The sequence below is a fragment of the Ralstonia sp. UNC404CL21Col genome (assembly GCF_000620465.1).
Lineage (GTDB): Bacteria > Pseudomonadota > Gammaproteobacteria > Burkholderiales > Burkholderiaceae > Ralstonia > Ralstonia flatus.
The window spans coordinates 171405-229075 of the sequence record NZ_JIBE01000003.1 but is presented as its reverse complement, the minus strand read 5'-3'; the positions used below and the strand labels follow the sequence as shown (position 1 = coordinate 229075).

Below are 57671 nucleotides of genomic sequence, written 5' to 3'. Positions count from 1 at the left end.
ACCAGCACGATGCGCATGCCCATGGCGTGCAACAGGGCGACGTCGTTGACCAGCGCGCCCAGCATGCCGGCCTGGACCAGCTCGCCGCCAAAACCGATCACGAACGTCTTGTCGCGGAAAGAATGGATGTACGGCGCCACCTCGCGCAGCCAGTGCACGAACTGCTGCTGTTCGGGCGTGGGTGGAATCGGGGCGACGTCGACGGGGGCGGGCGTGTGCGCCGCCAGCGAAACGCCGGAGGCGGGGGCGGAGGAACGAGCGGTCACGGGCGGAGGAGGAAAAGCGGCACGGGGCGCGGGCCGGCATAGGAAAGATGCGCGGATTATAATCCCGCCCGATGTCAGATTCCCACGCCCAGCCGCCCCGGCCACGCCCGGCGGCGCCCTCCCAGAAATCGCCGAAAGACACGCCGCCGCCCGAGCGCAAGCCCGGCGGCAATGGTCGTCCGCAGCGCCGCCAGAAGCCCACGCCGGAAGAACTCGCCGCGGCGCTGGAGGCGCGCCGCGCACGTGCGAACCGCGTCCCGCCGATTACGTTTCCCGAAGCGCTGCCCGTATCGGCCCGACGCGACGAAATCGCCGAGGCCATCGCCGCCAACCAGGTGGTGATCGTCTCGGGCGAAACCGGCTCGGGCAAGACCACGCAGTTGCCGAAGATCTGCCTGTCGATCGGGCGGGGCATTGGCGCGGGCGGTACCGGGCTGATCGGCCATACGCAGCCGCGCCGGATTGCCGCGACGTCTACCGCCAAGCGCATCGCCCAGGAAATCGGTACGCCGGTGGGCGAGCACGTGGGCTTCCAGGTGCGCTTCAACGACACGCTGTCTGCGGGTGCGTCGGTCAAGCTGATGACCGACGGCATCTTGCTGGCCGAGACGCAGAACGATCCGCTCCTGCGCGCCTACGACACGATCATCATCGACGAGGCGCACGAACGCAGCCTCAACATCGACTTCCTGATCGGCTATCTCAAGCAGCTTCTGCCGCGCCGGCCTGACCTGAAGGTGATCATCACCTCGGCGACCATCGACGCGCAGCGGTTTGCGGAGCACTTTGCGGGCCCCAAGGGGCCGGCGCCCGTCATTGAAGTCAGCGGCCGGTTGTATCCGGTCGAGGTGCGCTACCGCCCGATCCAGCGCGACGAGAAGGACAAGGAGCGCGATCTTTACGAAGCGCTCGTCGATGCGGTGGACGAACTCGCCCGCGAAGGCCCGGGCGACGTGCTCATCTTTCTGCCTGGCGAGCGCGAGATTCGCGAGGCGGCCGAGGCGCTGCGCAAGCACCATCCGGCGCATACCGAGATCCTGCCGCTGTTTGCGCGCTTGTCCGTGCAGGAGCAGGAACGTGTGTTCCGGCCGTCCAACGCGCGGCGCATCGTGCTTGCAACCAACGTGGCCGAGACCTCGCTGACGGTGCCGGGCATTCGCTACGTGGTCGATACGGGGCTGGCGCGCGTGAAGCGTTATTCGTATCGCAACAAGGTCGAGCAACTGCAGATCGAGCCGGTATCGCAGGCTGCGGCCAACCAGCGCGCCGGTCGTTGCGGCCGGGTCGCCGACGGCGTCTGCATTCGCCTGTATGACGAGGCGGATTTCATTGCGCGGCCGCGTTTCACCGATCCGGAGATCCTGCGTTCGTCCCTGGCGGCGGTCATCCTGCGCATGAAGGCGCTGCGGCTGACGGATGTCGAGCAGTTTCCCTTCATCGAGCCGCCGCTGGGCCGTGCCATTGCCGACGGCTATCAGCTTTTGCAGGAACTCGGCGCTGTCGACGATGAAAATGCGTTGACTCCGCTGGGCAAGCAGGTCGCCCGCCTGCCGCTGGACCCGCGCGTGGCGCGGATGATCCTGGCTGGCCGCGACCATCAATGCCTGCGCGAGATGCTGATCATCGCGAGCGCCTTGTCGGTGCAAGACCCGCGCGAACGCCCGCAGGAACTGCAACAGCAAGCCGATCAGGCGCACCGGCAGTTCGCTGACGAAAAATCGGAATTCCTCGGTTGGGTGAAGCTGTGGAAGTGGTTTGAAGAGGCCATCGCGCACAAGAAATCGAACAAACAATTGCAGGACCAGTGCCGCTCGCATTTCCTGTCGCATGTGCGGCTGCGTGAATGGCGCGACGTGCATTCGCAGTTGCACACCACGGTGGCGGAGCAGGGCTGGAAGCTCAACGAATCCGACCCGACGTATGAGCAGTTGCACCTGGCGCTGCTGACGGGCCTGCTCGGCAATATCGGTGTCCGCATCGAGGAGGCCGACGGTAAAGGCCGCGAATACCTCGGCGCGCGCGGCATCAAGTTCTTCCTCTGGCCGGGTTCGGCCATTGCGCGCAAGGCGGGCAAGTGGGTCGTGGCAGGCGAGCTGGTCGATACCAGCCGCCTGTTCGGCCGCACGCTTGCGCGCATCGAGCCGGAATGGGTGGAAAAGGTCGGCGCGCATCTGCTGAAGGTGTCGTGGAGCGATCCGCATTGGGAAAAGAAGGCCGGCCAGGTGATGGCGTTCGAGCGCGGCACGCTGTACGGTCTGCCGATCTACCAGCAGCGCCGCGTGCACTTCGGGCCGATGCAGCCGAAGGAGGCGCGCGAGATGTTCATCCGTCGTGCGCTGGTCGACGGCGAGTTCGAAACGCGCCTGCCGTTCTTCACGCACAACCAGCGCCTGGTGCGCGAGATCGAAAACCTCGAACACAAGTCACGCCGGCAAGACGTGCTGGTGGACGACGAGCTGATCTACGCCTTCTACGACAGCCAGATTCCGGCGGACATCTACAACACCGTGTCGTTCGAGCGCTGGTATGCCGAAGCCGCCAGCGCGGGTGGCAAGAGCGGCCAGAAGCTGCTGTACCTGAATCGTGACGACCTGATGCGACACGAGGCGGCCGGCATCACCACCGACCTGTTCCCGAAGGTGCTGCCGATTGCCGGCATCGACATGGGCCTGACGTATCACTTCGAGCCCGGCAGCCCGCGCGACGGCGTAACGCTCACCGTGCCGCTGTACGCGCTCAACCAGGTGCCCGCGCAGCGCACCGAATGGCTGGTGCCGGGCATGCTCAAGGAGAAGGTGCATCTGTTGCTGAAGAGCCTGCCGCAGAAGCTGCGCCGCCATTGCGTGCCGCTGCCCGACTACGCCGCCGGATTCGTCTCGCGCGTGCGGTTGGGCGATGGCGACCTGCTCGACCGCTTGATCGCAGACGTGCGCGAGCAGACCGGCATCGCGCTCAAGCGCGCCGACTTCAAGCTCGAAACGCTGCCCGCGCATCACTTCATGAATTTCAAGGTGATTGACGAGCACGGTCGCCAGCTCGACATGGGGCGCAATCTTGCCCAGCTGCGGGCGGAACTCGGCGGCCGCGCGCAGCAGACCTTCCAGTCGATCGCCGCGCAGGATGCCGCCGTGGCCGGCGCTCAGAACGACGGCGCCAAGCCCGGCAAAGCAGGCAAGAGCGGCAAGTCGGAAGCGCCGGCCAACGCCGCGCTGTACTCGGGCCTGACGACGTGGAACTTTGGCGAGTTGCCGGAACTGCTGGAAGTCCGCAAGGGCAACCAGACGCTGTTCGGCTATCCGGCGCTCGTCGATGCCGGCGACCACTGCGATGTGGAAGTCTTCGACGATCCGGCGGAAGCTGCGCGCATCCATCGTCTGGGCTTGCGACGGCTGTTTGCGATCCAGCTGCGCGAGCCGTTGAAATACCTGGAAAAGAACATCCCGGGCTTGTCGCAGATGGCGATCCAGTTCATGAACCTCGGTACGCAGGATGAGTTGCGCGACCAGATTCTGGATGCCACGCTGGAGCGCGCCTGCCTGCAAGACCCGCTGCCGACCGATGACGCCAGCTTCGGTGCCCGCAAGGACGAAAGCCGGGCACGCCTGACGTTGCTGGCACAGGAGATTGCGCGGCTGGTCGGTGCCATCCTGGCCGAATACGCGCAACTGCCGCGCAAGTTGCAGATCGCCAAGCCGTTTGCTGCGGCCACCGCCGATATCGACGCACAGCTCAAGACGTTGATGCACAAGCGCTTCATCGAGGCGACGCCGTATGCGCAGTTGACGCACTTCCCGCGTTACCTGAAGGGCATCGCGCTGCGCATCGACAAGCTCAAGGCGGACCCCGCCCGCGACACGCAGCGCATGCAGGAAATGGCGCCGCTCATCCAGCAATACCAACGCGCGGAAAAGGCGCTGCGCGTGCAAGGGCAGGGCGGCAGCGACCCGCGCATGGAGGAATTCCGCTGGATGCTCGAGGAGTTGCGCATCGCCCTGTTTGCACAGGAACTGCGCACGCCGGTGCCGATGTCGGTCAAGCGGCTGCAGAAGGTGTGGGAATCGATGCAGCGATAGCTGCCGATGCGTTGTCGGGCGCGGAGAAAGTTCCCGCTTTCTTTTTTTGATTTGTGTCAGCGATGGCCTAAACGGCAGCGTTAGAATGGCTGGCTAAGTTGCTGAATCTTCTCGTTATGTCTGCCTCGCGCGCCTCGTTTGCCCCCCGTTGGTTCTCCACGCTGGTCCTGTCGGCCGCTGCTCTGATGGCAGCGCATGCGGCGCGTGCCGAAGTCGTCACCGTGCTGAATTCGGGCGACGCAAGCGTCTCTTTGATCGACAAGGACACCCGCAAGGTGCTCGAGACGTTCCCGATCGGCAAGGAGCCGCATCACCTGATCGCCACGCCCGACGAAAAGTCGTTGATCGTCGCGAACGCCGTCGGGAACGATCTGGTGTTCCTCGACCCTGTCACGGGCAAGATTCAGCAGCGCGTGCCGCGTATCGACGATCCTTACCAGATCGGCTTCTCGCCCGACCAGAAGTGGTTTCTGACCACGGGCAACCGGCTCGACCGCATTGACGTTTACCGCTGGGACGGCCACGCCCTGACCATCGCCAAACAGATTCCGGCGGCCAAGACGCCCAGCCACATTGCCTTTACCGCCGACAGCAAGATCGCGTTCGTCACCGTGCAGGATTCCAACGAGGTGATGGCCATCGATCTGCCCACGCAGAACGTGATGTGGCGCATGACGATTGGCTCCGCGCCGGCCGGCGTGTGGGTCACGACTGACCAGAAATACCTGCTGGTCGGCATGACCGGCGCCGATTACGTCGAAGTGATCGACTGGCACACCCGCACCAGCGTCAAACGCATTCCGACCGGCAAGGGCGCGCACAACTTCCGTGCGCTGGGCGACAAGCGCCACCTGTTCCTGTCGAACCGCGTGTCGGGCACCATTAGCATCATCGATCAGCAAACGCTGACCAAGGTGGGCGACATCACGGGCCTGCCGCCCGGCCCCGACGATATGGAATTGACCGCCGATGGCAAGCAACTGTGGGTGACCTGCCGCTGGGCCAAGCGCGTGGCGATTGTCGACGTGGCAAGCCGCAAGGTCGTGGAAGAAATCAAGGTTGGGCGCTCGCCGCATGGCATTTACTTCCGCACACGCGCTCCGCTGATTTGAGCGTCACGAGACGACGATGAAATCCCGCCTGTCGATGTTGCGCGCTGCAGCTGCCACGGCTGCGCTGGCGCTGTGCGCATTGGCCACGGCTACGCCCGGTGGGGTGAATGCCGGTGCGTGCAAGGGCACCGTCTACCTGACATTCGATACAGGCAGCATGAGCCAGGCGCAATTGATTGCCGATACGCTGCGTCGCCATCGCATCCGCGCCACGTTCTTCCTCGCCAACGAAAAGACCATCCACGGCGACAGCACGCTGGATGAAGGCTGGGCACCGTATTGGAAATCGCTCGCCGCCGATGGCCACGCCTTCGGCACACACACCTTCGATCACGTCTACTACAAGGGCGAGGCGGGTGCAGGCAAGGTCCGCTTCCGCCCGCAGTTTGGCGAGCAGGGCGGACGCAATGTCGTGTGGGGCGAGCCTGAATTCTGTGCGGAGCTGAAACGCAGCGCCGAGCGCTTCAAGACCATGACCGGTCAGCCGATGGACCCGCTGTGGCGGGCGCCCGGAGGTCACCTTTCAGCTACGACCGAAGCTTGGGCCAAGCAATGCGGGTTTGCCCACGTGGCCTGGGCGCCCGCCGGTTTCCTGGGCGATGAGTTGCCGTCGGAGCGTTATCCCAACGAAGCGTTGTTGCAGAAGGCGCTGTCCAGCCTGCGCGACGGCGACATCACCATGGCGCATCTGGGCATCTGGTCACGCAAGGATCCGTGGGCGCCAGCCGACCTGGAGCCGTTGATCATCGGTCTGGAGCGCAAGGGTTTCTGCTTCGCCACGCTGCGCGATCATCCGCAGTACCAGGCCTGGTTTGCTGCCCACCCGGCACACACAGCGGCACGCTGACATGTTTGACTGGATCGCCGACACCTTCACGCAAGCGCAGGATGCGCTCTTCCAGCACGTCGTGATGCCGATCACCTATGCCGTCGGCCTGGGTGGTTACGTTGAAGATGCCTACCCAGGCACCGAATGGCTGCTGATGGGGTTGGTGCAGATCGCGGTGTTGCTGCTGATCTTCCGCCCGCTGGAGCGCTGGCGTCCGGTGGAACCGCTCCAAGACCGCAAGGCCGTGCGCGCCGACATCTTCTACACGCTCTTTCATCGCCTGGGTTTCTTCCCGCTGCTGATGTTTTTCACGCTGCAGCCGCTGATCGACGACCTCGACGGCAAGCTGCGTTTCTGGGGCTGGGCGCATCTGAACGTCGAAGACTGGTGGCCCGGCGTCACGTCCGTCGCTGTCGTCAGCTTTCTGATCTACCTGGTGTTGTTCGACCTGCTCGACTACTGGTATCACCGCCTGTCACACAAGTTCCACTGGTGGTGGAACCTGCATTCGCTGCATCACAGTCAGCAACAGATGACGCTGTGGTCCGATGACCGCAACCACATCCTCGACGATGTGCTGCGTGGTGCGGTGTTTGCCATCGCGGCGCTCGTCATCGGGGTTGAGCCTTCGCAGTACGTTCTGTTGGTTGCCATTTCGCAATTGCTGCAGAGCCTTCAGCACGCCAACGTGCGGCTGCATTTCGGCTGGCTCGGCGACCGGCTGCTGATCTCGCCACGCTTCCATCGGCTGCATCACGCAATTGGGCTGGGGCATGAGGTGCCGGGCAAGCCTGGCGTGCTGGGCGGCTGCAACTTTGGCGTGCTGTTCCCGTGGTGGGACATGCTGTTCGGCACCGCCATCTTCTCGACCGAGTACCACGCCACCGGTATCCGCGATCAGCTTCCTGCGCCGCACGGGCGCTCGCGCGACTACGGGCGCGGCGTGCTGCGTCAGCAGTGGCTCGGCGTCAAGCGCTTGTTCGGTCGGGCGTAAAGCCCGGGCGGGGTAGCGCCTGCGTCATGTCCGCACGCTGTGCTAGGCTGTTCGCTCCCTGATTTCCCGATTCCTGCATGAACGACCTGATTCGCTCATTTGGCCGCGCGCTGCTTTCGCAACTGCATCCGCGCATGCTGTTCCTGACCGTCATGCCGTTCGTCGTGGCTGTGGTTGTCTGGGGCGGGGTGCTGTATTTCGGCTGGGATGCCATGAACGGCATGGCCCGCAACGCCGTGGAAGGCTGGGCCTTCATGGGCTGGATCAAGAGCGGCCTCAACGCCATCGGCATGGCCGGGTTGTGGTCGGCCATCGCGCCGCTGCTGGTGATCACCTTGCTCGTGCCGGTGATTGTCGTGTCGATTCTCGTGCTGGTGAGCGTGGCGTCGGTGCCGGTGGTCATGCGTTTTCTTGATCGCAGCTATCCGCAGCTTGAGCGTCGTAAGGGCGGCTCGGTGCTGGGCAGCCTGACGCATGCGCTGCTATGCACGCTGGTGGTTATTCTCGTGGCTATCGTCACGCTGCCGTTGTGGCTGATCCCGCCGTTCTTCGCGCTGATCCCGCCGCTGCTGTGGGGGTGGCTTACATACCGCTTGATGACGTACGACGCCCTCGCTGATCACGCCACCGCAGAAGAGCGCCGCGCGATCATGCAGCGCTATCGGCTGCCGCTCCTCGGCATCGGCGTGGCCGTCGGCATGCTGGGCTCCGCGCCGACGCTGCTGTGGGTCTCGTCGGTGGTGACGATTGTGCTGTTCCCGATCATCGCCATCGCCGTCATCTGGCTGTATGTGCTGATCTTTATTTTCTCGGCGCTGTGGTTCGGCCATTTCTGCTTGCGTGCGCTGACGCGTCTGCGAGCCGAAGCGCCGCCTGCGCGCATGGTCGAGGCCAGCGTCATCGACGTCACGACCATCGAACTGCCTCGCGAATAATCAGAAACCATCGGAACTGACATGGCTTTCGGCATGATCATCATCGGCGACGAGATTCTCTCTGGCCGCCGCGAAGACAAACACCTGCGCAAGCTGATCGAAGTGCTCGGCGAGCGCGGCCTGACGTTGGAGTGGGCGGAGTACGTCGGCGACCAGCCCGCGCGCATCACGAACGTACTCAAGCGGACGTTCGCCAGCGATGACGTGGTGTTCTGCACCGGCGGCATCGGCGCCACGCCCGATGACCACACGCGCCAATGCGCCGCGGCTGCGCTGGGCGTGCCGTTGGCGCTGCATCCGGAGGCGCGCGAGCAGATCACGCTGCGCATCATCGAGTCGGCCAATGGCGACCCGGTCAAGGCGGACGTCTCAACGCCCGAAAACCAGCACCGCTTCAAGATGGGCGAGTTTCCGGAGGGCGCGCGCATCATCCCGAACAGCTATAACCGCATCCCCGGTTTCTCGGTCGCGCATCACCATTTCATGCCGGGTTTCCCGGTGATGGCGTGGCCGATGATGGAGTGGGTGCTCGACACCTATTACGCCGATCAATTCCACCGCGCGCCGCGCGAGGAGCGCTCGTTCCTGGTGTTCGGTCTGCCGGAGTCGCGGCTCACCCCCCTGATGGAGCGCATCGAAGCAGAGTTCGATGGCGTGAAGGTCTTCAGCCTGCCGAGCGTGGGCGACGCGGCGCGCGGGGAGCGCTATGCCCGCTCGCACATCGACCTGGGCGTGAAGGGTTCACCGGAGGCCGTGGCGCGCGCCTATGTGATGCTGCGCGAGGGCGCGTTGGCGCTGGGCGGAGAAATCTTCGAGGCGGGCGCCCCCGCCGATTCCTGAGGCTGTTTTCGTCAGGCGCCGTGCCAGGGCAGACCCCGGAAGCACCAGCCTTCCACGGTCTTGCGATGGCCTTCGGTGTCTTTAGCGCCCTCAAAACCTTCCAGCACATCCATCGCGACCGCGTAGCCGGCCTGCGCGGCTGCAGCCGCAGCGTGCTTGGAGCGCGCCGCGCTGCGGCACAGGAACAGCACGGGAGCATCCTTCGGTACGGCGGCTTCCAGCGCGCTGAGGAAGTTGGCATTGCGCACGCCGCCCGGATACTGATTCCACTCCACATGCACGAACTGGCCCGGCGAAACGTCTGGCGTGCCCACCCAGTCCAGCTCGGCGCGCGTGCGCACATCCACGAGGCGCGCTTGCGGGTCTGCGGCCAACAGGGCGGCGGCTTCTTGTGGCGACAGCGCGCCGAAGTACGGCAGCTGATCAGCCTCGCGGCGAGCGGCGGCGGCTTCCAGCAGGGACTCGCGGGTGAGCGTGGTGGCGGTCATGGCGATTTGGGGAAATGGGAAACAAACATTCTAGCGCCGCCCTCACACGGCACGGGCGAAAATCCCCGGTTTGGTGCGGTTGCACCGCTAACGCACGCATTCGGTGCTCAATGGGTTTTTATGCACTTATTCGGTGCGTTGACTATTCTGCTAGGACAGCTTCAGCCCTTCTCGGGGCTAGGCGTGACGGCGCCAGTCCGGCGGTCTGGGAGGCCTGCGCACCGTGTCAGACATGGGTTGGCGCAGCGCTGCACTGTTTGCGGGAGCGCATGCCCCTTGCCGATCAGGAATTGGCATAGTTTCTGCTAAGATTCCCGCGGTCTTTTTCGGGGGCGTCCGTTTGTGTCGGACGGTCTTGCTGGAAAGAAGATGTTTCGGAGTGAGGGCGGTCGCAGCGATCCGTCACACAACCGGCTCACAATGATTTGCGTTAATGCGCTACCAGGAGAATGGCATGTCCCAAAGCATTGCAGACGTGATGAAGCTCGTGAAGGAAAACGACGTCAAGTTCGTCGATTTCCGCTTCACCGATACCAAGGGTAAGGAGCAACACGTCTCGGTCCCCGTTTCGCACTTCGACGAAGACAAGTTCGAAAGCGGCCACGCATTCGACGGTTCGTCGATCGCCGGCTGGAAAGGCATCGAAGCGTCGGACATGCTGCTGGTGCCGGATGCAAACACCGCACACATCGACCCGTTCTACGAAGAGCCCACCCTGGTGCTGACCTGCGACGTGGTCGAGCCGTCGGACGGCAAGGGCTACGACCGCGATCCGCGCTCGATCGCCAAGCGCGCTGAAGCCTACCTGAAGAGCACCGGCCTGGGCGACACCGCCTACTTCGGTCCGGAACCCGAATTCTTCATCTTCGACGGCGTGACCTGGAACATCGACATGCAGGGCTGCTTCGTGAAGATCCATTCCGAAGAAGCTCCGTGGTCGTCGGGCAAGGACTTCGAACACGGCAACTCGGGCCACCGCCCGGGCAAGAAGGGCGGCTACTTCCCGGTCGCCCCGATCGACACGTTCCAAGACATGCGCTCGGAAATGTGCCTGATCCTGGAATCGCTGGGCATTCCGGTTGAAGTGCATCACCACGAAGTGGCAGGCCAAGGCCAGAACGAAATCGGCACGAAGTTCAGCACCCTGGTGCAACGCGCCGACTGGACGCAACTGCAAAAATACGTGATCCAGAACGTCGCACACACGTACGGCAAGACCGCCACGTTCATGCCGAAGCCGGTCGTGGGCGACAACGGTTCGGGCATGCACGTTCACCAGTCGGTGTGGAAGGACGGCCAGAACCTGTTCGCAGGCAATGGTTACGCTGGTCTGTCGGAATTCGCGCTGTACTACATCGGCGGCATCATCAAGCACGCCCGCGCGCTGAACGCCCTGACCAACCCGGGTACGAACTCGTACAAGCGTCTGGTGCCGGGCTTCGAAGCTCCGGTCAAGCTGGCTTACTCGGCCCGTAACCGTTCGGCTTCGATCCGTATTCCGTACGTTGCGAACCCGAAGGGCCGTCGTATCGAAACCCGCTTCCCGGATCCGCTGATGAACCCGTACCTGGGCTTCTCGGCACTGCTGATGGCCGGTCTGGATGGCGTGCAGAACAAGATCCACCCGGGCGAAGCGGCCGACAAGAACCTGTACGACCTGCCGCCGGAAGAAGACGCAAAGATCCCGACCGTGTGCTCGAGCCTGGATCAGGCCCTCGAGTACCTGGACAAGGACCGCGAATTCCTGACCCGTGGTGGCGTGTTCTCCAACGCCATGCTCGACGCCTACATCGAGCTGAAGATGGAAGAAGTCACGCGCTTCCGCATGACGACGCACCCGCTCGAGTTCGAGATGTACTACTCGCTGTAATCTGCGAGCGCCCCGAGCGATGTGTCGGGGCGAAGAGACGGTTGTGAGAGGAGGGGCGGCGCAGGTCGCCCTTCCTTTTTATGAAGCGGGGTTTTGTGGCTAGAATGATCGTCCGCCGGACTCCGGCGCCCGATCGACGTATCCGCCAGGTTCCATTCATGTTCCGTCCTTCCCCACGCATCGCATCCGGACTGCTTGCCGCCGCTGCGGCGGTGTTTGCCACGCTGTCCGTGCAGGCGCCCGCGTATGCCGATGACGTCTATCTGTGCACCGGCCCGAACGGCGTGCCGGAGTACCGCAACAGCGGCAACGTGAAAGGCTGCAAGAAGCTGACACTGCCCGATGTGGTGACCGTGCCTGGCACGCGCAGCCCGCGCAGCGCTGGAGCGGCACCGGCACCGGCGCAAAACAATGCAGGCGGTGGCTTCCCTCGCGTGGATAACGCCACGCAGAAGGCGCGTGACGGCGAACGCCGCCAGGTGCTGGAGGCCGAGCTGGCAGACGAGGAGCGCAAGCTCCAGGCGTTGAAGACCGAATACAACAACGGTCAGCCCGAGCGCCAGGGCAACGAACGAAACTATCAGAAGTATCTGGACCGCACCGCGCAGTTGAAGGGCGACATCGAACGCAGTCAAGCCAATGTCGATTCCATCCGCCGGGAGCTGGGCAATCTCAAGGAGTAGGTAAACGATGCGTCGACTGATCCGCAAAGCGGCACGCCGCGATGAACAGGAACAGACGACGCCATCTGCGCCGTCAGCCTCCGCCGCTACGCGTGAGGCGTTCGGAAGCGAGCCCATCGACGGGCCGCCGCCCATTCCGTTTTCACATGGTGCACCGCCATCGTTTCCTGGGCTCGATGCGGTGCCCAACCCCATCCTCTTCGTCCGCCACCCGGCGCTGACGATCTTCTACGCCAACCCCGCCGCTGAAGCCGCCCTGGCCGTGTCCCGCCGCCAGCTGGTGGAGATGTCGCTGTTCGAGCTGTTTGCCGATCCGTCCGAACTGGGCGAGATGATCGCCACCGTGGCGGTTCGCCAGTTTGATGCCAAGCGGCGTGATGTCTCGCTCGAACGCGTGGGCCACGAACCGCTGCACGCGCATGCCGTTGTAGGCGCACTCGACTTTGCGCCGGGATCGGTGCTGCTTGAGCTGCTGCCCAACGAGCAGAAGATCCGCAGCGAGCGCGAGGAGCGCTTGCTGGACCTGACCTCCGCCAACAAAGAGCTGATCCGCAATCTGGCGCACGAGATCAAGAACCCGTTGGGCGGCATCCGTGGCGCCGCGCAGTTGCTGGAGTTCGAGCTGCCGGAACGTTCGCTTCGCGAGTACACGCAAGTCATCATCAAGGAATCCGACCGCCTGCAGACGCTGGTTGATCGCCTGCTGGAACCACACCGGCATCCGCATATCGTTGGCGATGTGAACATCCACGAGGTGCTGGAGCGCGTGCGCTCGGTGGTGCTGGCGGAGTTCCCCCAGGGCCTGCATATCGTGCGCGACTACGACGCGAGCCTGCCGGAGTTTCGCGGTGACAAGGAGCAGCTCATCCAGGCGGTGCTCAACATCGTCCACAACGCGGCGCATGCGCTGGGTGCCCGGATTGCGCAGGGCGACGGCGAAATCATTCTGCGCACGCGCGTGGCGCGCAAAGTTACGATTGCAAAACGTCTTTACAAGCTGGCATTGGACTTGCATGTAGTGGACAACGGTCCTGGTATCCCGGACGACATCCGCGAGCGAATCTTCTTCCCGCTGGTGTCAGGAAGGGAGGGGGGAAGTGGGCTGGGCCTGACACTCGCGCAGACGTTCGTGCAGCAGCACGATGGTCTGATCGAATGCGAGAGCAGGCCAGGTCAGACGGATTTCCGCATTCTCGTGCCGCTGCACTGAAGCCTCGCTTCAACGACGCAGCGCGAGAAGGCCCAGGCGAGACGAAGTCAAGCAGACGAACCAACACATGAAGCCAATCTGGATAGTCGACGACGATCAATCCATCCGCTGGGTCCTCGAGAAGGCACTGGCACGTGAGAGCCTGCTTTCGCGCAGCTTTACCAACGTGCGCGACGCGCTCAACGCGCTCGATGAAGAAACACCGCAAGTCCTGATTTCCGACGTCCGCATGCCGGGCGGTTCGGGGCTGGATCTGCTGCAGGCCATCAAGGCCAAGCACCCCGGCCTGCCGGTCATCATCATGACCGCGTATTCGGACCTGGACAGCGCCGTGGCGGCGTTCCAGGGCGGCGCGTTCGAATATCTCGCCAAGCCGTTCGACGTGGATCGTGCGGTTGAACTGATCCGCCGCGCGCTGGAAGAGAGCCTGCGCGAGGAGGAAATCGACGATCGCCTGAGCGATGCGCCCGAGATTCTCGGTCAGGCGCCGGCCATGCAGGACGTGTTCCGCGCGATCGGGCGGCTGTCGCAGTCGAACGTGACCGTGCTGATCACCGGTGAATCCGGCACGGGTAAGGAACTGGTGGCCCGGGCGCTGCATAAGCACAGCCCGCGCGCGAGCGGCCCGTTCATCGCGCTGAACACGGCGGCGATTCCGAAAGACTTGCTCGAATCCGAGCTGTTCGGCCACGAGCGCGGCGCGTTCACGGGCGCGCAGACCATGCGCCGCGGGCGCTTCGAACAAGCCGAGGGCGGCACGCTGTTCCTCGATGAAATCGGCGACATGCCGTTCGATCTGCAGACGCGGTTGCTGCGCGTGCTCTCGGATGGGCATTTCTATCGCGTGGGCGGTCACAACCCGCTCAAGGCCAACGTGCGCGTCATTGCGGCTACGCACCAGAATCTTGAAACCCGGGTCAAGGACGGCCTGTTCCGCGAGGACTTGTTCCACCGCCTGAACGTGATCCGTCTGCGCTTGCCCGCGTTGCGCGAGCGTCCGGAAGACATCACGCTGCTGGCGCGCCATTTCCTGCAGAAGAGCGCCAAGGAGCTGGGCGTGGAGCCCAAGCGCATGTCGGACGATGCGCTTGCACATATCGCCACGCTGCCGTTCCCCGGCAACGTGCGGCAACTCGAAAACCTCTGCAACTGGCTGACCGTGATGGCGCCGGCGCAGACCATCGAAGCCAAGGACTTGCCCGCCGACCTGGTGCGCGGCAATGCGCAGATGCTGCCGACCATGGGCGACACCGCAGCGCGCCCGGCCTTTGTCGGCGAGCCTTCGCTGGGTGGCGAACCTTATGGTGTTGCGCCGTCGGTCGACACGCTGCTCTCCACGACTTCCGTGGGCGCGTCGATTGCGGCCGGCTGGGAGCGGGCGCTTGCCGGCGAGGCCAAGGCTATGCTGGAAGCGGGGCAGCCTGACGTCATGGACGCGCTCACGCGTCGCTTTGAGAAGGCGATCCTCGAGGCTGCGCTTGGTGTCACGCGCGGTCGACGTGTTGAGGCTGCAACGCGGCTGGGCATCGGCCGCAACACCATCACGCGCAAATTGCAGGAACTGGGCTTCGACTGACGCACCGTCAGCAAGGCCAGTCCACCGAATATCGTCGAGCTTGGCGATTGGGATTGGGCGGATTTCCGATACGGGAGTCCGCCCCTTTTTTTGTGCGCCGCGGACGCTTGTCGCGCTTAATGCAGCTTGTGCTTGAGCTGGGACAGCTCTTCGTGGGCGCGCATCACGGCAGATTCCACGGACTGGTCTACCTTGCCGGAGGCGTTCTGGCAGGCCATCTTCGCGCGGTCGGAATACGCCTCGAGCTTGTCGATGGCTTCGACGAAGGTCTGCTGATCTTCAGCGCCTTCGAGGCGCGAGTGGCACCGGCGCGCCTGGTCATCCAACTGCTGGATCGATTGCTTCAGCGAATCGGGCACATCCTTGTGCGGGCGCAGGTCCGGGCCAGTTCCGCGATGGTGCTTTCCGCATGTTCAAAACGCTGGCGCAGTTTCTCTATTTGCATAGAGGGCTCCTGTCGGTTGCGTGAAAAGGCGTTGGCGCCGCATGCACCGTTATGAGGCGGTCACATGGTGCAAGGCGGTGCAACGCCCAATTTCGGCGCAAGCGACGTGCCGCGTGCGGCAAGCGGCGCAGGAGCGGTGGTTCTATCGTGCTCTGAGGCGGCCGTGTCAGCTGCGCGGGGCAGGCAGCGCCAAGGAGCGTGCCTCAAGGATGCGCTCGGCGACTTCGGCAAAGCCGCCGCCGCCTTCGGCCTCGGTGAGGTACGCCGGTGGCATGGGCAGCGTATCGATCACGTCCAGTACATTGGCCACGCCCACCGAAAGTGGGAAGAACTCGAACATTGCCGCATCGTTGGCGGAGTCGCCTACGAACACCCAACGGTCGCGCTCGGCATGCAGGTCCAGGCCGAATGCGCGGCGTGCGAGCGACACGCTGGCGCTCAGCTTGTCGTGCTTGCCGAACCAGCCGTTGACATGGATCGAGCTGACGGTGGCGTGCATCCCGTGCGTACGCATGATGTCGACGATGTGCTGTACGGCGTGCTGCGGCAGCGGCGGGACTTGCTCGGCATGATCGACAGCCAGATCGGCAGCGTGCCACGCCTGGTCCGTCGCCAGGGCTGAGCCCGGCACTGCGCGCCGGATCTCCGCACCCACTTCACGAATGCGCTCCAGATTGCGTGCGCGTGTTTGGGCGTCGTCGACAAAATCGGTCGCCAGATGCCCGCGCGAATCGACGCGCATGGCAAACGCACCGTTTTCGCCGATCACGGCATCGACGGGCCACAGCCGCGCAATGACTTCGCACCAGGCAATCGACCGGCCCGTGACCGGCACGACCTTGATGCCGGCGCGATGCAGGCGCTCCAACGCGGAGTAGGTCTGCGCGGGAAGCTTCCCCCTCGTGGTGAGGGTTCCATCCACGTCGGTGAAGACGCCTGTGATATTGCGCAGTGCATCATCCGGGAGCTGATGCAGGGGCAGCGGAACACGTCGTTCGGCGATGACCGGCGTGGTTTCAGGCGAGTCCGGAGCGGCAGGAGTAGCGGGCGGGGCGAGCATGCTGCGGGTGCAATAGAGAGTGTCTTCAATCCATTCTAACGGCCGTTGCAAGCCAAACCTTGGAGGGATTTCCCGATTTCTTTGTGACAGAAAGCCAAGTAACATCCCGCTGTCATAAAAATGACCGACCGTGCATTTACAGTCGGCGCGCCGTGGGCGGAGCGAGGGAGCCCGCCGGGTCGAAACAAGGAGAAATGATGTCGATCAAGAAGATTGCGGGGGCCGCAGCAGTACTGGCCGCGTGTACGTTTGCGCAGGGCGCGTACGCAGTGACGGAAATCCAGTGGTGGCATTCGATGGAAGGCGCCTTGAACGACAAGGTGAACGAGATCGCCACCAAGTTCAACGCCAGCCAGTCCGACTACAAGATCGTGCCGGTCTACAAGGGCCAGTACGATGAATCGCTGGCTGCGGGCATCGCAGCCTTCCGCGCCGGCAATGCACCGGCCATCCTGCAGGTGTTCGAGGTCGGTACCGCAACGATGATGAACGCCAAGGGCGCCATCGTGCCGGTCGCCAAGATCATGAAGGACGCCGGCGAGAAGTTTGACCCGAAGGCCTACGTGCCGGCCGTGGCGGGTTATTACACGTCGAACAAGGGCGAGATGCTGTCGTTCCCGTTCAACAGCTCGACGACGATCATGTATTACAACAAGGACGCCTTCAAGAAGGCCGGCCTTGACCCGAACAAGCCGCCCGCAACGTGGCAGGAAGTGGCTGTCGACGCGGCCAAGCTGAAGGCGGCGGGCGTGGCCTGCGGCTACACGACCGACTGGCAGTCGTGGGTGCATCTGGAGAGCTTCTCGGCGTGGCACAACGTGTCGTTCGCCACCGAGAACAACGGTTTTGGTGGTGCCAAGGCTCGCCTGAACTTCAACGGTCCGGTGCAGATCAAGCACATCGAGAACCTGCTCGACATGCAGAAGAAGGGCTACTTCACCTACGCCGGCCGCAAGGACGAGCCGAAGGCGAAGTTCATCGCCGGCGAGTGCGCTATGCACACGGGTTCGTCGGCAGCGCTGGCGAACATCCGCAAGAACGCCAAGTTCAACTTCAGCCCCGCGCCGCTGCCGTACGAAGCCGGCGTGGCGGGTGCCCCGCAGAACACGATCATCGGCGGCGCTTCGCTGTGGGTGATGGGTGGTCACAAGGCTGAGGAGTACAAGGGCGTAGCGAAGTTCTTTACGTTCCTGTCGCGTCCGGAAGTGCAGGCCGACTGGCACCAGTCGACGGGTTATCTGCCCGTGACGCTGGAAGCGTATGAGCTGACGAAGAAGTCCGGTTTCTATGAGAAGAACCCGGGCGCCGACGTGGCCGTCAAGCAGATGATCGTCAAGACGACCGACAAGTCGCGCGGCATCCGTCTGGGCAACTTCCCGCAGATTCGCCAGGTGATCGACGAAGAGCTGGAATCCGTCTGGGCCGGCAAGAAGGCGCCGAAGGAAGCGCTGGACACGGCCGTGTCACGCGGCAACGAGCTGCTCGTCCGCTTCGAAAAGACCGTCAAGGAATAAGCGCCGATTCAGCGCTCGTCTAAACCGCCGGCCTCGTGCGCTTGCACCGGCCGGCGGTGCGTTTTTGGAATGTCGCATGGAAAAACGCGTCGTTTTCCGATCGCGCTGGCTGCCGTATGCGCTGGTGGCCCCGCAGATCGTCATCACTCTGGTGTTCTTCTTCTGGCCGGCGGGGCAGGCGCTGTATCAGTCGCTGCTGCGCCAGGATGCTTTCGGCATCAACCTCGAATTTGTGGGGCTGGAGAACTTTCACGACCTCTTTGCCGATCCGACCTATCTCGGCTCGTTCAAGACCACCGCGGTATTTGCCATCGGGGTCGCGCTGGTTGGCCTTGGCACTTCGTTGGCGCTGGCGTACTTTGCCGATCGCGCGCTGCGTGGCGCCACGTTCTACAAGACCCTGCTGATCTGGCCGTACGCGATTGCGCCGGCCGTGGCAGGCGTGCTGTGGAGCTTTCTCTTCAACCCCTCGCTGGGCATCGTCTCGTTCGTGATCCGCAAGTTGGGCGTGGACTGGAACTTCGTGCTCAACGGCGGGCAGGCGCTGACGCTGGTGGTCATCATCGCGGCCTGGAAGCAGATCAGCTACAACTTCCTCTTCTTCCTCGCGGGACTGCAAAGCATTCCAAAGTCGCTGATCGAAGCGGCGGCCATTGACGGGGCCGGGCCGTGGAAGCGCTTCTGGTCGATCGTGTTCCCGCTGCTGTCGCCCACCACGTTTTTCCTGATGGTGGTGAACGTCGTGTACGCGTTCTTCGACACCTTTGCCATCATCGATTCGGTCACGCAGGGCGGGCCGTTCAAAGCGACGGAGACGCTCGTGTTCAAGGTCTACCAAGACGGCGTGCGCGGTCTCGATATCGGTGGATCGGCGGCGCAGTCGGTGATCCTCATGGGCCTGGTGATCGTGCTGACGATCGTCCAGTTCCGCTATGTCGAACGCAAAGTCCAATACTGAAAGGAGGGCACTGCACCATGATTGAACGCCGTCCGTTCCTGGACTTCCTCACCCACGTCGTGCTGATTCTCGGTGTGATCGTCGTAGCGTTTCCGGTGTACGTCGTGTTTGTCGCGTCGTCGTTGACGGCCGAAGACGTGCTGCAGGCGCCCATGACGCTGATCCCCGGTCCGCACCTCATCGAAAACTACCGCACGGTGCTCACGTCGGGCATGGGCAACTCGGCCACGCCGGTCGGCACCATGCTCATGAACAGCCTGATCATGGCGTTGGGCATCTCGCTCGGGAAGATCGCGATCTCCATCATCTCGGCCTTCGCGATCGTCTATTTCAAGTTCCCGCTGCGCAAGACGTTCTTCTGGCTCATCTTCGTCACGCTGATGCTGCCGGTGGAAGTGCGGATCCTGCCCACGTACAAGGTCGTGTCGGATCTTGGCATGCTGAACAGCTACGCGGGCCTGACGATTCCGATCATCGCGTCGGCCACGGCAACGTTCCTGTTCCGGCAGTTCTTCCTGACGATTCCCGATGAACTGGCGGAAGCTGCGCGCATCGATGGCGCGGGCCCGCTCAAGTTCTTCTGGGATGTGGTGCTGCCGCTTTCGCGCACCAGCATCGCGGCACTGTTCGTGATCCAGTTCATCTACGGTTGGAACCAGTATCTCTGGCCGTTGCTGATCACGACGGAAAAGAACATGACCCCCATCGTGCTGGGCGTGACGCAGATGATTTCCCGCTCTGGCGATTCCGCCACCGACTGGAACCTGCTGATGGCCACCGTGATGCTGGCCATGTTGCCGCCCGCGGCAATCGTGATCGGCATGCAGCGGTGGTTCGTGAAGGGCCTCGTCGAAACCGAAAAGTAAAAGAAGCAAGATGGCAAAACTTTCGCTACGCAACGTCCAGAAGCACTACGCCAACCTCCAGGTCGTGCACGGCATCGACATGGAAATCGGCGACGGGGAGTTCATCGTCATCGTCGGCCCGTCGGGCTGCGGCAAGTCCACGCTGCTGCGCATGGTGGCGGGTCTCGAGCCCATCACCGGCGGCGAAGTTTGGATTGGCGACCGCGTCGTCAACGACCTCGAACCGGCCGAGCGCGATATCGCGATGGTGTTCCAGAACTACGCGCTGTATCCGCACATGAGCGTGTTCGACAACATGGCCTACGGCCTGAAGATCCGCGGCTTGCCCAAGAGCGATATTCAAGCCCGTGTGGAGCAGGCCGCGGGCATTCTCGAACTCGGCAAGCTGCTGGATCGCAAGCCGCGCCAGCTGTCGGGCGGTCAACGCCAGCGTGTGGCCATGGGCCGCGCGATCGTGCGTGAGCCGGCCGTGTTCCTGTTCGACGAACCGCTCTCCAACCTTGACGCCAAGCTCCGCGTGCAGATGCGCCTGGAGCTGAAGGATCTGCATCGCCGTTTGCGCACGACCAGCCTGTACGTCACGCACGATCAGGTCGAGGCGATGACGCTGGCCGACCGCATGATGGTGCTCAACGGTGGGCGGGTCGAGCAGATCGGCACACCGCTTGAGGTGTACTCGCGTCCGGCGAGCACGTTCGTGGCTGGTTTCATCGGCTCGCCGCCGATGAACCTCGTGCCCGTGTCGCGCAACGCCGGTGGCGACACGCAGATCCGGGTGGATGGCGCGAAGCAGGGCGATGCAGCAGCCACGCTCGGCCACTTGCCGATGGGCCTTCATCTGCCTGAGCGCGCGCTGATGGGTTTGCGCCCCGAACACATCGAACCATGCTCCGCCGACCAGGCCATCGCCTTGATCGACGTACGCGTGGTCGAAGCGCTCGGCGCGGACGCGTTTGCGTACGGCACGCTGGCCGGTCATCCGATCGTGGTTCGTCTTGAGCCGCACGCCAGCGTCAAGGCTGGGGACAAGCTCCCGATCACCGCCTCGGCCGAGCACCTGCACTGGTTCGATCCGCAAACCACGCGCCGCATCGAGGCCCTGGCATGACGGGCGTGCGCGCCTTGCCGGCCTGGCCGTATCCGCGTGCCATCGCGCATCGTGGCGCGGGCAAGCTGGCGCCAGAGAACACGCTCGCGGCGTTCCGCCATGGTGCGTCGTTCGGCTACCGCATGTTCGAGTTCGACGTGAAGCTGTCCGGTGACGGTGCATCGGTCCTGTTGCACGACGCTACGCTGGATCGCACCACGAACGGCGTCGGCCGCCTCGATGCGCTCGCGCTCGGACAGATCGCGCAGCTCGATGCGGGCAGTTGGCACAGCCCCGCCTACGCCGGCGAGCCCGTGCCCACGCTGGCGGCCATCGCGCGCTACCTGCGCGCCAACGGTTTCTTCGCCAATATCGAGATCAAGCCGGTGCCGGGCGCGGAGTGGCGCACCGGCGCGGCGGTCGCGCTGGACGCCCGCACGCTGTGGGCCGGCGCCGACGTGCCGCCGCTGCTGTCGTCATTTTCCGAAGATGCCCTGGCTGCGGCGCGCGAAGCTGTGCCGGAATTGCCACGCGCGCTGCTGCTCGACAAGTTGTCGGCAGATTGGCTCGATCGCCTGCGCGCATTGGATTGTGTTGCGCTCGACGCCAACCATCGCGAACTGACACCCGAAATCATTGACGAGGCACACGCTGCGGGCTTTCGCGTCTGCTGCTATACCGTCAACGACGTGGATCGCGCGCACCTGCTCTGGAATGGGGGGCTGGACGGCCTGATCACCGATTGGGTGGACCGTATTTCGCCCGCCTGAATGTGATGGAAGCATGGCTTTGACGTGGCATAACAAGGGTCGTTTGTCACGTCAAAGAATCGGAATATTGCTTATAAACATGCTATGCTTCCCCTCCGTGAAGACTTAGGTCCTTCCCGCACAACTTGTCTGTAAAAGCTGTCTCGGTACCTCCTTTCTGCCATGCGCGATCCGGTCCGACCAGGTGATTTCAGGCGATTTAGTTTGCGATCCGCTAACCGGTCAAGCCGTGTCGCGGAAGGTTGATGAACCCGCTGAACTCCGGCAGACCCGGAGAAAAGTGAGCGCCCCATGACAGAGCTGTATAAGCAGTACCTGGACACTTCGTACCTGTCCGGCGGTAACGCCGCCTACGTTGAAGATCAGTACGAAGCGTATCTTCAAGATCCCACGTCCGTTAGCGAGGCACTGCGCGCGTACTTCGATGCGCTGCAGAACGTCCCCGCCGTCGACGGTTCCAACGCCCGGGATATCCCCCACGCCCCCATCGTCACCTCGTTCGCCGAGCGCGCCAAGCATGGCCCGATCCGCACGATCGTCGCGTCTGCCGATTCCGATATGGGTCGCAAGCGCGTGGCGGCGACGCAGCTGGTGGCTGCCTACCGCAATGTGGGCCTGCGTTGGGCCGATCTTGATCCGCTCAAGCGTCAGGAGCGCCCGCCGGTTCCGGATCTGGACCCGGCTTTCTACGGTTTCACCGAAGCCGATCAGGACATCGTTTTCAACGCCAGCAATACGTATTTCGGCAAGGAATCGATGAGCCTGCGCGAGCTGCTCAACAACCTGCGCGAAACGTACTGCGGTTCGATTGGCGCGGAATTCATGTACATCAGCGACCAGGCGCAGAAGCGCTGGTGGCAAGAGCGCCTGGAAACCATTCGTTCCAAGCCGACGTTCTCGGCTGAAAAGAAGAAGCACATCCTCGAACGCCTGACGGCCGCTGAAGGCCTCGAGCGCTTCCTGCATACGAAGTACGTCGGTCAGAAGCGTTTCTCGCTGGAAGGCGGCGAAAGCTTCATCGCGGCGATGGACGAACTGATCCAGCACGCCGGCGCCAAGGGCGTGCAGGAAATCGTGATCGGCATGGCGCACCGCGGCCGTCTGAACGTGCTGGTGAACACGCTGGGCAAGATGCCGGCTGACCTGTTTGCTGAATTCGAAGGCAAGCACGTGGACGACCTGCCGGCAGGCGACGTGAAGTACCACAAGGGCTTCTCGAGCGACGTGACGACCCCGGGCGGCCCCGTCCACCTGTCGCTGGCGTTCAACCCGTCGCACCTGGAAATCGTCAACCCGGTCGTGGAAGGCTCGGTCAAGGCACGTCAGGAGCGTCGCGGCGACAAGCACGGCGCGCAGGTGCTGGCTGTGCAGGTGCACGGCGATGCGGCCTTCGCAGGCCAGGGCGTCGTGATGGAAACGCTGAACCTCGCGCAAACGCGTGGTTACGGCACGGGCGGCACGATCCACATCGTCATCAACAACCAGATCGGTTTCACGACGTCGGACCCGCGCGACTCGCGCTCGACGCTGTACTGTACCGACGTGGTCAAGATGATCGAAGCGCCGGTCCTGCACGTGAACGGCGACGATCCGGAAGCCGTCGTGCTGGCCATGCAACTGGCCGTGGATTTCCGTACCGAGTTCCAGAAGGACATCGCGGTCGACATCATCTGCTTCCGTAAGCTCGGCCACAACGAGCAAGACACGCCGGCGATGACGCAGCCGCTGATGTACAAGAAGATTGGCACGCACCCCGGCACGCGCAAGCTCTACGCCGACAAGCTGGTCACGCAAAACACGCTGAAAGCTGAAGAGCCGGACGCCCTGGTGCAGGAATTCCGCGCCGCCATGGACGCGGGCAAGCACACGGTCGACCCGGTGCTGTCGAACTTCAAGAACAAGTTCGCGGTGGATTGGCTGCCGTTCCTGAACCGCAAGTGGACGGATTCGGCCGACACGGCCGTGCCGATGGCCGAACTGAAGCGTCTGGCCGAGCGCATCACCGCCATCCCCGATCACTTCAAGCTGCACCCGCTGGTTGAGAACGTCGTCAACAACCGCGCCAAGATGGGCAAGGGCGAGCTGCCGCTGGACTGGGGCATGGGCGAGCACCTGGCCTTCGCATCGCTGGTGGCATCGGGTTACCCGGTGCGCATTACCGGCCAGGATGCAGGCCGCGGCACGTTCACGCACCGCCACGCCGTGCTGCACGACCAGAACCGCGAGCGTTGGGATGCCGGCAGCTACGTCCCGCTGCAGAACGTGTCGGAGAGCCAAGCGCCCTTCACGGTGATCGACTCGGTGCTGTCGGAAGAAGCCGTGATGGGCTTCGAGTACGGCTACTCGTCGGCTGAGCCGAACACCCTGGTGATTTGGGAAGCCCAGTTCGGTGACTTTGCCAACGGTGCGCAGGTCGTGATCGACCAGTTCATCTCGTCGGGCGAAGTGAAGTGGGGCCGCGCCTCGGGTCTGACGCTGATGCTGCCGCACGGCTACGAAGGCCAAGGTCCGGAGCACAGCTCGGCCCGCCTGGAGCGCTACCTGCAGCTCTGCGCAGACCACAACATGCAAGTGGTGCAGCCGACCACGCCGGCGCAGATCTTCCACCTGCTGCGTCGCCAGATGATCCGGATGTTCCGCAAGCCGCTGATCATCCTGACGCCGAAGTCGCTGCTGCGCAGCAAGGACGCTGTGTCGCCGCTGTCGGATCTGGCCAAGGGCCATTTCGAGACCGTGATCGCCGATACGGCCGAAGATCTGAACGCCGCGAAGGTCAAGCGCGTCGTGGCCTGCTCGGGCAAGGTCTACTACGACCTGGTCAACGCCCGCAAGGAGCGTGGCCTGACCGACACGGCCATCATCCGCGTGGAACAGCTCTATCCGTTCCCGCACAAGGCGTTCGCAGCCGAGCTGAAGAAGTATCCGAACCTCGCTGAAGTGGTGTGGTGCCAGGACGAGCCGCAGAACCAGGGTGCCTGGTTCTTCGTGCAGCACTACATCCTGGAGAACATGACCGAGGGTCAGAAGCTGGGCTACGCAGGCCGCCCGGCATCGGCATCGCCGGCCGTGGGCTACTACGCGAAGCACAACGAGCAGCAGAAGGCGCTGATCGATGCCGCGTTTGGCAAGCTCAAGGGCTTCGTGCTGAACAAGTAAGCGACCTCTGCGCCAGGGCGGCAGCTTCGGCTGTCGCCTTGACGCATCTTCGCTCCCGAATTCCACCGTATATCGAATTAGCGCGGCTCCCGCACAAGAGGAGCACGTGCACATGAATCCAAGGAACCACCGAAATGGCTATCGTTGAAGTCAAGGTCCCGCAGTTTTCCGAGTCCGTTGAAGAAGGCACGCTGATCTCCTGGAAGAAGAAGCCGGGTGAAGCCGTGGCCCAGGATGAAATCCTGATCGAAGTCGAGACCGACAAGGTCGTGCTGGAAGTGCCGGCCCCGTCGGCTGGCGTGCTGGCTGAAGTGCTGGTGGCGGACGGCGCAACCGTGACGTCGGAACAGCTGCTGGCCAAGATCGACACCGAAGGCAAGGCAGGCGCCGCTGCTCCGGCTGCTGCTGCGCCGGCTCCCGCAGCTGCTGCTCCGGCGCCGGCACCGGCTGCTGCCGCTCCGGCCGCTGCTGCAGCAGGTGGCGTGGCGATGCCGTCGGCCGCCAAGCTGATGGCTGAGAACAACCTGTCGGCTGGCCAAGTGGCCGGCACGGGCCGCGATGGCCGCATCACCAAGGGCGACGTGCTGGGTGCCGTGGCTGGTGGCGCCAAGCCGGCTGCTGCTGCCGCTCCGCAAGCCGCGCGTCCGGCACTGCAGCAAGTGGCTGCGCCGGTGGACTTCGCCGCCCTGGGCGACCGTCCGGAAGAGCGCGTGCCGATGAGCCGCCTGCGTGCCCGTATCGCCGAGCGCCTGGTGCAGTCGCAATCGACGAACGCCATCCTCACCACCTTCAACGAAGTCAACATGAAGCCGGTGATGGACTTGCGCGCCAAGTTCAAGGACCAGTTCGAGAAGACCCACGGCGTGAAGCTGGGCTTCATGTCGTTCTTCGTGAAGGCGGCTGTCCACGCGCTGAAGAAGTACCCGGTCATCAACGCATCGGTTGACGGCAACGACATCGTCTACCACGGCTACTTCGACATCGGTATCGCTGTCGGCTCGCCGCGCGGCCTGGTGGTGCCCATCCTGCGCAATGCCGACCAGATGAGCTTGGCCGATATCGAAAAGAAGATTGCTGAATTCGGCCAAAAGGCCAAGGACGGCAAGCTGACGCTGGACGACCTGACCGGCGGTACGTTCTCGATCTCGAACGGCGGCACGTTCGGCTCGATGCTGTCGACCCCGATCATCAACCCGCCGCAATCGGCCATCCTGGGCGTGCACGCCACCAAGGATCGCGCCGTGGTGGAAAACGGCCAAGTCGTGGTTCGCCCGATGAACTACCTGGCCATGTCTTACGACCACCGCATCATCGACGGCCGCGAAGCCGTGCTGGGTCTGGTGGCGATGAAGGAAGCGCTGGAAGACCCGGCCCGCCTGCTGCTGGATCTGTAAATCTGCCCACGGTCCTACTGCGCGCCCCGATCTTGACCTTGCGATGCTCGCCGTACCCATGTACGGCTGCCGATTCTGGCAAATTCGTCAGGCCAACTTCGGGCCGCTCGCTACGGACCGTGAACAGGTTTAAACCGACTGTTGTCGTTCCTGCCTGAGCGGGAACGACGGACTAAAGGATTTCTCCATGAGCAAAGAATTTGACGTGCTGGTGATCGGCGCCGGCCCCGGCGGTTACATCGCCGCCATCCGCGCTGGTCAGCTGGGCCTGAACGTGGCCTGCTGCGAAGACAACCCCTACGACGATCCGAAGGGCGAGCCGCGCCTGGGTGGCACTTGCCTGAACGTCGGCTGCATTCCGTCGAAGGCGCTGCTGGCCTCGTCGGAAGAGTTCGAGAACGTGAACCACCACCTGGCCGACCACGGCATCACGGTGGATGGCGTCAAGGTCGACGTGGCCAAGATGCTCAAGCGCAAGGACGACATCGTCGGCAAGATGACGAAGGGCATCGAATTCCTGTTCCGCAAGAACAAGGTGACGCTGCTCAAGGGCCACGGCAAGTTCGTCGGCAAGACCGACGCCGGCTATCAGGTCGAGATCGCAGGCAAGGCCGGCACGGAAGTCGTGACTGCCAAGCACGTGATCATCGCCACGGGCTCGAAGGCTCGCCATCTGCCGGGCGTGAAGGTCGACAACGTGACCATTGCCGACAACGAAGGCGCACTGAAGTTTGCCGAAGTGCCGAAGAAGCTGGGCGTGATCGGCGCTGGCGTGATCGGCCTGGAGCTGGGCTCGGTGTGGCGCCGTCTGGGTGCAGAAGTGACGATCCTCGAAGCGCTGCCGAGCTTCCTCGGTGCGGCTGACGAGTCGGTTGCCAAGGAAGCCAACAAGCTGCTGACCAAGCAGGGCCTGAAGATCAACGTCGGCGTGAAGGTCGGCGAGATCGAATCGTCTGCCAAGGGCGTGAAGGTCAACTACACCGACGCTGCCGGCGCTGCGCAAGTGCTGGAGTGCGACAAGCTGATCGTGTCGATCGGCCGCGTGCCGAACACCGACAACCTCGGCCTGGAAGCGATCGGCCTGGCGGCGGATCAGCGTGGCTTTATCGAAGTGGACGAGCACTGCGCGACCAAGCTGCCGAACCTGTGGGCGATCGGCGACGTGGTGCGCGGCCCGATGCTGGCCCACAAGGCAGAAGACGAAGGCGTGGCCGTAGCCGAGCGCATCGTCGGCCAGAAGCCGCACATCGACTACAACTGCATTCCGTGGGTCATTTACACCTATCCGGAAATCGCATGGGTGGGCAAGACGGAGCAGCAACTCAAGGCTGAAGGCCGCGAGATCAAGGCTGGGCAGTTCCCGTTCCTGGCCAACGGCCGTGCGCTCGGCATGGGTGCATCCGACGGTTTCGTGAAGGTCATCGCCGATGCGAAGACCGATGAAATCCTGGGCGTGCACATCGTCGCAGCCAACGCCTCGGACCTGGTTGCCGAAGCCGTGGTGGCGATGGAGTTCAAGGCTGCAGCCGAAGACATCGGCCGTATCTGCCACCCGCACCCGTCGATGTCGGAAGTGATGCGCGAAGCTGCGCTGGCCGTCGACAAGCGTCAGCTCAATATGTAAATCGCAAGCCGCAAGGCAAGCACGATGCCCGGTGAATCCACAAGATTGCCGGGCATTGGTCCATTTGGGCCCGCAAACGGTGCCCCAAGCACATCAAGCAGATGAACGTCCAGGAAACCTACCTACAGGAACTGAAGGCGCGTGGCTATCAGCCCGACGAAGCGCAGCAACGCGCCGTCGACCGCCTGCAGCGGTGTTACGACGAATGGGTCGCGTACAAGGCCCGGCGTTCGAATGCGCTGCGCAAGATGCTCGTGCGTCCCGATTTGCCGCGTGGCGTCTACATGTGGGGCGGGGTGGGGCGCGGCAAGTCGTTTCTGATGGATGCGTTCTATAGCTGCGTGCCGCTGGTGCGCAAGACGCGTCTGCACTTTCACGAGTTCATGCGCGAAGTGCATCGCCAGCTGGAGGAGCTGCGCGGGCGTGCTGATCCGCTGGACGAACTGGCCCGCCGCATCGCCAAGCGCTACCGCCTGATCTGCTTTGACGAATTCCACGTCAGCGATGTTGCCGACGCAATGATCCTGCACCGCTTGCTCGATCAGCTGTTTGCCAACGGCGTGCAGTTTGTGATGACGTCCAACTATCGGCCCGACTTGCTGTATCCGGACGGCTTGCACCGCGAGCGCGTGCTGCCGGCCATTGCGCTGCTGCAGGAGAAGCTCGACGTCCTCAACGTCGACGCGGGCGTCGATTACCGCAAGCGCGCGATGGAGCAGGTGCAGGCCTACTACACGCCGCTGGGCGCGAAGGCCAACTCGGCGTTGTGCGATGCATTTACGGCGGTGGCCGGCGTGCCGGACGAGTCGCCGGTGCTGCGCATCGAGCATCGTGAGATTCGGGCAGCCCGTAAGGCCGGCGGTGTGGTGTGGTTTGACTTTGCCACGCTGTGCGGGGGGCCGCGCTCACAGAACGATTACCTGGAAATCGCCTCGCGCTTTCACACCGTCATCCTGGCCGATGTGCCGAAGATGACGCCGCGCATGGCGTCCGAAGCGCGCCGGTTCACGTGGCTGATCGACGTGTTCTACGACCACAAGGTCAAGCTGCTGATGTCGGCGGAGGTGCCGGCAGACGAGCTGTACACCGAAGGCCAGATGGCCAACGAATTCCAGCGCACCGTGTCGCGCATCGTCGAGATGCAGTCGCGCGAATACCTCGAGGCACCTCGCCGCGAGGTGGATACGTCGCTGACCTGACCTCGCCTGGTCCTCCGCCCCTGGGGTTTAGTGTGACGTCGGCGGCGGGTTGCGGTGCGACGGCGGTGCCTGCGAGGGCCGCAGGCTTGCGCCAAAGAAGTCCTGCGGCAGGCGCTCGGTTTTGCGATTGACGTTGCGGAACGCGCCTTCCACCAGCATGGGCGCGACGTTGCTCACATCGGTTTGCGACGCCATCGTCACGTCTTCGGTAAAGCCGCGTTCGCACAGTTCGCGGCCCGACACGGAATCGAGCAACCACGCTTTCATCATGCCGGTCTGCGACGCCTCCCGATAGATGGCACGGGCGGCGAGTGCTTCGGGCGACAGCGCTTGCGGCAGGAACCCCGCCACGGTTTCCGACAGGTGATGCACGATCGCACCGGCCGCGAGCCAATCTTCCAGGGCCGGGCGCAGGCTGCCGTCGGCCCAGCGTTCTCCTGAGGCCACCACGGCGATGCGCCGGCCCAGCCGCGAAGCGGCCTCTGCGACGGCGCGGGCGTTGCGCAGGCAACCCGCAAAGGTGGGTGTCGATCCGGTGGCGAGTGCCAGCGTTGCGCCATTCGGCGACGGCAGGACGAGGCTGCTGCCCATCGGCAATTCCCGCAGCGACGCCGGCGAGAGCGTATAGCCTGCCTGGCCGCGGTTGCAGCCCGCCAGCATGGCGCCGGCACGGCGTGCGAAGGTCTCGGCGCTGGCGTCGCGCCATGGGTACGGATAGATACGTGCCCCGCGCGCTACGGCCACATCCACACAGGTGCAGAAAGAGAGCACGTCCACCACGATGACGGCGTCGCAATGTGGTGCCAGCGCGGACGCCCCGTGCTCGCCCCATTCGCAGTGGATGTTGTACAGGCTGAATTCGGTTGCCATGTCGCGCCCTCCTGTTTGGCTGGTGCAGCTCTTCACTATAGGCGGCCTGTGTTTTTATGGGAAAGGCAGGCTGCTGCGAGTGCGCTGAGGGTCGCATGTCGCGTGTGTTCTTATTGCCGGTCGCTTGACGCGCGTCAAGGGCGGGCAGGGGGATGCTGGCTAGCATCGTCCTCATAATGACGACGACATTCGCCCCCATCCACCCGGCCGCGCATCCAACTGCGCCGGTTGCCGGCTCAGGCTCGCCTATTGGTCCGAGCGGGGCAGGCGCGTCGCACGCCACCTGCTATCACTGCGCATCGCCGCTCGATGGCGCGTCCGCGGTCTACGCGGATATTGCCGGCACATCCCGAGAATTTTGCTGTGCCGGCTGCCAGGCAGTCGCGCAAACGCTGCACGCCTCCGGCATGGGTCACGTCTATGACGGCCCAATCGCCTTTGCCAAACCCATCGAAGGTGACCGCCGCACCGAAGCTGAAGCGGTTTGGGCGACGTACGACTTGCCCGTTATGCGCGAGCGCTTCGTACGCAAGCGTGCTGACGGCGCAGAAGAACTTTCGCTTGCCATCAGCGGCATGCGTTGCGCTGCGTGCGTCTGGTTGATCGAGCGCGCGCTTTCGCAAGTGCCCGGCATCCGCGAGGCCACCGTCAATTACGCTACGGAGCGCGCGCGCATCGTCGCAGATGCGGGAGCGATGCGGTTGTCCGCGGTATTTGCCGCCATCGCCGACGTCGGATATGAAGCCTGGCCCGACCAGCCATCCGCCCGCCGCACTGCCGAGGCGCGGGAACGGCGCAGCCTGCTGATCCGCTTGGGATTGGCCATGCTGGGGATGATGCAAGTGATGATGTACGCATGGCCGGTGTACCTGCACGGCGGCGACATCCCCGTGAGCCAGACGCGCCTGATGCAGTGGGCGAGCCTGTTGCTGACGGTGCCGGTGGTGCTGATCTCTGCACGGCCCATTTTTATCAACGCGTGGCGGCAGGTACGGCATGGGCACGTCGGCATGGACGTGCCCGTGGCGCTTGGCATTGGCGCAGCATTCGTTGCGAGCGTAGTCGCCACCCTGCGCGGTCATGGTGAAACGTATTTCGATTCGGTGACGATGTTCGTCGCTTTCCTGCTCGCGGCGCGTTATCTGGAGCTGCGTGCGCGGCAAAGCGCAGCGTCGGGCGCCGAAGCGTTGGTGCGTCAGTTGCCGGCCACCTGCCGGCGCATCGATGCCGAAAGCGGTGCGCTGGAAACCATCCCCGTCGCGACCTTGCAGCCAGGCGATTGCGTGGAGGTGCGCGCCGGTGAAGTCCTGCCTGCAGACGGCATCATCGAACACGGCACCACCGAGGTCGACGAATCGCTTCTCTCCGGCGAAAGCGTGCCGCGTCCGCGCGACGTGGGCGCGACCGTGCTCGCCGGCAGTTACAACGTTGTCAGCGCCATTCGCGTGCGTGTGAACCGCGTGGGCACCCAGACGCGCCTTGCCGCCATCGTCGATCTGCTTGAACGCGCCTTGACGGACAAGCCGCGCATGGCGGAACTCGCCGATCGTGTGGCCGGGCGATTCGTGGCTGTGCTGCTTGGCTGGGCCTTGCTGACTGCGATTGCGTGGTGGTGGATCGAACCGACACGCATGTTTGCCGTCACCGTGGCGGTGCTGGTGGTGAGTTGTCCATGCGCGCTGTCGCTGGCCACGCCGTCTGCGCTGGCTGCCGCCAGTGGCGCGCTGGCCCGGCGCGGTGTGCTGGTCACGCGCGGTCACGCCATCGAGAGCCTGGCGGCCGCTACGGACGTGCTGCTCGACAAGACCGGCACGCTCACGGAGGGGCGCCTGCGCTTGCTGAGCATCGAGACCTTCTCCGACCTCGATGCAGAGGACTGCCTCGCATTGGCTTGCGCGATGGAGCAATCCGAGAACCATCCGATCGCCCAGTCGTTGCGGGCCGCCGCATCAGATGCAATGCCGTTGCCCACCTTGGGGTCGGTGACCAACGTACCGGGGCAGGGCGTGTATGCCATGACCGGTCACCAATTGATGCGGTTGGGCACGCAGTCGTTTGCGGCGAGGCAATACGCAAATCACACGATCACTTCCACCCGCTACAGCACGGAAACGCCATTGGAGGAGGTGCCGCCCGCGGCTGCATGCACCTCGGTCTGGCTCGGACGCAATGGTGAGCCGCTTGCGCGCTTCACGCTGGCCGATACGCCGCGTGCCGATGCGCCTGCCTGCCTGAGTGCACTTCGTGCACAGGGCTTGTGCTTGCATCTCGTTTCCGGTGATGCACCTGAGACCGTGCACTGGTGGGCCAACCGACTCGGCATCGACCACGCCGTCGGCGGCGCAAGCCCCGAAGACAAACGCGCCTACGTGTGCAAGCTGCAGGCGAACGGCGCCCGCGTGCTGGCAGTCGGTGACGGCATCAATGACGCGCCGCTGCTTGCGCAGGCGCAGGTGTCCATCGCCATCGGATCCGGTGCGCCACTGGCCCAGGCAGGCGCGGACGCGATTCTCACGGAGCCCCGGCTGCTCGCCATCAGCGAAGCCGTGTCGATTGGTCACCGCACATTGCGCGTGGTGCGCCAGAACCTCGGCTGGGCCTTCGCTTACAACGCGATCAGCATTCCGCTGGCCACGCTCGGGTGGCTGTCTCCGTTGGCGGCGGGCATCGGCATGTCGGTGTCATCGCTGCTGGTGGCGCTCAACGCCTGGCGCCTTTCGCGCGCGACTTAGAAGGAGAGGCCATGGAAACGCTGTTTCTGCTGATTCCACTGTCGCTGATGCTCGTGGTGGCGATCGTGGGCGCGCTTTGGTGGGCCGTCGGCTCCGGACAGTACGACGATCTCAAGGCGCCTGCCGAATCGATTCTGTTGGACCCCGATACCCCCACACGCGACGCAGTGTCGCACAACGGAACTGCTTAACCACATTGGCCGGGTTGCCTTGATGCACGTCAAGGCCCTCCAGCGGCCTGGTTCTTAACATGACCACATCACACCAACTATCTTGGGGAGCAAGCATGCAATCGTCCAGCGCGTTGCAGCCCACCCAGACCTTCAACTACCGCGTTGTCCGCCAGTTCTCGATCATGACGATCGTCTGGGGCATCGTCGGTATGGCGGTCGGTGCGCTGATCGCGGCCCAGTTGATCTGGCCGCAACTGAATTTCGGGGTGCCGTGGCTGACCTACGGCCGGCTGCGTCCTCTCCACACGAACGCCGTCATCTTTGCGTTTGGCGGCAGCGCGCTGTTTGCGACGTCTTACTACATCGTTCAGCGCACGTGCCAGGTGCGTCTGCTTTCCGACACGCTGGCTGCTTTCACTTTTTGGGGCTGGCAGGCCGTGATTGTGGCGGCTGCCATCACGCTGCCGCTGGGCTATACAAGCTCGAAGGAATACGCCGAGCTGGAATGGCCGATCGACATCCTGATCACCGTGGTGTGGGTGGTTTATGCGATCGTGTTTTTCGGCACCATCATCAAGCGCAAGACCCGGCACATCTACGTGGCCAACTGGTTCTTCGGCGCTTACATCATCACCATCGCGCTGCTGCATATCGTCAACAACGCGGAGCTGCCGGTGTCGCTGTGGAAGTCGTACTCGGCTTATGCCGGCGTGCAAGACGCGATGGTGCAATGGTGGTACGGCCACAACGCGGTGGGCTTCTTCCTGACCACCAGCTTCCTGGGCATGATGTATTACTTCGTGCCCAAGCAGGCGGAGCGCCCGATCTATTCGTACCGCCTGTCGATCGTGCACTTCTGGGCGCTGAATTTCACCTACATGTGGGCGGGTCCGCACCACCTGCAATACACCGCGTTGCCGGACTGGGCGCAGTCGCTTGGCATGGTGTTTTCGCTGATCCTGCTGGCGCCGTCGTGGGGCGGCATGATCAACGGGATCATGACCCTCTCGGGTGCCTGGCACAAGCTGCGCACGGATCCGATCCTGAAGTTCCTCGTGGTGGCGCTGTCGTTCTACGGCATGGCGACGTTCGAGGGCTCGATGATGTCCATCAAGACCGTCAACGCGCTGTCGCACTACACCGATTGGACGATCGGCCACGTGCACTCCGGCGCCCTGGGCTGGGTCGCGATGATCACCATCGGCTCGATGTACTACATGATTCCGCGCCTGTTCGGCCAGCAGAAGATGTACAGCACGCGCCTGATCGAGGTGCACTTCTGGGTGGCGACCATCGGCGTGGTGCTCTACATCGCCGCCATGTGGGTGGCCGGCGTGATGCAAGGCCTGATGTGGCGTGCCACCGAGGCCGACGGCACGCTCACCTACAGCTTTGTCGAGGCCGTCAAGGCAACGTACCCGTTCTACCTGATTCGGTTGCTGGGCGGCCTGTGCTTCCTGGGCGGCATGCTGCTGATGGCGTTCAACGTGTTCAAGACCATCCAGGGCAGCAAGGCAATCGATGCGCCGATTCCTCAACCCGCCCAGACCCCGATGGTCGCAGCACAGTGAGGAGGGGAACATGAGCAACCAATCCAACAAGTTTTTCTCGCACGAGACGCTCGAAAAGAACATCGGCTTCCTGATCGTGCTGACGCTGATGGTGGTCAGCATCGCCGGGCTGGTGCAGATCGTGCCGCTGTTCTTCCAGCATTCGACCACCGAGCCGGTCAAGGGCATCGCACCGTATTCGCCGCTGCGACTGGCGGGGCGCGACATCTACATTCGCGAAGGCTGCGTTGGCTGCCACTCGCAGCAGGTGCGTACGTTGCGCGCCGAAACCGAGCGCTACGGCCACTATTCGCTGGCGGGTGAATCGGTCTTCGACCATCCGTTCCTGTGGGGTTCCAAGCGCACGGGTCCGGATCTGGCGCGCGTGGGCCAACGCTACTCGGATGACTGGCATCGCATCCACCTGCGTGATCCGCGTGAGGTGGTGCCCGAGTCGAACATGCCGTCGTATGCGTGGCTGTCGAAGACGCCGCTCGACAACAGCGACATCGAAAAGAAGATGCACGTCCTGCGCCAGCTTGGTGTGCCGTACACGGATGCGCAGATTGCCGGAGCGCGCGAGCAACTGGTCGGCAAGACGGAAGAAGACGCCGTGGTCGCCTATCTGCAAGGGCTGGGCCTTGAACTGCGCAACGTCCGGGATGTGGCTGCCGCGCCGGCCGCTGCACCCGCCACCGTTGCCGCCAAGGAGTAAGCCATGGCCATGCTGAGTGCAATTGCGACTGCCGTCTTCCTCGTGCTGTTCGTCGGCATCACGTGGTGGGCATTCTCCGCGCATCGTCGCGCCGCCAATGCGGAATCGGCCATGCTGCCGTTCCTGCTGCCCGATGAGGCCGAGGTCGCCGGTGCGCGCGCAGACGCGTCGCGCCCGCATCAATAAGGACACAGAATCATGAGCGACTTCATTTCGGAGTTCTGGGGGTATTACATCGCAGCGATCGCCCTGGTCGGCATCGTGTGGTGCATCTGGCTGCTGTTCTCCCAGCGGCGTATTCAAGTGGCACCCGGACAGAGCGCCGGTGAAGATACCGGCCACGTTTGGGATGGCGATCTGCGCGAACTGAACAATCCGCTGCCGCGCTGGTGGATGTGGATGTTCTTGCTGTCGTGCATCTTTGCGTTGGGATACCTGATCCTGTACCCAGGCTTGGGCGCATATGGCGGTGTGCTGGGTTTCTCCACACGCGGCGAGCTGGCCTCGCAGCGTGCGGTCGCCGATGCGCAGGTCCGCCCGCTCTACGAGCGCTATGCCGGCATGGACATCAAGCAGATCGCCGCGGACCCGCAGGCCCATGAGATTGGCCAGCGCCTGTTTCTGAACAATTGTGCGCAGTGCCATGGCTCGGATGCCGGCGGCTCGAAGGGCTTTCCGAATCTGACCGACGGCGATTGGCTGTACGGCGGCGAGCCCGACACCATCCTGACCACGATCACCAAGGGCCGTCACGGCGTCATGCCATCGCTGGCAGCGGTGGTGGACGGCAACCAGGCGGTCAACGTGGCGAACTACGTGCGCTCGCTGTCGGGCCTCTCGTATGACCCGATCAAGGCAGCGCGGGGCGAGCCGACGTTCAAGTCGGTCTGCGCGGCTTGCCACATGGCAACCGGTAAGGGCAATCAGGCGCTCGGCGCCCCTAACCTGACCGACCGCGTCTGGCTGTACGGCAGTTCGGAAGCGACCATCGTCGAGACCATCCTCAAGGGCCGCGACAACACGATGCCGGCACACGAAAACCTGCTCTCGCCGGAGAAGATCCGCATGCTGGCGGCCTATGTCTGGGGCCTCTCCAATAGCAACACGAGCCACGCGCAATGAGCGACAAAGAACCAGCCTGGCGCCCCATGACGCCCGCCGCTGCGGCGGCGGGCGCCGAGGACGCGCCGACCGAGCAAATGCTTTATGAGGTCCGGCGCAAGATCTATCCGCGCGCCGTGACCGGGGCGTTTGCGCGTTGGCGCGTCTGGCTGGTGCTGGCCACCCAGGCCATCTTCTATGGCTTGCCGTGGCTGCAGTGGAATGGTCGCCAAGCCGTGCTGTTTGACCTGGGCGCACGCAAGTTCTACCTGTTTGGCCTTGTGCTGTGGCCGCAGGACGTGATTTACCTGACGGTGCTGCTGGTGCTGTCGGCGTTGGGGCTGTTCCTGTTCACTGCGGTGGCAGGGCGGCTCTTTTGCGGTTATGCCTGCCCGCAGACGGTCTACACCGAGATCTTCATGTGGATCGAGCGGCATGTCGAAGGTGACCGCTTTGCCCGCATCCGCCTCGACGGTGAGCGTTGGAGTCTGCGCAAGTTTCGCCTGAAGGCCGCAAAGCATTCTGCGTGGATTCTTATCGCGCTATGGACGGGCTTCACCTTCGTCGGCTTCTTCACGCCAATCCGCGATCTCGGTATGGAGACGTGGACGCTTTCCCTCGGCCCGTGGCAAACGTTCTGGATGTTGTTCTACGCCTTCGCCACATGGGGCAACGCCGGCTTCATGCGCGAGCAGGTGTGTCGCTACATGTGCCCCTACGCGCGTTTCCAGAGCGTGATGGTCGACCCCGATACCTACGTCGTCACGTACGACACGCAGCGGGGCGAACCGCGTGGCAGCCGCTCCCGCAACGCCGACTTTGAAGCGCAGGGCCTGGGCTCGTGCGTCGACTGCAGCATCTGCGTGCAGGTGTGCCCAACCGGCATCGACATCCGGCAGGGGTTGCAGTACGAATGCATCGGCTGCGGCGCATGCATCGACGCCTGCGATCAGGTCATGGACAAGATGCGCTACCCGCGCGGCCTCATCCGCTATACATCGGAGCGGGCCATGCACGATCGGCTCAGCCCGAAAGAGGCGCGCCGGCATCTGTTGCGCCCGCGCGTGCTGATCTACAGCGCGATCATGCTCGCGCTCATCATTGGCTTCATCGTGGCCCTGATGATGCGTCAGCCGCTCAAGGTGGATGTGATCCGCGATCGTGGTGCACTTGCGCGCGAAGTGGATGGCGGCAAGATCGAGAACGTTTACCGCCTGCAGTTGATGAACGCGTCCGAGCAACCCATGCGCGTGACCATCACCGCAGAAGGCATGCCGGAACTGGACGTGGAAGGCGGTCGAGGCGAATCGACCACGCTGGAATTGCCGCCTGCCGCCAATCGTCTGGTGCCGGTGCGCGTGCGTCGACCCGCTGACGACGCAACGCCTGGTTCGCACAAGATCCATTTCGTCATTCAGGCAGATCACGGCAATGGCAGCCTCGTGCTGCGCGAGCCGTCAAGCTTCATCGTGCCGCGCTAGCGTGGCACGAGCGGCATCTCCAACAGGAGGCAACGATGCACGCAACGCAAACTTCAGCACCCGCACGCCCCTGGTGGCGCGAGCCTTGGCCGTGGCTCCTGATGGCCGGACCGTTCGTCGCCATCATCGGTTGTGGCGTGACCATCTGGCTGGCGGCTTCGCATCCGGATGCCGTCATTCACGATAACGTTGTGCGGCGCGGTTTGGTCGTCGAGAAGCCGGCTGCTGCGCCCGCGCATGCCATGCCCGCGGAGGCCCGATGAAGCGTCGACTGCTGATGTGGATTCTGTGGCCGGCTTTTCTGTCCGCCGCGCTGGCTGAGCTTGTGGTCTTCGCTGTGGTAGACCCTGCCGACCTGCGTTTTTTCGGCGAGCAGATCACGGTGTCGGCCCAGGCGGTCTACACCGTGTCGTTCTTTGTGTTCTGGTTGCTGTGCGGATTGTCGAGCGCGCTGACGCTCTATGTATCGCCGGGTATCGGCAAACTGGAAGCGCACGAACACCCGCTCGTGTGAGCGGGCGCCATGGACGGTAACTTAGGCGGCCTGACCGCTCATCACCTGGCGCAGGCCGGCCAGGTCGATCAGCTTGACGTGGCGTTGGCGGATCTGAATGAGGCCCGCTTCAGCAAAGCGCGAAAACAGGCGGCTGACGGTCTCGAGCTTGAGACCCAGATAGCTGCCCAGTTCTTCGCGGCTCATGCGCAGTACGAATTCGGTCGACGAATATCCGCGCTGCGCCGAACGCTTGGAAAGATTGAGCAGGAAAGCCGCGAGACGTTCTTCTGCGCGCATGGACCCCAGTGTGAGCAGCATCAGGTGATCCTGCGAGATTTCCTTGCTCATGATGCGCAGGAACTGATGCTGCAGCGAAGGCAGTCGGCGCGAAAGCTGTTGCAGCTCGTCGTAACGCACCACGCAGACTTCGGTATCTTCCAGCGCAGTCGCGTCCGACACATGGCGCATATCGCCAATGCCATCGAGCCCGACGATTTCTCCTGGCAGGTGGAATCCCGTGATCTGGTGACGGCCGTCTTCAAGCGTCAGATGGGTTTTGAGCGTGCCGAAACGAATGCCGTACACCGCTTCAAGCGGCTCGCCCAAAGCATAGAGCGATTGCCCTTTCTTAATGCGGATGCGCTCGCCGACCAAATCGTCCATCTTGCGCACGTCGTCGGAGTTCATTCCCACCGGCAGGCAGATTTGTCCGAGTACGCAGGTGGAGCAGCGCGAGGCTTGGTCAGTAAGTGCGATTCGAGTGAGCACGGGCGGGGCGACTGGATTTCGAGAAAGTGAAATGAGTAATTCTTGTGGTGCAACTCAACTTATTATAACGGCGACCTCCTTGCCGTCGGACATTTCCGATGCGGCAAAACGCGTCAATTACGCTGAGTTCGCCACAGCAAAACGAAAACCTTAGCCCATATCAAAAGAGCGTCAAAAAGATGAGTGCCGCGGCGCTTCTGAGTGTTTTTCTGATTGCACTGCTCGGCGGTGTGCATTGTCTGGCGATGTGCAGCGGTATCGCACTGGCGGCGGAACGCGGGGCCGTGTCGGTGCGAATTGTGTCGCGTCGCCGGTTGTGGTTCGAGCAGGTCGTCATGCATGCGGGGCGGCTGACCACGTATGCGTTGCTCGGCGCCATCATGGGAGCGATGGGCGCGACCATCTGGCGCCAGCAGTGGCTACCGATCCAGCGCGGCTTGTTTGCCTTTGCCAGCGCTTTGTTACTTGCCTACGGGGTTCTGCTGCTCGTGCGTTCCGCCTCCGATACGTGGCGCAGCGTGTGGATTGAGCGGCTGCTTGGTCGCGTCGCCGGCGCGCTGTCTCGGGTGGCGGGCGCGCTGGGCGGCAGGCTGCAACGTCGGCCGCCGTTGCTGCGCCGGTATATCACCGGATTGGCCTGGGGCCTGGTGCCGTGCGGCATGGTCTACGGCGCATTGGCCGTGGCGTTGTTGGCAGGCAACGGGCCCTCCGGGGCTGTCGTCATGCTCGCCTTTGGTGCCGGTACGCTGCCCAATCTATTGATGATGTCCGGTTTGGCCGGCTGGCTGCGCGGCCTGTCGCGACAGCGGTGGGCGCGCGGCGCGGCGGGCGTCGCTATCGCCGTGTTCGGGATCTGGGGGCTGGCGCACGCGATCTGGCTGCCGGAGATGCTCAACGCACACGGCTTCTGTCTCGTGCTGTAGGTGTTTAAAGCACGCGAAAATCGCCATCCTGCCTGGGACGGGCGGCTAGGACATCTTCCCGGTTGCGGCGCCGCGGGAAATTGCCCTACAATCGACAACAATTCGATTCGCCACCCGCGCACATTAACAATCCCAAGCGCGGCGCCAAGCGATGCCATCCAGCGGTAAAGTCACCCTGGACAGTCGATTCGGGCGGGCTGCCATTCTTCGTTGACAGTCGTCCGGCGCAGTATCCGTCCCCATGGCGGCGGAAGAAATTGCCCTTGTGGTGCCTGACCGGCACCGGATCAACTCGCTCCTCCGGCCCTACTTTGCGGGCATAGCCACTGCGTTTCGGTGCAGGGCCCAATTGAATAATTGGCCTTCGCGCGCCAGGCCCGGGCGGGCAACAGCATTCAGAAATGCCGCGTGCTTCGCGGTGGGACGACAAACCTCAAGCGTGACGGCGACTTGCCGCGCGCGAGCAATGACGAGCCGCTCAACCCGATGAATACCCAAGAGGCGAAGATCGTCCTCGAGACCGCGCTGATCTGCGCGCAGGACCCGTTGCGAGTCAATGACTTGCGCAAGCTGTTCGACGAAGATGTTTCCGCAGACACCATCCGTGTGCTGCTCGAAGAGCTGCGCCAGGACTGGCTCAATCGCGGTGTCGAACTGGTTGCGCTGGCCTCCGGCTGGCGTTTGCAGAGCCGCCCCGAGATGCGTGTGTATCTCGACCGCCTGCATCCGGAAAAGCCGCCCAAGTACTCGCGCGCCGTGATGGAAACGCTGGCGATCATCGCCTATCGCCAGCCGGTGACGCGCGGCGATATCGAAGACATTCGCGGCGTGACGGTCAACACGCAGGTCATCAAGCAGATTGAAGACCGCGGCTGGATCGAGGTCATCGGTCATCGCGACGTGCCGGGCCGTCCGGCGCTGTATGCGACGACCAAGCAGTTTCTCGACGACCTCGGCCTGCGCTCGCTGGACGAGCTGCCGCCGCTGGAAGATGCCCGCGCCCAGGCGCAGGCAAGCCTGCTCGAGCAGGGCGCCATCGAATTCGAGGGCGGCGCAATTGCAGTGGAAGAGTTGACGGCGATGGTCAACGACGCGCCGGAAGGTGCTGAAGGCGCAGACGTTTCGGTGGTGGAAACCCCGGAATTGGCGGTGGCCGAGGCACCTGTCGAGGTGGTTGCTGAAACGCCGGCGCAGTCTGAGGTGGTTGCGGGCCAGGAACCGTCTCTGGAGGCCGAATCGCAGGCGGTGAGTGCGACCGAGGTCGCGTCCGAAGACGAACACAAAACACCGGCCGAGCCACCCGTGGCTCCGGCCAATGAACATTCGTAACACCATGTCCGCCGCGCAGTCGGCGCATGGTTTGAACCCCTAGATTTGAAAGACGTTGTGAGCACTCAGCCAGATTCCATGGATACACGTATGCCGGCCGACGCCGACGCTCAGCCGCCGCGACAAGACGGCGGTGACGGGACTGAGGCCGCGCCTCGTCGCAAGGGATTGCGCCGCGGCTTGCGCAACCTCGTGGCCTCCCGCCGCCAGCAGCAGGATGGTCGCCCCGAAGGCGAAGTGGCTGAGGCGGGTGCCGCAGACGCCGGCCAAGCTGCGCAACCGCGCAAGAGCCGCGCCCCCCGGGCACGCAAGCCGAAAGAGGTAGCCGGTGAGCCGGCGGTCGTTGCCGCAGAGGGCGCTGCGCCGACGGAACAAGCGCCCGCCGAAGGGCAGGGCGAGCGACGTGGCCCGCGCGGCCGTTTCGGCAAGAACCGCCGTCGCCAGGGCGAAGGCCAGCCGGCAGAACGCGCGGAGCGCAGCGAGCGCACGGAAGGCGCAGCTGGCAAGAACGCGGGCGGTCGTGGCAAGCAGCAGAACCGCAACGGCAAACCGCAAGGCAAGGCGGGCGGCCAGAACCAGAATCGCGGCGGCAAGGGGCCAAAGGGCGGCAAGGGCTCCGAAGACGTCTTCCAATACGTGATTTCCGGTGCGTATGACTCGGAGGCCGACACCGGCGGCGCATCGCAGCCTCCCAAGACGCGCGAACTGACTTCCGATGATGACGCGCCCAAGCTGCACAAGATCCTGGCTGATGCTGGGCTGGGTTCGCGCCGCGACATGGAAGATCTGATCCTGCAGGGTCGCGTCTCCGTGAATGGTCTGCCGGCCCACATCGGCCAACGCATTCTCGCGACCGACCAGGTGCGTGTGAATGGCAAGCTCATCCAGCGCAAGCTGCCGAACAAACCGCCGCGCGTGCTGCTGTATCACAAGCCGGCCGGTGAAATCGTCAGCCAGTCCGATCCGGAAGGCCGTCCGACCGTGTTCGATGCATTGCCGCGCATGAAGACTGGCAAGTGGGTCGCCGTGGGTCGCCTCGACTTCAACACCGAGGGCCTGCTGATCTTCACGACCTCCGGCGACATCGCCAACCGTTTCATGCACCCGCGCTATGGCGTTGAACGTGAATATGCGGTGCGTACGCTCGGCGAATTGACTGAGACCGACCGCCAGAAGCTGCTGCACGGGATCCCGCTCCAGGACGGCGAAGCGAACTTCCTGCGCTGCGTCGACGGCGGCGGCGAGGGTGTCAACCACTGGTACCACGTCGCTCTGACCGAAGGCCGGAACCGTGAAGTCCGACGTATGTTCGAGGCGGTCAATCTGACCGTGTCACGCCTGATCCGTACGCGCTATGGCAGCTTCGTGCTGCCGCGCGGCCTCAAGCGCGGCCGCTGGCAGGAGGTGTCAGCAGAGGATGTGCGTACGCTGATGGGCACGCTGGGCATGAAGGTGCCGACGGCGAGTTCTGGCGGTGGACAAGATCGCCAGGGCAACCGTCGCCGTGGGCCCGCGCCGGTGCTGATGGGGCCGATGTCGTCCGGTTTTGCCGGGGAAGCGAACTTCCAGTCGCGCGGTATGGGCATCGAGAACGGGAATCGCGCGCAACCCGCGCAGCGCCGTCCGTCGAGCCCGCGCCAGCCCGATCCGATGCAAACCTCCATGGGTTACATCAATGTGGGTGGCCCGACCACGCTGACGGCGCGCACCCGCATGGGCGAGCGTCCGAATGGCCGTGGAGGCGCTGCCGGCGGTGGGATGCGAGACGGCAATCGCACGCCGGGTAACAAACGCCCTGGAAAGGGCGGCGGTGGCATGCCGAATGGCAATAAGGCGCCGCGCGGCGGTAGCAAGCGAGGCGGTAAGCGCTAAGAAATGCGGGCGTTGTGTGCGGCATCCGTCGCAGCGCCCCGTTTTGTGGCGACTTCTGGGCAATTTTTGCGTTTTGCCTCGAGACGTATTACAATGTGAGTCTAATCAAAAGTCATCCTGTAGAAGATGGGCGAATGATATGGGCGTTGCGCCCATTTTTTTTTGCTTCGGCAGGTTGGCCATACCGGGAAATTCTTCAGGAAAAACGTGCATCTGACTGATCTGATTGAGAAAACCCTCGCCGCCATGGGTTACGAGCTGGTGGAAGTGGAGCGCGCGCCCGCCGGGCTGCTGCGCGTGTATATCGATCAGGCAGAGAACGGCATCGTCATTGAAGATTGCGAAAAAGTGAGTCATCAGCTCACGCGTGTGTTCGAAGTTGAAAACGTCAACTACGAACGGCTGGAAGTGTCGTCGCCGGGGCTGGACCGCCCGCTGCGCACGCTGGCCGACTTCACCCGCTTCGCCGGCCTTGAGGCCAAGGTGACGCTGCGCTTGCCAGTGGGCGGGCAAAAGAATTTCACGGGAATCATTCAGGCTCCGACGGGCGAGCCAGGCCAGGAACGCATCGGCCTTGAGTTTGAGGGCCCGGAAGGCCCCGCGCTGCTGGAATTCACGCTGTCGGAACTCGACCGCGCCCGGCTGGTGCCCGTGCTGGACTTCAAAGGAAATCGAAACAAAGGGAACAAGCAATGAGCCGCGAAGTTCTGTTGCTCGTCGATGCGCTTGCGCGCGAAAAAAACGTCGACAAGGATGTGGTGTTCGGGGCGCTGGAAGCTGCACTGGCTTCGGCGACCAAGAAGCGCTTTGAAGAAGACGTGGATGTGCGCGTGGCGATCGACCGTGAGTCGGGCGAACACGAAACCTTCCGTCGCTGGCTCGTCGTTCCCGACGATGCAGGCCTGCAGGAGCCGGACAAGCAGATTCTGCTGTTCGAAGCCAAGGAGCAGAACCCTGACCTCGACGTCGACGATTTCGTCGAAGAGCAGATCGAATCGGTCGAGTTCGGCCGTATCGGGGCGCAGGCTGCCAAGCAGGTGATCCTGCAGCGTATCCGCGATGCCGAGCGCGAGCAGATCCTGAACGACTACCTGGATCGTGGCGAAAAGGTCATGACCGGCACGATCAAGCGCGCCGACAAGAAGGGCCTGATCGTTGAAACCGGCCGCGTCGAGGCGCTGCTGGCCCGCGACCAGATGATCCCGAAGGAAAACCTGCGCACGGGCGACCGCGTCCGCGCATATATCCTGAATGTCGACCGCACCGCACGCGGCCCGCAGATCGAGCTGTCCCGCACGTGCCCCGAGTTCCTGATCAAGCTCTTCGAAAACGAAGTGCCGGAAATGGAACAGGGCCTCCTGGAGATCAAGGCCGCCGCGCGCGATCCGGGCGTGCGTGCGAAAATCGCGGTCGTTGCACACGACAAGCGCATTGATCCGATCGGTACCTGCGTCGGTGTGCGCGGCACGCGTGTGACCGCGGTGCGTAACGAAGTCGGCGGCGAAGCTGTGGACATCGTGCTGTGGTCGGAAGACCCGGCGCAGTTCGTGATCGGCGCGCTGGCGCCGGCGCAAGTGCAGTCCATCGTCGTGGACGAGGAAAAGCACAGCATGGACGTGGTGGTCGACGAGGAGAACCTCGCCGTGGCCATCGGCCGTAGCGGCCAGAACGTTCGCCTGGCGTCGGAATTGACCGGCTGGCAGATCAACATCATGACGCCGGCTGAATCTGCGCAGAAGCAGGCTGAAGAAAGCTCCGTCGTTCGTCAGTTGTTCATGGCGAAGCTGGACGTGGACGAAGAGGTTGCTGACATCCTGATCGAAGAGGGCTTCAGCTCGCTCGAGGAAGTGGCCTACGTGCCGCTGCAGGAAATGCTGGAAATCGAAGCGTTCGACGAAGACACCGTCAACGAGCTGCGCAACCGCGCTCGCGACGTGCTGTTGACGATGGAGCTGGCGAAGGAAGAAAAGGTCGAGAAGGTGTCGCAAGACCTGCGCGACCTCGAGGGGCTGACCCCGGAGCTGATCGGCAAGCTGGCCGAGGGGAACATCCAGACGCGTGACGACTTGGCCGAGCTGGCCGTGGACGAATTGGTCGAGATGACCGGCGTCGACGAAGAACAAGCCAAGGCGCTGATCATGAAGGCGCGTGAACACTGGTTTTCGTGAGTCGCATAAGCGTTGATCGTTTATCGCAATCCTCACTGAAACCAAGCATCGAAAGGGTTTGAATGGCAAGCACAACAGTTGCCCAACTCGCTGGCGAATTGAACCGTAGCGCATCGGCGCTGCTGGAACAATTGCAGGCCGCGGGCGTGCAAAAGGCGACGCCGGAAGACGTCATCACCGAATCGGACAAGACCCGTCTGCTCGACTATCTCAAGCGAGCACACGGCAGCGCCGAGGATGGCGCGCGCAAGAAGATCACGATCACCAAGCGCGAAACCAGCGAAATCCGCCAGGCGGACGCCACCGGCAAGACGCGCACCGTGCAAGTGGAAGTCAAGAAGAAGCGCGTGCTGGTCAAGCGTGATGAGCCGAATGCCGCACAGGCTGAATCGGAAGCCGCAGAGGCCGCACCGGTGGTCGATGCCGAGGAAATCGCGCGTCGCGAGGAAGAACAACGCCGCCAGGCCGAATTGCTGGCCCGTCAGGAAGCCGAGCTGAAGGCGCGTCAGGAAGCGATGGAGCGCGAGGAAGCCGAGCGCCGCGCCCGCCAGGAAGCCGCCGAAGCCGAGCAGAAGCGTCAGGCTGAACTCGCCGCCAAGAAGGCGGAAGAGGAAGCCGTTGCCGCCCGCGCAGCCGCTGAAGCGTCGGACGAAGCCCCGCGCCGCAAGGCCGAGGAGGACGCCGCGCGTCTGGCAAGCGAGCGTGAGGCCGCACAGAAGGCCGCCGACGAAGCGCGCGTTGCTGCGGACAAGATCAAGGCCGAGGAAGACGCTGCACGTAAGCGCCGCGAAGCTGCCGAAGCCGAAGCCCGCGCTATCCGCGAGATGATGAGCGCCCCGGCCCGCGTGTTGAAGACGCCGGCCGAGCGTAAGGCTGAAGAGGTCAAGAAGGCCGAGCAATCGGGCACGCTGCACAAGCCGGTCAAGCCGGCTGGCGAAGCACGCCCGGCTGCGGCTGCCAAGAAGCCGGCTGCCCCGGCACCTGCTGCGGCTGCACCTAGCTCGCCGTCGGGTGACAAGAAGGGCGGTCGTGGCAAGTCCGGTTGGCAAGATGACAACCGTACCGGCAAGCGTGGCGGCCTGAAGACGCGCGGCGACACCGGCGGTGGTGCCGATGGCTGGCGCTCTGGCTCCAAGGGCGGGCGTAACCGTCATGGCGACGACAACCGCAATGCATTCCAGGCACCGACCGAGCCGGTCGTGCGTGAAGTGCACGTGCCGGAAACCATCTCCGTTGCCGATCTGGCGCACAAGATGTCCGTCAAGGCCGCCGAAGTCATCAAGCAGATGATGAAGCTCGGCCAGATGGTCACGATCAACCAGGTGCTGGACCAAGAGACCGCGATGATCGTGGTCGAAGAAATGGGCCACCAGGCGGTCGCGGCCAAGCTGGACGATCCGGAAGCGCTGCTGATTGGAGGCGTGGAAGAGCCGACCAATGCCGAGGCAGAAACCCGTCCGCCGGTCGTGACCGTGATGGGTCACGTCGACCACGGCAAGACCTCGCTGCTGGATTACATCCGTCGTGCGAAGGTCGCGGCGGGCGAAGCCGGCGGCATCACGCAGCACATCGGCGCGTATCACGTCGAAACCGATCGCGGCGTCATTACGTTCCTGGACACCCCGGGTCACGAGGCCTTTACGGCCATGCGTGCACGCGGTGCCAAGGCAACCGACATCGTGATCCTGGTGGTGGCGGCCGACGACGGCGTCATGCCGCAGACGAAGGAAGCCATCGCGCACGCGAAGGCGGCCGAGGTGCCCATCGTGGTGGCGATCACCAAGGTCGACAAGCCCGAAGCCAACCCCGATCGCGTCAAGCAGGAACTGGTGGCTGAGAGCGTGATTCCGGAAGAGTACGGCGGCGATGTGCCGTTCGTGCCGGTGTCCGCCAAGACTGGCGAAGGCATCGACAGCCTGCTGGAAAACGTGCTGCTGCAAGCCGAAGTGCTGGAACTGAAGGCGCCGATCAACGCGCCGGCCAAGGGGCTGGTGGTGGAAGCGCAGCTGGACAAGGGCAAGGGCCCGATCGCTACGGTGCTGGTGCAGAGCGGTACGCTCAAGCGCGGCGACGTGGTGCTCGCGGGCACGGCCTACGGCCGCGTGCGTGCCATGCTGGACGAAAACGGCAAGCCGGCGAAAGAAGCCGGTCCGTCGATTCCGGTGGAAATCCAGGGTCTGTCGGAAGTGCCGGGCGCCGGCGAAGAAGTGCTGGTGCTGCCGGACGAACGCAAGGCACGCGAAATCGCGCTGTTCCGCCAAGGCAAGTTCCGCGATGTGAAGCTGGCGCGCCAGCAGGCTGCGAAGCTGGAAAACATGCTGGAGCAGATGAGCGAAGGCGACGTGAAGTCGCTGCCGCTGATCATCAAGGCCGACGTGCAGGGTTCGCAGGAAGCACTGGTGCACTCGCTGCAGAAGTTGTCGACCGACGAAGTGCGTGTGCAGGTCGTGCACGCCGCCGTGGGTGGTATCACCGAGTCGGACGTCAACCTGGCAACCGCGTCGAAGGCCGTCATCATCGGCTTCAACACGCGGGCCGATGCGGGCGCACGCAAGCTGGCCGAGCATCAGGGCATCGACATTCGCTACTACAACATCATCTATGACGCTGTGGATGAGGTGAAGGCGGCAATGTCCGGCATGCTGTCGCCGGAAAAGCGCGAAGAGACGACTGGTCTGGTCGAGGTGCGTCAGGTCTTCCACGTGCCGAAGGTTGGCGCGGTGGCCGGCTGTATGGTGCTGGACGGCTTCGTCAAGCGCAATTCGCTGGTGCGGGTGCTGCGTGCGAATGTGGTCATCTTCTCGGGCGAACTCGATTCGCTCAAGCGCTTCAAGGACGATGTGAAGGAAGTGAAGCAAGGCTTCGAATGCGGCCTGTCGATCAAGAACTTCAACGACGTTCAGGAAGGCGACCAACTCGAGATCTACGAGATCACTGAGGTGGCGCGTACGCTGTAATACGTTGGCCGGACGCTGCGGTGTCCGGCTCGATTTTGCGACGGTGGCCCGGGCGCGTCCCGCGCCACCGTTTTGTCTTTTTGGGCTGCGTCGGCGCGTGCTGGCGGCGGCCACGTGAGGAAACACACTATGCCGAAGAAATCGGGATCGGCCGCTGGCCGCAATGTGCGCATCGCCGATCAGATCCAGCGTGATCTGGCCGAATTGATCCAGCGCGAAATCAAGAACCCGGCAATGGGTCTGGTGACGCTGCAATCCGTCACGCTCACGCCTGACTACGCGCACGCCAAGATCTACTTCACGGTGCTGGGTGCAGAGCCGGAGGTTGCCGGCGCCATCCTGAACGAGAAGGCGGGCTACCTGCATTCGCTGTTGTTCAAGCGCCTGCACATCCACACGGTGCCGACATTGCATTTCCACTTTGACGGTTCGGTCGAGCGCGGTATCGAGATGTCGCGACTGATCGACGAGGCCAACGCCACGCGCGCCAAAGACGACTGAAGATGGCTGAGCAACATGCGCCCAAGCCACAGAAGCCGCCGCGTCGCGAGGTGCACGGTGTGTTGCTGCTGGACAAGCCGATCGGCTGGTCGAGCAACGATGCGCTGATCCGCGTCAAGCGCCTGCTGTGGGCCAAGAAGGCGGGGCATACCGGTACGCTAGATCCGCTTGCCACGGGATTGCTGCCGCTGTGCTTTGGTGAGGCGACCAAGTTCTCCCAGGACTTGCTTGATGCGGACAAGACGTACGAGACCATCGTGCGCCTTGGTATCAAGACGAGTACTGCGGATGCGGAAGGCGAGGTGCTGAGTGAGCGCCCGGTATCCGTCACGCCGGAGCAACTGCAGGCCGTCATCGCGCGCTTTGTCGGCGAGATCGATCAGGTGCCGCCGATGCACTCTGCGTTGAAGAAGGACGGCAAGCCGTTGTACGAATACGCGCGCGCGGGGCAGACCGTGGAACGTGCTGCGCGGCGGGTCACGATCCACTCGATTGACGTGTTGGGGACGGATCTGGAGTCGGCTGAGCCGACGATTACGTTGCGTGTGTCCTGCAGCAAGGGGACCTACATCCGCACGTTGGGTGAAGACATTGGCGAGGCGCTGGGTTGCGGCGGACATCTGGTTGCGCTGCGTCGCACGCAGGTGGGCAACCTGACGCTGAGCGGTGCTGTCACGCTCGAAGCGTTGGACGCTGCCGCTGAAGATGCCCGCACCGAATTGCTGGCGCCGGTTGATGCGCTGCTGCAGACGCTGCCGCGCGTGGAGCTGGATGCGGAAGAGAGCCGTCGCTTCCTGCATGGTCAGCGCCTGCCATTGCGATTGGCGTTGCCGAATGCGGACCAAGTGCGCGTCTACGGGGTGCGCGACGCGATCGCAGCGGAGGCCACTGCGTCGCTGCTCGGGGTGGCTGCCTGGCAGGGCGGTGTGCTCCGGCCGGAGCGGCTCGTGCATCTTTAAGCCGCTCGACCCGCAACAAAAAAGCCACGCAGCGACGCGTGGCTTTTTTGTTTGCGGGATGTCTGCTCAGTGTGCCCCCGCAGCCGCTTCCGCACCGCCTGCCGACTTCGCTGGTTTGGTCAACCAGATGAAGACGATCAGCACGATAAACAGCACCGCCGAAATCCAGAAGATATCGTTGGCCCCCAGCATGGCGGCTTGCTGCGAGATCACACGTTCGATGGCGCCGTTGGCCTGCAGGTTAGGCATGCCAAGTTGCGTGTACTGGTTGATCGACGACGTGTAGGCGGGGTTGTACGCGTTCGCATGCTCGACCAGCTGGGCGTGGTGCAGGGCAGAGCGGTTGTCCCAGATCGTGGTCGAGATCGATGCACCGATACCGCCGAACATGATCCGCACGAAGTTCGACAGGCCCGAGGCCGCCGGAATCCGCTCTGGCGCCAGACCCGACAGGATGATCGACGTGAGCGGGATGAAGAACATCGCCATCGCTGCGCCCTGAATGAGCGTCGGGATCAGCAGTGTCCACGTATCGATCTGCGTGGTGAAGTGCGAGCGCATCCAGAACACCAGCGCGAATGTCAGGAACGCTGTTGTGGCCACCCAGCGCGCGTCCATCTTCGGCAGGTTCTTGCCGATGACGGGCGACAGGATGATGGCGAAGATGCCCACCGGCGCCATGATCAGGCCAGCATCGGTGGCGGTGTAGCCGACGATGGTCTGCAGCCACAGCGGCAGGATCACCAGGTTGCCGAAGAACAGCCCGTACGCCACCGAGATGGCGACCACCCCGGCGCTGAAGTTGCGGCCCTTGAACAAGGTCAAATCCACCACCGGGTGGTCTTCGGTCAACTCCCAGATCAGGAAGAAGGCGAAGCCCACGACGGCGACGACGGTCAGCACAATGATCTCGGTCGAGTTGAACCAGTCGAGTTCTTTGCCGCGATCCAGCATCAACTGCAACGAGCCCACCCAGATGACGAGCAGCGCCAGCCCGACCTTGTCGATCGGCAGCGAACGTGTTTGCGATTCACGGTCCTTGTAGATGACCCACGTTGCATACGCCGCCAGAATGCCCACCGGGATGTTGATGTAGAAGATCCACGGCCACGTCATGTTGTCCGAGATCCAGCCACCCAGAATCGGCCCCATCACCGGCGCCACCAGCGTCGTCATCCCCCACAGTGCGAGCGCCATCGAACTCTTGGCTGGCGGATAGGTCGAGAGCAGCAGCGATTGCGACAGCGGGATCATCGGGCCCGCGACCGCACCCTGGATGATCCGCGCGGTGATCAACGTGCCCATGTTGGGCGCCAGGCCGCACGCCCACGATGCCAGCACGAACAGGATGATGGAGGTTACGAACAGGCGCACCTGCCCGAAACGCTGCGTCAGCCACCCCGTGAGCGGCACCGAAATGGCATTGGCCACCGCAAACGAGGTGATGACCCACGTGCCCTGGTTCGGGGCCACGCCCAGGTCGCCCGAAATTGCCGGGATCGACACGTTGGCGATGGACGAATCCAGCACGTTCATGAAGGTGGCCAGCGAGAGCGCAACTGTGCCGATCGCCAGTTTGGCGCCGGTCAGTGGCGGTAGCGGCTTGGGCGCGGCGGTTGCCATGCGTCAGACCTTGGGTGCGGGTTGCGAAGTGCGCGGAGCCGATACGGCCGGCACGTTGGAAGCAGCCGGCGCGGTTGCACCGCCGCGACCAGCGTTGGCGCTGATGATGCTTGCGATGACCTGATCGGCGTCCTTGCCGGCCTGGTCGTAGACGGTCGTTTGCAACGGCGATGCAACCGGTGTAGTCGCCAGGCTCTGGCCGCCTTCATCATGGATGTCGACCTTCGCTTCCATCGACAGACCCACGCGCAGCGGATGGTCCTTCAGCTCCTTCGGGTCGAGCGACACGCGCACCGGCAGGCGTTGCACCACCTTGATCCAGTTGCCGGTAGCGTTCTGTGCCGGCAGCAGCGAAAACGCCGAGCCCGTACCCGCCGAGAAACCGACCACCTTGCCGTGGTACGTCACGCTGCTGCCATACACGTCAGCCACCAGTTCAACCGGCTGGCCGACGCGCATGTGGCGCACTTGCACTTCCTTGAAGTTGGCGTCCACCCAGAGCTGGTCCAGCGGCACGATCGCCATCAGCGGCGTGCCCGGGGCGACGCGCTGGCCGACCTGCACCGAACGCTTGGCCACATAGCCCGTCACCGAAGCCGGCAGGCTCGTACGCGCATAGGCGAGGTAAGCCTCGCGGACCTTGGCTGCGGCTTGCAACACGTTCGGGTGACGCTCCAGCGTGGTCTGTTCGGTCAGCACGCGGTTGCCCTGCAGCTGCTCCTTGGCGGCTTCCAGTGCGGACTGCGCAGCCTGCACAGCGGTCTGTGCGTGCGAGATTTCTTCTTGCGACACAGCGCCCGTACCGGCGATCTGCTTGCGGCGTGCCAGGTCGTCCTTGGCCTTGGCGAGATCGCTTTCGCGCATGGCCAGCGTGGCGGTGTACGCGCTGGTGTTCGAGTACAGCGTGCGCACCTGGCGCACCGTCTGCGCGAGCGCAGCTTCGGCCTGCTCGAGCGCAACGCGTGCATCGGCACGGTCCAGTTCGATCACGGGCTGGCCGGAGGTGACGAGCTGCGTGTCGTCGGCGCGAATGGCCACCACGGTGCCTGCCACCTGCGGCGTTACCTGGACCACGTTGCCTTGCACGTAGGCATCGTCGGTGGACTCGAACCAGCGGCCGTACAGGCCCCAGTAGAGGCCGTAGCCGACGCCGGCAACCACCAGTGCGGCGGCCAGCGTGGTCAGCATGCGCTTGCGCTTTCCGTTGGCATTGCCGTTGCCGGGGGGCGTTGCCGCGGGGGCTGCGGGGACGGGGGCAGCGGACGGTGCGGCTTGGGGCTTGTTGTCACTCATGATGTTGGCTCGAAAGAATGCGTTGGAACGGTCGGTTCAGTTCAGTTCGGTTCAATTCAGTGCAGGTCAGCCATGCGACGCGGCAGCATCGGGCTTGGCGCCCGGCAGGTCTTCAGCCGTATAGCCGCCGCCGAGGGCCTTGATGAGGGCCATCTGCGCGTCGAGACGGCGTGCCTGCAGGTCGGTCGCGAGCTTGCGTTGCTGCAGCACCGTCGTCTCGGCATTCAGCACGACCAGTTGGGTGCCGAGGCCAGCGCTGTAGCGCGTACGGGCCAGGCTGTAGGCGCGCTCGGCCTCGCTCAGGGCCGTACGCTGGATCGCGATCTGCGCGTCGATGCTATGCAGCGCGGTGATCTGGTCAGCGGTGTCGTGCAGCGCTTCGGTCAGCGTCTGGTTGTAGCTGGCGACAGCGGCGTCATAGTTGGCGTACTTGCCGCGCAGATTGGCGCGCAGCTTGCCGCCCTGGAAGATCGGCAGCTTCAGCGCCGGGCCGATACCGAGCTGACGCGATGCGCCCAGCAGCAGGTTTTCCGGCGCAATCGAAGCGAGCCCCAGGAATGCAGTCAGGCTGATGTCCGGCAGGAACTGCGCCTTGGCCACGTCGATGTCCTTCGATGCTGCTTCCACACGCCAGCGCGCGGCCACGAGGTCCGGGCGACGGCCAATCAAATCGATGGTGAGGTTGTTCGGCAGCTTGGGCGTGGCTTGTGCAAGCAGCGTGGGGCGTGCAATCGCCAAACCGCGGTCCGGGCCCTTGCCCAGCAGTGCGGCGAGCTGGTTGCGGGCGAGCGTGATCTGCTCGTCGACCTGCTCAAGTTCCGTTTGCGCGGCGGCCACGTTGGCGCGTGCCTGCGTGGTTTCGACTTGCGTATCCAGACCGGCACGCAGGCGCTGGCCGGCAAGGCTGGTCAAATCCTTGCGTTGCACGATCGCACGTTCAGCCACGTCCCGCTGCGCGTAGAGCGCGGCCAGCTTGGCGTAGGTGCGTGCTACCGTGGTCGACAGCATCAACCGCGAAGCCTGGCTTTCCGCTTCCATTGCCTTGTCGTCAGACAGCGCGGCTTCCAGCGCGGAGCGATTCTTGCCCCAGAAATCCAGGTCGTAGCTCACGCCGAGCTGGATCTTCGACTCCGTGAACCAGCGGCCAGCCAGCGGCGTGCCTTCAAACATGTCGTATTCCGACAGGCGCTGGCGCGTCATGTCGGCATCGAGCCCGACGCTTGGATACAGATTGCCCCGCACCACATCGGCCATCGCACGCGAAGCACGCACGCGCGCAAAGGCGACCTGCAGGTTCGGGTTGTCTTTGATCGCCTCGTCCACCAGCGCGCGCAGTTGCGGATCGTTGAACTGGTCGACCCAGCTCTGCGACGGCCACTGGCCGCCTTGCGAGGGCAACGATTGCGCGCTCGCCAACTGGTCCGGCGTTGTCAGTGTCTGTGTGCTGTGCGAATTGCCGAGGTTGGCACAGCCGGCCAGCACAGCCAGCATCACGGCGGAAAGCGCCACGCCCAGGCGCGCCGGCCATTGCGCGCGCGTGCTGCCTGCGCGGCTTTGGGGCGAAAGTGCCTGAGGGGCGGAGTTCAAGGCGTTCATGTTGTTTGATGTATCAAGCGATCGAGGAGGGCGTTCGGGGCGGCAGGTGCAATGTCGGACAGAGCGGCGTCAGTGATCGGCAGGGCGCGCGCGATGGCCTTCCGTGGCGGCGCCGTTGCTGAGAATGCGCTTGAGAAGCTCGCGCAGCGTATCGACGTCAGCCGGTGTAAAGCCGGCGAAAAAACGGTTCAGCACGTGCGTGTAGATGGCTGGCATGCGGTCGGCCAAATCGCGGCCGGCTTCGGTCACTTCCAAGTGCACGACGCGGCGGTCGGACTCGCTGCGCACGCGCTCGATCAGGCCGCGCTTTTCCATGCGGCTGAGCATGCGGGTGAGCGAGCCGATGTCTGTGTTCAGTTCGCGGCCGAGGTCGGTGGCGGTCTGGCAGCGGCCGTTGGCGAGCAGCACTAGGCAGCTGGCTTGGGAGTGCGTGACATCCATCGCGGCAACTTCTTGCTCGATGGCCATGGACAGCGCCGTCTTGGCGCGCCCAACGAGGTAGCCAACGCTTTCGCACATGCGGTAGTCCTCCACCCGGAAGAGCGTTCCGGCAGCAGCAACTTCGGTGGCGGGTCTTGTCTGTTCGGGCATCTTATGTATGCACAATCATTGTCCGGACAAATATACGAATTGGCGCAGCAAACGGCAAGGTACTGAATGTGCGATTCCAGTTTCGGAAATAATGAGTGACTTATAAAGCGCTGCGGCAACGTTGCTTCATCGTTTAGTCAAGGAGTGTCATCTCTTGCGCATCGCAGCATGCTAGAATGTCAGGTTATTCCGCGAGCTGAATTTGGGTGCTGTCCCGGGCTCGTGTCACGTCTTTTCGAGTTCACATCCCATGCGCGCGCTTCGCAACATCGCAATCATTGCCCACGTTGACCACGGCAAAACCACACTGGTCGACCAGCTCCTCCGCCAAGCCGGCACGTTCCGCGAGAACGAACAGATCGCCGAGCGCGTGATGGATTCGAACGACATCGAAAAAGAACGCGGCATCACGATCCTGGCCAAGAACTGCGCGGTCGAATACAACGGCACGCACATCAACATCGTCGACACGCCGGGGCACGCCGACTTCGGCGGCGAGGTGGAGCGTGTGCTGTCGATGGTCGACGGCGTGCTGCTGCTGGTGGATGCCCAGGAAGGTCCGATGCCGCAGACGCGCTTCGTGACGCGCAAGGCGTTGGCCCTGGGCCTGAAGCCGATCGTCGTGGTCAACAAGGTGGACCGCCCGGGCGCACGTCCGGACTGGGTGATCAACGAGACCTTCGAACTGTTCGACAAGCTGGGCGCCACTGACGAGCAGCTCGACTTCCCCATCGTGTACGCCTCGGGCCTGAACGGCTACGCCGGCTTGACCGACGATGTGCGCAGCGGCGACATGAAGCCGCTGTTCGAGACCATTCTGGAGAAGGTGCCGCAGCGTGACGATGACCCGAACGGCCCGCTCCAGCTGCAGATCATCTCGCTCGACTATTCGAGCTACGTCGGCAAGATTGGCGTGGGCCGCATCACGCGTGGCCGCGTGCGTCCGCTGCAGGACGTGGTGGTCAAGTTCGGCCCGGAAGGCGCGCCGATCAAGGGCCGCATCAACCAAGTGCTGAAGTTCCGCGGCTTGGAGCGCGAGCTGGTGCAGGAAGCGGAAGCCGGCGACATCGTGCTGATCAACGGTATTGAAGAGCTGGGCATCGGCTGCACGGTGTGTGCGCCGGACGCCCAGGACGCGCTGCCGATGCTGAAGGTGGACGAGCCGACGCTGACGATGAACTTCTGCGTCAACACCTCGCCGCTGGCGGGCCGCGAAGGCAAGTTCGTGACGAGCCGCCAGCTGCGCGATCGTCTGGACCGTGAGCTGAAGTCGAACGTGGCACTGCGCGTGAAGGACACCGGCGACGACACGGTTTTCGAAGTGTCGGGCCGTGGCGAACTGCACCTGACGATTCTGGTGGAAAACATGCGCCGTGAAGGCTACGAGCTGGCCGTGTCCCGCCCGCGCGTGGTGTTCAAGGAAATCGACGGCGTGAAGTGCGAGCCGTTCGAACGCCTGACCGTGGACGTGGAAGACAGCCACCAGGGCGGCGTGATGGAAGAGCTTGGCCGCCGCAAGGGCGAACTGCTCGACATGGCGTCGGACGGCAAGGGCCGTACGCGTCTGGAATACCGCATTCCCGCCCGTGGCCTGATCGGCTTCCAGGGTGAATTCCTGACGCTGACGCGCGGCACGGGCCTGATCAGCCACATCTTCGACGACTACTCCCCGGTCAAGGAAGGCGACCTGGGCGAGCGTCACAACGGCGTGCTGATTTCGCAGGACGACGGCGCTGCCGTGGCCTACGCGCTGTGGAAGCTGCAGGACCGCGGCCGCATGTTCGTGTCGCCGGGCGACGCGCTGTACGAAGGCATGATCATCGGCATCCACAGCCGCGACAATGACCTGGTCGTCAACCCGATCAAGGGCAAGCAGCTGACGAACGTGCGCGCGTCGGGTACCGACGAAGCCGTGCGCCTGGTGCCGCCCATCCAGATGTCGCTGGAATACGCGGTGGAATTCATCGCCGACGACGAGCTGGTGGAAGTCACGCCGAAGAGCATCCGCCTGCGCAAGCGCCACCTGAAGGAACACGAGCGCAAGCGCGCATCGCGTGAAGAAGCGGTCTGATCGCCAATCGATCTGCCAAGAAGAACGCCCCGAGGTTTCGGGGCGTTTTTTTTTGCTCGGCGATGACGCTCGCGTTATGCCTGAACGCGGGCGAAGGCTTGCGCCAGATCGTCGATCAGGTCTTGCGGGTCTTCCAGTCCGATGTGCAGGCGCACGATCGGGCCGGCGGCGGACCAATCCGTGCAGGTGCGCGTGCCCGCCACGTTGCTGACCGTTGCCAGGCTCTCGAACCCACCCCACGAGGCGCCGATGCCGAACAGCGTTAGCGCGTCGACAAAGCGCGCGGCGGCTTGCAGATCGGCGCGAGCGAATTCGAATGAGACCAGTCCGTTGGTGCCGGTGCAATCGCGTTGCCAGAGCGTGTGGCCGGGATCGTCGGGAAGAGCTGGGCAGAAGACCCGCGCGACTTCTGGCCGCGCCACCAGCCAGCGCGCAATCTCCAGCGCGTGGCGTTCGTGCATGGCAAGGCGCGCCGCCAGCGTGCGGGTGCCGCGCAGCACGAGGTAGGCATCGTCAGGGCTGACCGCCACACCCTGCGCGTCGCACATCGTGGCGAGGGTTTGCCAGCACGCTTGCGTGGTGGTGACTGTGCCCATCATCACATCGGAGTGGCCGCTGAGGTATTTGGTCGCCGCCATGATGGAAACGTCTGCGCCGAGCGCGAGCGGACGGTATTGCAGGCCCGAGCCCCACGTGTTGTCGGCGACGACGAGTGCTCCATGGCGATGCGCGATCTCGGCCAGTGCAGGCAGGTCGCACATCTCGTAGACCAGCGAGCCGGGGCATTCCACGTAGATGAGCTTGGTCGTCGGCTTGAATTGCTGTGCGACATCGGTGCCGTCGGCGCGGAAGTACGTCACCTCTACGCCCCAGGGGCGCAGGAACGTATCGACGAAATGGCGCAGCGGCTGGTAGACGCAATCGGCAATCAATACATGATCGCCAGGGCGCGC

The 57671-nt window shown here is 63.7% G+C and carries 48 protein-coding genes (2 of these 48 cut by a window edge); 37 read left to right on the top strand and 11 right to left on the bottom strand.

The features are described 5' to 3' along the window. Positions 1-266, bottom strand: the 5' end (the start) of a protein-coding gene (gene argA / locus N511_RS0101100) for an amino-acid N-acetyltransferase (protein ID WP_027677613.1). Its footprint begins 1132 nt before the window's first position; only the first 266 of its 1398 coding nucleotides appear in the window; it begins with the start codon at positions 264-266; the stop codon falls past the left edge of the window. Between the two features lie 71 nt (positions 267-337). Here argA and hrpA point away from each other — a divergent pair, with 71 nt between their 5' ends. The 6 genes from hrpA (at position 338) to N511_RS0101070 (ending at position 9049) form a co-directional block, all read left to right on the top strand. Then, the gene (hrpA, locus tag N511_RS0101095) at positions 338-4339 is read left to right on the top strand and encodes an ATP-dependent RNA helicase HrpA (protein ID WP_027677612.1); all 4002 of its coding nucleotides are present in this window, start codon (positions 338-340) and stop codon (positions 4337-4339) included. 116 nt (positions 4340-4455) lie between these two features. Then, positions 4456-5451, top strand: a complete 996-nt coding sequence (locus tag N511_RS0101090; RefSeq protein ID WP_027677611.1) for a YVTN family beta-propeller repeat protein — start codon at positions 4456-4458, stop codon at positions 5449-5451. Positions 5452-5467: 16 nt separating this feature from the next. Continuing rightward, on the top strand, positions 5468-6298 hold the full coding sequence (locus N511_RS0101085; protein WP_027677610.1) for a polysaccharide deacetylase family protein: 831 nt from the start codon (positions 5468-5470) through the stop codon (positions 6296-6298). Position 6299: 1 nt separating this feature from the next. Then, entirely contained in the window at positions 6300-7274 is a 975-nt protein-coding gene (locus tag N511_RS0101080) for a sterol desaturase family protein (protein WP_027677609.1), read from the top strand. A gap of 77 nt (positions 7275-7351) precedes the next feature. Continuing rightward, the gene (locus N511_RS0101075; protein WP_027677608.1) at positions 7352-8209 is read left to right on the top strand and encodes an EI24 domain-containing protein; all 858 of its coding nucleotides are present in this window, start codon (positions 7352-7354) and stop codon (positions 8207-8209) included. 21 nt (positions 8210-8230) lie between these two features. Further along, entirely contained in the window at positions 8231-9049 is an 819-nt protein-coding gene (locus N511_RS0101070; protein ID WP_027677607.1) for a competence/damage-inducible protein A, read from the top strand. A gap of 11 nt (positions 9050-9060) precedes the next feature. Here the strand turns inward: N511_RS0101070 and N511_RS0101065 are convergent, their stop codons facing one another. Continuing rightward, positions 9061-9537 (bottom strand): rhodanese-like domain-containing protein, encoded by a 477-nt coding sequence (locus tag N511_RS0101065; RefSeq protein WP_027677606.1) that lies wholly within the window; start codon positions 9535-9537, stop codon positions 9061-9063. Between the two features lie 454 nt (positions 9538-9991). Between N511_RS0101065 and N511_RS0101060 the strand changes: the two genes are divergently transcribed. The 4 genes from N511_RS0101060 (at position 9992) to ntrC (ending at position 14876) form a co-directional block, all read left to right on the top strand. Beyond that, on the top strand, positions 9992-11407 hold the full coding sequence (locus tag N511_RS0101060) for a 3-hydroxylaminophenol mutase (RefSeq protein ID WP_027677605.1): 1416 nt from the start codon (positions 9992-9994) through the stop codon (positions 11405-11407). A 158-nt stretch (positions 11408-11565) separates the two neighbouring features. Then, the gene (locus N511_RS0101055) at positions 11566-12090 is read left to right on the top strand and encodes a hypothetical protein (RefSeq protein WP_027677604.1); all 525 of its coding nucleotides are present in this window, start codon (positions 11566-11568) and stop codon (positions 12088-12090) included. A gap of 7 nt (positions 12091-12097) precedes the next feature. Further along, positions 12098-13300, top strand: a complete 1203-nt coding sequence (gene glnL, locus N511_RS0101050) for a nitrogen regulation protein NR(II) (protein ID WP_027677603.1) — start codon at positions 12098-12100, stop codon at positions 13298-13300. 67 nt (positions 13301-13367) lie between these two features. Continuing rightward, entirely contained in the window at positions 13368-14876 is a 1509-nt protein-coding gene (ntrC, locus tag N511_RS0101045) for a nitrogen regulation protein NR(I) (protein ID WP_027677602.1), read from the top strand. 116 nt (positions 14877-14992) lie between these two features. Here the strand turns inward: ntrC and N511_RS23635 are convergent, their stop codons facing one another. Next, the gene (locus N511_RS23635; RefSeq protein ID WP_231479559.1) at positions 14993-15235 is read right to left on the bottom strand and encodes a hypothetical protein; all 243 of its coding nucleotides are present in this window, start codon (positions 15233-15235) and stop codon (positions 14993-14995) included. Positions 15236-15487: 252 nt separating this feature from the next. Next, positions 15488-16381: an HAD family hydrolase gene (locus N511_RS0101035; RefSeq protein WP_027677601.1), complete on the bottom strand. Its 894-nt coding sequence runs from the start codon at positions 16379-16381 to the stop codon at positions 15488-15490. Between the two features lie 197 nt (positions 16382-16578). Here N511_RS0101035 and ugpB point away from each other — a divergent pair, with 197 nt between their 5' ends. The 9 genes from ugpB (at position 16579) to zapE (ending at position 28949) form a co-directional block, all read left to right on the top strand. Continuing rightward, the gene (gene ugpB, locus N511_RS0101030) at positions 16579-17895 is read left to right on the top strand and encodes a sn-glycerol-3-phosphate ABC transporter substrate-binding protein UgpB (protein ID WP_027677600.1); all 1317 of its coding nucleotides are present in this window, start codon (positions 16579-16581) and stop codon (positions 17893-17895) included. 76 nt (positions 17896-17971) lie between these two features. Continuing rightward, a complete protein-coding gene (ugpA, locus tag N511_RS0101025; RefSeq protein ID WP_027677599.1) occupies positions 17972-18853 on the top strand; it encodes a sn-glycerol-3-phosphate ABC transporter permease UgpA in 882 nt (293 codons plus the stop codon). A gap of 17 nt (positions 18854-18870) precedes the next feature. Then, entirely contained in the window at positions 18871-19719 is an 849-nt protein-coding gene (gene ugpE / locus N511_RS0101020; protein ID WP_027677598.1) for a sn-glycerol-3-phosphate ABC transporter permease UgpE, read from the top strand. A 10-nt stretch (positions 19720-19729) separates the two neighbouring features. Further along, positions 19730-20827, top strand: a complete 1098-nt coding sequence (locus tag N511_RS0101015; protein WP_027677597.1) for a sn-glycerol-3-phosphate import ATP-binding protein UgpC — start codon at positions 19730-19732, stop codon at positions 20825-20827. Next, complete coding sequence (ugpQ, locus tag N511_RS0101010) at positions 20824-21576, top strand: glycerophosphodiester phosphodiesterase (protein ID WP_027677596.1); 753 nt, start codon at positions 20824-20826, stop codon at positions 21574-21576. The genes N511_RS0101015 and ugpQ overlap by 4 nt, the downstream gene beginning before the upstream one ends. 291 nt (positions 21577-21867) lie before the next feature. Next, entirely contained in the window at positions 21868-24732 is a 2865-nt protein-coding gene (locus N511_RS0101005; RefSeq protein WP_027677595.1) for a 2-oxoglutarate dehydrogenase E1 component, read from the top strand. A 134-nt stretch (positions 24733-24866) separates the two neighbouring features. Next, positions 24867-26126: a 2-oxoglutarate dehydrogenase complex dihydrolipoyllysine-residue succinyltransferase gene (odhB, locus tag N511_RS0101000; RefSeq protein WP_027677594.1), complete on the top strand. Its 1260-nt coding sequence runs from the start codon at positions 24867-24869 to the stop codon at positions 26124-26126. Positions 26127-26313: 187 nt separating this feature from the next. Next, positions 26314-27750: a dihydrolipoyl dehydrogenase gene (lpdA, locus tag N511_RS0100995; protein WP_027677593.1), complete on the top strand. Its 1437-nt coding sequence runs from the start codon at positions 26314-26316 to the stop codon at positions 27748-27750. Between the two features lie 101 nt (positions 27751-27851). Further along, positions 27852-28949 (top strand): cell division protein ZapE, encoded by a 1098-nt coding sequence (gene zapE, locus N511_RS0100990; protein WP_027677592.1) that lies wholly within the window; start codon positions 27852-27854, stop codon positions 28947-28949. 27 nt (positions 28950-28976) lie between these two features. On the opposite strand, the gene N511_RS0100985 is transcribed toward zapE, so the two are convergent. Then, on the bottom strand, positions 28977-29819 hold the full coding sequence (locus N511_RS0100985; RefSeq protein WP_027677591.1) for a 2-phosphosulfolactate phosphatase: 843 nt from the start codon (positions 29817-29819) through the stop codon (positions 28977-28979). Positions 29820-29995: 176 nt separating this feature from the next. On the opposite strand from N511_RS0100985, the gene N511_RS0100980 reads away from it, so the two are divergent. From N511_RS0100980 to N511_RS0100940, 9 genes are all read left to right on the top strand, one after another. Continuing rightward, positions 29996-32551 (top strand): heavy metal translocating P-type ATPase, encoded by a 2556-nt coding sequence (locus N511_RS0100980; RefSeq protein WP_027677590.1) that lies wholly within the window; start codon positions 29996-29998, stop codon positions 32549-32551. Positions 32552-32562: 11 nt separating this feature from the next. Beyond that, positions 32563-32742: a cbb3-type cytochrome oxidase assembly protein CcoS gene (gene ccoS / locus N511_RS0100975; protein WP_027677589.1), complete on the top strand. Its 180-nt coding sequence runs from the start codon at positions 32563-32565 to the stop codon at positions 32740-32742. Positions 32743-32837: 95 nt separating this feature from the next. Continuing rightward, positions 32838-34295, top strand: a complete 1458-nt coding sequence (ccoN, locus tag N511_RS0100970; protein WP_027677588.1) for a cytochrome-c oxidase, cbb3-type subunit I — start codon at positions 32838-32840, stop codon at positions 34293-34295. Between the two features lie 10 nt (positions 34296-34305). Then, complete coding sequence (gene ccoO / locus N511_RS0100965; RefSeq protein ID WP_027677587.1) at positions 34306-34989, top strand: cytochrome-c oxidase, cbb3-type subunit II; 684 nt, start codon at positions 34306-34308, stop codon at positions 34987-34989. A 3-nt stretch (positions 34990-34992) separates the two neighbouring features. Further along, positions 34993-35175 (top strand): cbb3-type cytochrome oxidase subunit 3, encoded by a 183-nt coding sequence (locus N511_RS0100960; RefSeq protein WP_027677586.1) that lies wholly within the window; start codon positions 34993-34995, stop codon positions 35173-35175. Between the two features lie 12 nt (positions 35176-35187). Further along, positions 35188-36111 (top strand): cytochrome-c oxidase, cbb3-type subunit III, encoded by a 924-nt coding sequence (gene ccoP, locus N511_RS0100955; protein WP_027677585.1) that lies wholly within the window; start codon positions 35188-35190, stop codon positions 36109-36111. Beyond that, positions 36108-37571 carry a cytochrome c oxidase accessory protein CcoG gene (ccoG, locus tag N511_RS0100950; protein ID WP_027677584.1) on the top strand — a complete coding sequence of 488 codons (1464 nt, stop codon included), beginning with the start codon at positions 36108-36110 and terminating at the stop codon, positions 37569-37571. Before ccoP ends, ccoG begins: the two co-directional genes overlap by 4 nt. Positions 37572-37606: 35 nt before the next feature. After that, positions 37607-37834, top strand: coding sequence for a FixH family protein (locus N511_RS0100945; protein WP_027677583.1), 228 nt, complete (start codon positions 37607-37609; stop codon positions 37832-37834). Then, positions 37831-38085, top strand: coding sequence for a hypothetical protein (locus tag N511_RS0100940; RefSeq protein ID WP_004626404.1), 255 nt, complete (start codon positions 37831-37833; stop codon positions 38083-38085). The genes N511_RS0100945 and N511_RS0100940 overlap by 4 nt, the downstream gene beginning before the upstream one ends. A gap of 21 nt (positions 38086-38106) precedes the next feature. Here the strand turns inward: N511_RS0100940 and fnr are convergent, their stop codons facing one another. Further along, the gene (gene fnr / locus N511_RS0100935) at positions 38107-38835 is read right to left on the bottom strand and encodes a fumarate/nitrate reduction transcriptional regulator Fnr (protein ID WP_081785303.1); all 729 of its coding nucleotides are present in this window, start codon (positions 38833-38835) and stop codon (positions 38107-38109) included. 179 nt (positions 38836-39014) lie between these two features. Here fnr and N511_RS0100930 point away from each other — a divergent pair, with 179 nt between their 5' ends. From N511_RS0100930 to truB, 8 genes are all read left to right on the top strand, one after another. Next, positions 39015-39758 carry a sulfite exporter TauE/SafE family protein gene (locus tag N511_RS0100930; protein WP_027677581.1) on the top strand — a complete coding sequence of 248 codons (744 nt, stop codon included), beginning with the start codon at positions 39015-39017 and terminating at the stop codon, positions 39756-39758. A 486-nt stretch (positions 39759-40244) separates the two neighbouring features. After that, positions 40245-41087: an SMC-Scp complex subunit ScpB gene (scpB, locus tag N511_RS0100925; RefSeq protein ID WP_027677580.1), complete on the top strand. Its 843-nt coding sequence runs from the start codon at positions 40245-40247 to the stop codon at positions 41085-41087. Positions 41088-41177: 90 nt separating this feature from the next. Beyond that, complete coding sequence (locus N511_RS0100920; RefSeq protein ID WP_027677579.1) at positions 41178-42959, top strand: pseudouridine synthase; 1782 nt, start codon at positions 41178-41180, stop codon at positions 42957-42959. 207 nt (positions 42960-43166) lie between these two features. Further along, entirely contained in the window at positions 43167-43655 is a 489-nt protein-coding gene (gene rimP, locus N511_RS0100915; protein WP_027677578.1) for a ribosome maturation factor RimP, read from the top strand. Then, a complete protein-coding gene (gene nusA, locus N511_RS0100910; RefSeq protein ID WP_027677577.1) occupies positions 43652-45127 on the top strand; it encodes a transcription termination factor NusA in 1476 nt (491 codons plus the stop codon). Before rimP ends, nusA begins: the two co-directional genes overlap by 4 nt. A gap of 62 nt (positions 45128-45189) precedes the next feature. Next, positions 45190-48084, top strand: a complete 2895-nt coding sequence (infB, locus tag N511_RS0100905) for a translation initiation factor IF-2 (RefSeq protein WP_027677576.1) — start codon at positions 45190-45192, stop codon at positions 48082-48084. A 129-nt stretch (positions 48085-48213) separates the two neighbouring features. Beyond that, on the top strand, positions 48214-48585 hold the full coding sequence (gene rbfA, locus N511_RS0100900) for a 30S ribosome-binding factor RbfA (RefSeq protein ID WP_004626422.1): 372 nt from the start codon (positions 48214-48216) through the stop codon (positions 48583-48585). Between the two features lie 2 nt (positions 48586-48587). Beyond that, the gene (gene truB / locus N511_RS0100895) at positions 48588-49544 is read left to right on the top strand and encodes a tRNA pseudouridine(55) synthase TruB (RefSeq protein WP_027677575.1); all 957 of its coding nucleotides are present in this window, start codon (positions 48588-48590) and stop codon (positions 49542-49544) included. Positions 49545-49610: 66 nt separating this feature from the next. Here truB and N511_RS0100890 read toward each other — a convergent pair whose 3' ends face one another. The 4 genes from N511_RS0100890 to N511_RS0100875 all read right to left on the bottom strand — a co-directional run bounded on the left by N511_RS0100890 (position 49611) and on the right by N511_RS0100875 (position 54647). Further along, on the bottom strand, positions 49611-51167 hold the full coding sequence (locus N511_RS0100890) for a DHA2 family efflux MFS transporter permease subunit (RefSeq protein WP_027677574.1): 1557 nt from the start codon (positions 51165-51167) through the stop codon (positions 49611-49613). A 3-nt stretch (positions 51168-51170) separates the two neighbouring features. Further along, complete coding sequence (locus N511_RS0100885; protein WP_027677573.1) at positions 51171-52460, bottom strand: HlyD family secretion protein; 1290 nt, start codon at positions 52458-52460, stop codon at positions 51171-51173. A 66-nt stretch (positions 52461-52526) separates the two neighbouring features. Then, positions 52527-54056 (bottom strand): AdeC/AdeK/OprM family multidrug efflux complex outer membrane factor, encoded by a 1530-nt coding sequence (locus tag N511_RS0100880; RefSeq protein ID WP_027677572.1) that lies wholly within the window; start codon positions 54054-54056, stop codon positions 52527-52529. A gap of 69 nt (positions 54057-54125) precedes the next feature. Further along, positions 54126-54647, bottom strand: a complete 522-nt coding sequence (locus tag N511_RS0100875; protein WP_410482452.1) for a MarR family winged helix-turn-helix transcriptional regulator — start codon at positions 54645-54647, stop codon at positions 54126-54128. Between the two features lie 250 nt (positions 54648-54897). Between N511_RS0100875 and typA the strand changes: the two genes are divergently transcribed. After that, complete coding sequence (gene typA / locus N511_RS0100870; protein ID WP_027677570.1) at positions 54898-56718, top strand: translational GTPase TypA; 1821 nt, start codon at positions 54898-54900, stop codon at positions 56716-56718. Between the two features lie 74 nt (positions 56719-56792). On the opposite strand, the gene metC is transcribed toward typA, so the two are convergent. Beyond that, positions 56793-57671, bottom strand: the 3' portion of a protein-coding gene (gene metC, locus N511_RS0100865) for a cystathionine beta-lyase (RefSeq protein WP_027677569.1). 309 nt of this gene lie beyond the right edge of the window; 879 of the gene's 1188 nt are visible here — the last part of the coding sequence; its start codon lies beyond the right edge, outside the window; the stop codon is at positions 56793-56795.

Excerpts from the sequence above, each read along its gene's own strand:
- N511_RS0100920 (WP_027677579.1), top strand. The coding sequence starts at position 41,178 with ATGCCGGCCGACGCCGACGCTCAGCCGCCGCGACAAGACGGCGGTGAC.
- N511_RS0101065 (WP_027677606.1), bottom strand. The coding sequence starts at position 9,537 with ATGACCGCCACCACGCTCACCCGCGAGTCCCTGCTGGAAGCCGCCGCC.
- infB (WP_027677576.1), top strand. The coding sequence starts at position 45,190 with ATGGCAAGCACAACAGTTGCCCAACTCGCTGGCGAATTGAACCGTAGC.
- N511_RS0100890 (WP_027677574.1), bottom strand. The coding sequence starts at position 51,167 with ATGGCAACCGCCGCGCCCAAGCCGCTACCGCCACTGACCGGCGCCAAA.
- ugpB (WP_027677600.1), top strand. The coding sequence starts at position 16,579 with ATGTCGATCAAGAAGATTGCGGGGGCCGCAGCAGTACTGGCCGCGTGT.
- rbfA (WP_004626422.1), top strand. The coding sequence starts at position 48,214 with ATGCCGAAGAAATCGGGATCGGCCGCTGGCCGCAATGTGCGCATCGCC.
- ccoS (WP_027677589.1), top strand. The coding sequence starts at position 32,563 with ATGGAAACGCTGTTTCTGCTGATTCCACTGTCGCTGATGCTCGTGGTG.
- ugpQ (WP_027677596.1), top strand. The coding sequence starts at position 20,824 with ATGACGGGCGTGCGCGCCTTGCCGGCCTGGCCGTATCCGCGTGCCATC.
- N511_RS0100960 (WP_027677586.1), top strand. The coding sequence starts at position 34,993 with ATGGCCATGCTGAGTGCAATTGCGACTGCCGTCTTCCTCGTGCTGTTC.
- lpdA (WP_027677593.1), top strand. The coding sequence starts at position 26,314 with ATGAGCAAAGAATTTGACGTGCTGGTGATCGGCGCCGGCCCCGGCGGT.
- N511_RS0100940 (WP_004626404.1), top strand. The coding sequence starts at position 37,831 with ATGAAGCGTCGACTGCTGATGTGGATTCTGTGGCCGGCTTTTCTGTCC.
- N511_RS0101060 (WP_027677605.1), top strand. The coding sequence starts at position 9,992 with ATGTCCCAAAGCATTGCAGACGTGATGAAGCTCGTGAAGGAAAACGAC.
- glnL (WP_027677603.1), top strand. The coding sequence starts at position 12,098 with ATGCGTCGACTGATCCGCAAAGCGGCACGCCGCGATGAACAGGAACAG.
- N511_RS0101075 (WP_027677608.1), top strand. The coding sequence starts at position 7,352 with ATGAACGACCTGATTCGCTCATTTGGCCGCGCGCTGCTTTCGCAACTG.
- N511_RS0100980 (WP_027677590.1), top strand. The coding sequence starts at position 29,996 with ATGACGACGACATTCGCCCCCATCCACCCGGCCGCGCATCCAACTGCG.
- N511_RS0101015 (WP_027677597.1), top strand. The coding sequence starts at position 19,730 with ATGGCAAAACTTTCGCTACGCAACGTCCAGAAGCACTACGCCAACCTC.
- N511_RS0101090 (WP_027677611.1), top strand. The coding sequence starts at position 4,456 with ATGTCTGCCTCGCGCGCCTCGTTTGCCCCCCGTTGGTTCTCCACGCTG.
- ntrC (WP_027677602.1), top strand. The coding sequence starts at position 13,368 with ATGAAGCCAATCTGGATAGTCGACGACGATCAATCCATCCGCTGGGTC.
- odhB (WP_027677594.1), top strand. The coding sequence starts at position 24,867 with ATGGCTATCGTTGAAGTCAAGGTCCCGCAGTTTTCCGAGTCCGTTGAA.
- typA (WP_027677570.1), top strand. The coding sequence starts at position 54,898 with ATGCGCGCGCTTCGCAACATCGCAATCATTGCCCACGTTGACCACGGC.
- truB (WP_027677575.1), top strand. The coding sequence starts at position 48,588 with ATGGCTGAGCAACATGCGCCCAAGCCACAGAAGCCGCCGCGTCGCGAG.
- ccoG (WP_027677584.1), top strand. The coding sequence starts at position 36,108 with ATGAGCGACAAAGAACCAGCCTGGCGCCCCATGACGCCCGCCGCTGCG.
- N511_RS0101035 (WP_027677601.1), bottom strand. The coding sequence starts at position 16,381 with ATGCTCGCCCCGCCCGCTACTCCTGCCGCTCCGGACTCGCCTGAAACC.
- nusA (WP_027677577.1), top strand. The coding sequence starts at position 43,652 with ATGAGCCGCGAAGTTCTGTTGCTCGTCGATGCGCTTGCGCGCGAAAAA.
- scpB (WP_027677580.1), top strand. The coding sequence starts at position 40,245 with ATGAATACCCAAGAGGCGAAGATCGTCCTCGAGACCGCGCTGATCTGC.
- ccoP (WP_027677585.1), top strand. The coding sequence starts at position 35,188 with ATGAGCGACTTCATTTCGGAGTTCTGGGGGTATTACATCGCAGCGATC.
- hrpA (WP_027677612.1), top strand. The coding sequence starts at position 338 with ATGTCAGATTCCCACGCCCAGCCGCCCCGGCCACGCCCGGCGGCGCCC.
- ugpE (WP_027677598.1), top strand. The coding sequence starts at position 18,871 with ATGATTGAACGCCGTCCGTTCCTGGACTTCCTCACCCACGTCGTGCTG.
- N511_RS0101080 (WP_027677609.1), top strand. The coding sequence starts at position 6,300 with ATGTTTGACTGGATCGCCGACACCTTCACGCAAGCGCAGGATGCGCTC.
- ugpA (WP_027677599.1), top strand. The coding sequence starts at position 17,972 with ATGGAAAAACGCGTCGTTTTCCGATCGCGCTGGCTGCCGTATGCGCTG.
- N511_RS0101005 (WP_027677595.1), top strand. The coding sequence starts at position 21,868 with ATGACAGAGCTGTATAAGCAGTACCTGGACACTTCGTACCTGTCCGGC.
- N511_RS0101070 (WP_027677607.1), top strand. The coding sequence starts at position 8,231 with ATGGCTTTCGGCATGATCATCATCGGCGACGAGATTCTCTCTGGCCGC.
- N511_RS0100875 (WP_410482452.1), bottom strand. The coding sequence starts at position 54,647 with ATGCCCGAACAGACAAGACCCGCCACCGAAGTTGCTGCTGCCGGAACG.
- zapE (WP_027677592.1), top strand. The coding sequence starts at position 27,852 with ATGAACGTCCAGGAAACCTACCTACAGGAACTGAAGGCGCGTGGCTAT.
- N511_RS0100880 (WP_027677572.1), bottom strand. The coding sequence starts at position 54,056 with ATGAACGCCTTGAACTCCGCCCCTCAGGCACTTTCGCCCCAAAGCCGC.
- N511_RS0101085 (WP_027677610.1), top strand. The coding sequence starts at position 5,468 with ATGAAATCCCGCCTGTCGATGTTGCGCGCTGCAGCTGCCACGGCTGCG.
- N511_RS0100930 (WP_027677581.1), top strand. The coding sequence starts at position 39,015 with ATGAGTGCCGCGGCGCTTCTGAGTGTTTTTCTGATTGCACTGCTCGGC.
- N511_RS0100985 (WP_027677591.1), bottom strand. The coding sequence starts at position 29,819 with ATGGCAACCGAATTCAGCCTGTACAACATCCACTGCGAATGGGGCGAG.
- ccoO (WP_027677587.1), top strand. The coding sequence starts at position 34,306 with ATGAGCAACCAATCCAACAAGTTTTTCTCGCACGAGACGCTCGAAAAG.
- N511_RS0100945 (WP_027677583.1), top strand. The coding sequence starts at position 37,607 with ATGCACGCAACGCAAACTTCAGCACCCGCACGCCCCTGGTGGCGCGAG.
- N511_RS0100885 (WP_027677573.1), bottom strand. The coding sequence starts at position 52,460 with ATGAGTGACAACAAGCCCCAAGCCGCACCGTCCGCTGCCCCCGTCCCC.
- ccoN (WP_027677588.1), top strand. The coding sequence starts at position 32,838 with ATGCAATCGTCCAGCGCGTTGCAGCCCACCCAGACCTTCAACTACCGC.
- N511_RS0101055 (WP_027677604.1), top strand. The coding sequence starts at position 11,566 with ATGTTCCGTCCTTCCCCACGCATCGCATCCGGACTGCTTGCCGCCGCT.